A 57,671-nucleotide genomic window follows, 5' to 3' on the forward strand; every position below is an offset into this window, starting at 1 on the left:
GGTCTTAGCATTCGTTTCCGAATGTTATCCCGGTCTTGCGGGCAGGTTGCCTACGTGTTACTCACCCGTCCGCCGCTAACCTTCGCGGGAGCAAGCTCCCTTGAAAGTCCGCTCGACTTGCATGTATTAGGCACGCCGCCAGCGTTCGTCCTGAGCCAGGATCAAACTCTCCATAAAGGTAATCCTTATTGAAGAGCCCCGTTGGCTCAAAAAGTCAAATCGTTGTCCGCCACTCAAACGAGTGACAGGGTCCGTATTACGCTCGATGTTCAGTTTTCAAGGAACAAGTTTGTTGCGTTCGTCGCGATCGCCGTTTTCGGCGGCGACAGAAATAAATATTATCAGCTTCTCAAAAGTATGTCAACTACTTTTTTTGAAACTCTTTTAAACTTGGCCGCCCTTTCGAAGCGGCGAAGAATAATGTACCATAGGTCGCCCATCGATTACAAGCACCATTATATGGAGTTTCCTCTCTTCTGCCGAGCTTGGCTAAGCCGTCGATTTTACGTATTTCGCTTCATAAATATATAAAACAGTTGACGATTAATACCCAATCGGTTAAGTTGGAATTAACGGGTTAACCATTTACGTTTCGGAGGTGTCTCCTCATGCGTGAGATTCCGATGCCCTATATTAAAGCGAATCAGACGGGAATCGTCCTCTTCGTCATCCTCTCCTTCCTGTTCCAACAACCTTGGCTGCTGGCGGTATTATGGATCGTTCAAGCGGTCGGTCTGTTTACGGGCGGCAAATGGAACGCGTTCGTGCGGCTGGCTAAGCCGTTTCTGCGGACGGAAGGCCGCGAGACGCAGGCCGAGGAACTGCAGCGCTTCAACAATTCGTTGGCCGTTCTGTTCCTCACCTTGTCCTTGCTCTCCTTCCTAATCGGCTGGACGATCGCCGGTTACGTGTTTGCGGCCATGCTGCTTCTGGCTGCCGGGGTGGCTTTGCTCGGCTATTGCATCGGCTGCACGGTTTATTTTCAATACAAGCGTCTGGCCAGAAAGGCAAAAATGCTATAAGGAGGAACGCCCCCCTGCCCGCACTCGAAGGCAGTGGGGGATTTTTTATGTAACTGTCATGTCCTTTCCCGGGGCTTTTGAAGGCTTATTTATCCCCGTGCCTCAGATGAAATATTCGTTCTCTGCTGCTGTTTCGCTCCTCGATCGGTTGCCTCCACCTATGGGCGGTTTCCGTCCACTGAACTGCGGGGATAAGCCCGTAAAAATGTTAAAATAAGGGGCAAGACGCAGCCCATCGCGCCCTCCCCTCGCCAATGAAATAAGCAGCCCCGGAAATCGGGAGCTGCTTATTTGCGTGGCCTGAATCGAGCCGGTGCTACAATCCGAGAAGCCGAGCCATCTCCTCTTCGTCCTCGAGCACCGGAATGCCAAGCTCGCGAGCCTTCGTCAGCTTGCTCCCGGCGTTCTCCCCGGCGATGACGAGGTCGGTCTTCTTCGATACGCTGCCGGCCACCTTGGCGCCGAGCGCTTCCAGCCGCTTCGACGCCTCGTCGCGGGTGAAGCGCGTCAGCGTGCCGGTGAGCACCACCGTCTTGCCGAACAGCGGATGGCTCGCATCCGCCGCTTCCGCGGCCGGCCGCTCGGCTTCCGCGCGGACGCCGGCTTCCCGCATCCGGGCGATGCTCGCCCGCACGAGCGGATCGCGGAAGAAGCTCGCGATGCTCTCCGCCACGATGCCGCCCACGTCGGGCAGCGCCGTCAGCTCTTCGGCTTCGGCCGCCATCAGCTTGTCGAGATCGCCGTAATGATCCGCCAGCGTCTTCGCCGTCGCCTTGCCGGTATTCGGAATGCCGAGCGCATTGAGGAACGCGGCCAGATCCCGCGACTTCGACTTCTCGATCGCGGCCAGCAGATTGTTCGCCTTCTTCTCGCCGAACCGTTCGAGCTTGACGAGGTCCTCGAACGTCAACCCGTACAAGTCCGCCGGGTCGCGAACGCCCAACTCCTCGTAGAGCTGCTCCGCCGTCTTGCCGCTGAACGTCTCGATATCCATGCAATCGCGGGACGCGAAATGCGTAATGCGCCCGACGACCTGAGGCTTGCAGCCGAGCCGGTTGTTGCAGAACAGATGCGCCCCGCGCATTTCAAGCGGAGAACCGCACCCGGGGCACACGGTCGGGTATTCGATCGCCGAACCGATCTCGCTGTCGTCGGCCTTGCCGAGAATTTCGGGAATGACGTCGTTCGAACGGCGGATGAACACCCGCGTGCCCAAGGCGTTTTTCAGGTTTTTCCGCTCGATGTCCCCTATGTTGTTCAACGTGCAGTTCTGCACCGTCACGCCGGCCAGCTCGACCGGCTCGACGCGGGCCAAAGGCGTAATTTTGCCCGTGCGGCCGACTTCCCAGGACACCGATTCGAGGACGGTCGTCGTCTCTTCCGCCTCGAACTTGAAGGCGATCGCCCAGCGGGGGAACTTGTCCGTGTAGCCGAGCGCTTCGCGCGTGGCGAAATCGACGATCTTGACGACCGCCCCGTCGATCAGGTAGTCGAGGCTGTGCCGCCGTTCCTCGATTTGCGCCAACTCCTCCGTCAATTCGCTGAAATCGGTGAAGTACCGGACGTAAGGGTTGACCGGGAAGCGATTTTCGCGCAGAAAATCCATCATCTCCCGATGATTGCGCAGCTCCACGCCTTCGAAGAAGCCGACATTGTAGAAGAAGGCGTCCAGCCGGCGCGAGGCGGTGACGCGCGGATCGAGGTTGCGCAGCGCGCCGGCCGCTCCGTTGCGGGCGTTCTTGAGCGGCTCCGCCGCCGTCTTGTTGTACTGCTCCAGCACGGATAGGCGCATGATGCCTTCGCCCTGCACCTCGATCGTTCCCTGCGCGAACGGAATCGTCAGCGGCACCGACCGGATGGTGCGAACCTGGGCGAGAATGCCCTCCCCGACGGTACCGTTGCCCCGGGTGGCTGCCTGGACCAGCTCGCCGTCCCGGTATGTCAGGTTGAGCGTCAGACCGTCGTACTTGAGCTCCACGACATATTCCGGGTCCGGCAGCGGCCGTTCCGGGTTGCGGGCGTTGTAATCAGCGATGAGCTTCTTGACCCTCGTCTCCCATGCCGCCAGGTCTTCGGCCGTTTGGGCCTTGTCCAAGCTCCACAGCCGGGACAAATGCCGGTGCGGCTCGAAGCCCTTCAAGATGTCGCCGCCCACCCGCCGCGAAGGCGAATCCGGCAGGACGGTTCCAGTTTGCGCCTCCAGGGCGAGCAATTCGTCGTATAGCGCATCGTACTCTTTATCGCTGATCGTGGGGTTGTCTTCCGTGTAGTAGCGATAGCTGTGCTCGTTCAACGTCGCAACGAGCTCCTTCATCCGCGTTAGCGGTTCCGCCATGCGAATAACCCTCTCTTCGTTACGAAATAGGCATGTCATCCTTTGTCTGTATAAATCATTATCCGCCCGTCTCGCCAAATTATTGCTTGATCTTCCTCCAAAGCGTGGACCGGTTGATGCCGAGACGTTTGGCGGCGGAGGACTGATTGTTGTTCTCCCGCTCCAGCACCAGCCGGATGACGTCCTTCTCGATCTCGACGAGCGTCTTGTTCAAATCGATGCCGGTCTTCTGCGCGTTCCCGGCTTCTTGCCCCGGGCCGGCTTCCCAGCCCGCTTGCTCCGGCAGCGGGAGAACTTCCATCTCGACATATTCGCCGTCCGATTGCTTGACGAACCTCTCGATCGTATCCTTCAGCTCGAACAGATTGCCCCGCCACGGATGAGCCCGCAAAGCCTGCATCACTTCCGGCCGCAAGCCGGCAATCTGCTTCCCGTACCGTTCGTTATACATGATGAGAAAAGTCCGGACGTATTCCTCCAGATCGGCCAGCCGTTCCCGCAGCGGCGGAAGAAAAACGCGTCGGCGCTCGAACGTTCCGTACAGCTGCGGATCGTCATGTTGTCTTCATCCTCCTACTTTCGTGATCGGAGCGAAGGCGGCCAGCAGCCGCTTGACGCCGACCGGCGCCGGAAACGCGATCTGCAGCTCCGTATCGTTGCCGCTCCCCTTCACCGCCACGACCGTGCCGACGCCCCATTTGGCGTGCTGCACCTTGTCACCGGCGCCGACGGACAGGCCGCCTCCCTGGCCGGCGGCCGCAGCCCCCGGCTGCGGCACGAGCCGGGCCCCGCCCGCCGCGGGCTGCGGCCGCGAGCCGAACGCGCCGACCGTAGACGGCGCCGCCGGCCGGCTGCCGAACCCTTGCGGCGCGCCCGCTCCGCCGTAGCCGAGACGCGATGCGCCGTAGCCGCCATAGGAGCCTTGCACGCGCCCGCCCGCAGGTTCCACCGAATCCTTGAGCTCGTTTGGGATTTCCTGCAGGAACCGGGACGGCGCGTTGCTGCTCGTGCGCCCGTACAGCATGCGGGCGCGCGCGCAGGTAAGGTACAGCTTTTTCTCCGCGCGGGTAATGCCCACATACGCCAGCCGCCGCTCCTCCTCCATCTCTTCGTTGTCCAGGAACGCGCGGCTTCCGGGGAAGACGCCCTCCTCCATGCCGACGATGAACACGACCGGGAACTCCAGCCCCTTCGCGCTGTGCATCGTCATGAGCACGACCGCATCGCCGCCGTCCTCCTCCGCGTCGTTCATCGTGTCGATGTCGGCGATGAGCGCCAGATCGGTCAGGAACGCGACCAGCGATTTGTCCTCGCTGCGCTTCTCGAATTCCTGCGTGACGGACAGGAACTCTTCGATATTTTCCAGCCGGGCTTTGGATTCGAGCGTATTCTCGCGCTGCAGCTCAAGCCGGTACTCGGTCATCTCCAGCATTTTCTCCGTCAGTTCGGTCACGGACAAATATTCGACCATGGCGGACAGGTTGGCGATCAGGTAGCGGAAGCCCGACAAGGCGGTTTTGGCGCGCGCCGAAATGTCGAGATGATACAGCCCGTCTCCGAGCAAGCCGTCTCCTTCGGCCAGCAGCCGGTAAATGGAAATCCCCCGCCGCGCCGCTTCTTCCTGCACCTTCGTCATCGTCGTGTCGCCGAGCCCCCGCTTCGGCACGTTGACGATCCGGTTCAGGCTGATGTCGTCGTCCGGATTGGAAATGAGGCGGAGGTAAGCGAGAATGTCCTTGATTTCCTTCCGGTCGTAGAACTTGGTGCCGCCGACGATCTGATACGGAATTTCCGACTTGATCAAAACTTCCTCGATCACCCGGGACTGCGCATTCGTGCGGTACAGAATGGCGTGGTCGCCGTAACGCCGCCCGTTCTGCAAGTTGCGCTTGATCTCCCTCGCGACGAAGTAGCCTTCCTCATGCTCGGAATCGCCTTGGTACACCGTAATCTTTTCGCCCGCGCCCTGGTCCGTCCACAGGTTTTTCGCTTTGCGGCCCATATTGTTCTTGATGACCTGGTTGGCCGCTTCGAGAATGTTGGACGTCGAACGGTAATTCTGCTCGAGCAGAATCGTCTTCGCCTCCGGGTAATCCTTCTCGAAGTTCAGAATGTTCGAGATGTCCGCGCCGCGCCAGCGGTAGATCGACTGATCGCTGTCGCCGACGACGCAGATGTTGTGATGCTTGCTGGCGAGCATGCGGCACAGCACGTACTGCGCGCGGTTCGTATCCTGATACTCGTCGACGTGAATGTATTTGAATTTGTTCTGGTAAAAGTCCAGCACTTCCGGAACGTCCTTGAACAGCTGGATCGTCAGCATGATCAAGTCGTCGAAGTCGAGCGCGTTGTTGCTCTTAAGCCGCTTCTGATACTGCGTGTACACCTTCGCGACGATCGTCTGGAAGTAGTCCCCCGCCCGCGACTCGTACATTTGGGGATCGATCAGCTCGTTTTTCGCGCCGCTCATCGTCGCTTGAATGGCTTTGGGCTCGAACTTCTTGGAGTCGATGTTCTGCTCCTTCATGATGTTGCGGATGACCGACAGCTGGTCGGCGGAATCGAGAATGCTGAAGTTCGAGCTGTAGCCGATGCGCTCGATGTCCCGCCGCAAAATGCGCACGCACATCGAGTGGAACGTGCTCACCCAGATGTCGCCGCCGGAAGGGCCGACGAGCTTGGACACCCGCTCCTGCATCTCGCGAGCGGCTTTGTTCGTGAATGTGATGGCGAGGATGCTCCAGGGCGCCGCGATCCGCTTCGCGATCAAATACGCGATGCGGTGCGTCAGCACGCGCGTCTTGCCGCTGCCGGCCCCGGCCATAATCAGCAGCGGCCCTTCGGTCGCAACCGCCGCCTCCCGCTGCTTCGGATTGAGGCGCTTGATCGCCTCGTCTATGTTCAGGCTGTAACCGCCGGACCTCGCATTTGCCGTTGTATCGGGTTCGTTCGCCGGTTCAAAAAACATGGTCTTGCTCCTTTGCGCTGAATTTCACGGCGTCGACCGTGCTAAGGGCCGCCTTCAGGTCGTCATAGACGACGTTGCCGACGACGACGGTGTCCGCCGCTTGGGCCGCTTCCCGCGCCTGCTCAGGCGTGCGGATGCCGCCCCCGTACAAGAGCTGGGCTTGCCGCAGTTCCTGCCGCACCCGGCGGACGAGAGCCATGTCCCCGAAGACGCCGCTGTACTCCATGTACAGCACCGGCACGCGAAGAAGCCGGTCGGCCAACCGGCCGTAAGCGACGGCTTGCGCCGGCGTGAGCTCCGTCTCCGCTTCCGTCAGCCGCGCGGCCGTGCAGTCGGGGTTGAGGACGAGATAGGCTTCGCCCGCGACGGACTCCCATGGCAGCAGATGGCCGTAATCCGCCAGCGCGTCCGCCTGCCGGCCGATCACCCATTCCTTGCGCGCCGCGTTCAGCACCATCGGGATGAAATAACCGTCGAATCCGGGCACGGCGCAGGCCGGGTCCGACAGCTCGAACGCGCACGGCACTTCGTACCGCCGGATGCGGGACATCAGCTCTACCGTATTGTCGAAGGTAACGCCGCTCGAGCCGCCGACCAGAACCGCGTCGGTGCCGGACAGGCAAATCCGGCCCAGCGCTTCGTCGTCGATGTCGCGGTCCGGATCGAGCTTGAAGACGTGCCTCCAGGAACGATAAAAAGAAGGAGATGCGATCATGTGTTCCTCCATGACGTTTACCTTTAGTCTACAGGAATTCTTCCTATCTTCCAAGACGGCGGGGGGAGTTGGAGGGATTTTACGATTGGCGCCCGACCGTAGAGTCGATTTTCGATATTGCAGCCTCTCATCCGGCTCTCCACCCGTCTCCAATATCGATTTTCGATATTGCAGCCTCTCATCCGGCTCTCCACCCGCCTGCAATATCGATTTTCGATATTACAGCCTCTCATCCAGCTCTCCACCCGTCTCCAATATCGATTTTCGATATTGCAGCCTCTCATCCGGCTCTCCACCCGTCTCCAATATCGATTTTCGATATTACAGCCTCTCATCCGGCTCTCCACCCGCCTGCAATATCGATTTTCGATATTGCATCCCAACTAAAATTAAAGAAAACACCTTCTGCCCTTCTCGCTAATGATATAGGCGTGATGCCGGACCGAACCGCCGCCGAGCGGCATAAGCAGCTCTTTGTCCGACAATTTATGCAATACCTGACCGGCCGCGTTCGCCCTCATCTGCAAACATGCGCAAGCTTCAGCCAAGGAGAACGCCCCGTTCCGCGCAAACGCATACCTTAGAATCTCCCTCTCGTTGACGGAAAGTTCAAATAATTTCGCCCCCGGCGGACTCCCGTACCTCCCCAGCAACTCATAGACGGCTCGGCAGCAGGCCTCGGGCTTTTTATCCAATTCGTCATAGCTGAAAGGAAGATATCGGAACCCCTGCAACGCAATCGTGCGCACCCGCATTTTTTCGAACGAGAAGCGGTCTCGCGTCAAATTCTCCCCATGAGCAACGAAGCCGTCGCACTCAAAAGCGGCAAACAATGGAGGATAAAACACGTCAATATAGATGCGTACTCCCGTAGTGCTGACCATTTCATATTCCAGTATGATCCCGTCCAGCGAGCCTAACGTCGGTAACAGCACAGCCTCCAGCAACTTGCGCGTCCCCGTCAAGTCCCGCGACAGCATTTCCAGACGCTGCCCGGTGGCCGAGCGTTTCTGCTGCTCTACATAAGCGTCGAATTCGCGATCCAACATGTGAATCCCCTCCAAATATAAAAGTTAAAAATACCGGGTACGAATACATGGCGATCAAGGATCGGACCCTATTCCATCCGGATAAGCTGTGGCTCGCAATGAGACTGAGGCCAGCGCTAGCAAAACTACCAACCGCCACGGCCGACAAAAAAGCCGCCCGCCCCGATCGCGAGGCAAGCGGCATGTGCTTCATGCGCTCTAAAAAACACACTTACGGATTCAATTTCTCCAGCAAATATTTCCTGACTTCCTCGCCCAAATCCGGACGCTCCAGCGCGAAATCGATAATGGTCTTCAGATACCCCATCTTCTCGCCCGTATCGTAGCGCTTGCCCTCGAACGTGTAGGCATAAATGGCCTCGTCCGCGAGCAGCCGGTAGATCGCGTCGGTCAGCTGGATTTCGCCGCCGGCTCCGGTATTCTGCGTCTCCAGCAAGTCGAAGATGGCGGGGGTCAAAATGTATCGTCCCATAATGGCGATGTTGGAAGGCGCTTTGTCCGGCGCGGGCTTCTCCACCACGCCGCGGACGCGGATCAGCGGAGCCTCGGGATCCGATTCCGGATCGGGATCGACGATGCCGTACCGGGACACTTCGTCCCGTGCGACCCGCTGCACCGCAAGCACGCTGCCTTGCACTTCTTCGAACACGTTCATCATCTGCTTAAGACACGGAACGGTGTCCGATTGCACAATATCGTCGCCGAGCAGAACAGCGAACGGCTCGTTACCGATAAACTTGCGGGCGCACCAGATGGCGTGGCCGAGCCCTTTGGGCTCTTTCTGCCGTATGTAGTGGATGTCCGTCAGATCGGACGCCCGCTGCACTTCGGACAGCAGATCGAGCTTGCCTTTCTGCAGCAAATTTTGCTCCAGCTCATAATAGCTGTCGAAGTGGTCCTCGATCGCGCGCTTGCCTTTGCCCGTCACGATCAAGATGTCTTCGATGCCGGAGGCAACCGCCTCCTCCACGATATATTGAATGGCCGGCTTATCGATAATGGGCAGCATTTCTTTGGGCATGGCTTTGGTGGCGGGCAGAAAGCGGGTGCCCAATCCCGCCGCCGGAATAATGGCCTTGCGAATCTTCATAGTGAGGCATCCTTTCTCTCTACTTCCATTCAAGCGAATTAGCGGCGGACCCGGTCGGAAAATCGGCGGGGGTCGCCGGCAGACGTCCGATGCCGATGCAGACGACGCCCTGCGCGTTCAACGCTTCGGCGTCGAGCGCATTGCGCCCGTCCAGCAGAATCGGACGGCGCATCCAGGATTTGAAGTCTTCGGCGCGAAGGGAGCGGAATTCCGGCCATTCGGTTACGAGAATGGCCGCGTCCGCGCCGCGAAGGGCGGACTCGGCCGAATCGCACAGCCGGACGGCGCTCGGCAGCGCGCGCTTCGCGTTCTCTCCGGCGGACGGATCGTAGGCCGTCAGCACGATGCCCGGGTGCCGGCGCAGCAGCACCGCGGCCAGCCGAACGGACGGCGCCTCGCGCATATCATCCGTGCCCGGCTTGAACGTCAAGCCGAGCAGCGCCACCTTGCGGCGGGACGGTCCGGACAGCGCCGCCTCCAGCTTGCGGGCCATGCGCAGCGGCAGCATCGCGTTCGCGCGGAGCGCCGCGGCGACGAGCGTCTGCGGAGCGCCAGCCTCGTCCGCCAGCCGGACGAGCGCGCGGGCGTCTTTCGGCAGGCAGGAGCCGCCGAAGCCGAGCCCCGCGCCTAGATAGTGCGGACCGATGCGCTCGTCGAGCCCCAGAATGTGGGCGATCGCAGGATAATCGGCGCCGGTCTGCTCCGCCAGCGCCGCCATCTCGTTGGCGAACGACAGCCGAACCGCGAGATGGGCGTTGGCCGCCAGCTTGGCGAGCTCCGCGCTCCGGCGGTCGGTTCCGACGATTGGAGCCGGCAAGCGGCGATGGAGCAGCTCAAGCCGCTCGAACGTCTCCGGATCGGGAGCCCCGATCACGATGCGGGCGGGTTCGAAAAAATCGCGAACGGCGGTTCCTTCGCGCAGAAACTCGGGCACCGAGGCGACGCGCACGTCGCATTCCGGCGGCAGGCGGCCGCGCAGCCGGGCTTCCAGCCGCTCCGCGGTTCCGACGGGTACCGTGCTCTTGATGACGACGATGCGCGGTCTGCCTCCTTGCCAGGCGCCCAGCTTGTCGGCAGCGGCCCACAGCGAGGCCAACTGCAGATGGCCGTTGTCGCCCGACGGCGTGCCCACGGCGAGGAAGATGACTTCCGCCTGGCTCGTCGACTGTTCGGGATCGAGCCCGAAGCGCAATCTTCCCGCTTCGGCGTTCCGGCGCACCAACGTCTCCAGCTTAGGTTCGTGATACGGAACGACGCCAGACGCCAGTTGGCCGATTTTGCCCGCGTCGACGTCGCAGCATTCGACCTGGTGGCCCAATTCCGCAAACCCGGCGGCCGTAGTCAAACCGACGATGCCCGCACCCACCACCGCCAATTTCATGCGCCGCATCCTCCCTGTCCTATAACTCTATTGTATAAGAAAACGCCGCCTAATGCGACAAATGATGGAACGGATTCAACTTTTTTCTCCACGATTCGATTCCCCTTCCGTCAGTGAACTTGGAATTTGCAACGATTGTATCACCCGGATCGCAACAGATTTCCCGTTTTTCGTAAATTTGCAGTTAATATTTCCGCTTCGCTCCGTGCCTCATCCCTTCTACCCCGAACAAAAACGCCTTCTGCGTCCTTGGACGGCGAAGAAGCTTTGCGCAGCCGATTCGGACAGGAGTGAACGTGAAATTTATATCATCCCAAAATAAACGTCCGCCCCGGCTCCCCCTCATACCCGGGGGATTCGGAGCGGACGTATGCACCGCATGCGCGGCTCGGATTGCGGTTAGCGAACGAGCTGGCCGCGGGTGACGCCGAGCTGGTTGGTCGCCTTCAGCTTGCGCCAAACTTCGCTTCCGCCGATGCGGCCGTCCATGGCGGCGCGGTACAGAGACAGCACCTCCAGCACCTTCTCTCCGCTCTCCTCCAGAAACTCCACCCGGTAAGATGGAACGCCCAGCTCCAGGAAGTCGCGCAAATATTCGGCGCCCGACTGTTCGATGGCGTTGTAAACGGTGTTGCGGCAGCCTTCGTCGACGCGAACCGGATGGGACATCCCGATGCGGTCCTGCAAGGATGCGCGGTGCTGCTCGCACGGGCGGCCGCAGTTGGTGTAGTCCGTTCCTTCGCTCAGGAACGTGCAGTAGACGCAGTGCTCCGTATGGAACATCGGCAAATGCTGGTGGATGACGATCTCGAGCCGGGACGTATCCGCCAGCCGCAGCATGTCGACCATCTGCTGGATGTTCAGGTCGTAAGACGGCGTAATCCGGTCCAAGCCGACCTCGGTGAACAGCTCGACCGTCTTGTGATTGGACACGTTGAGCGAGAAGTCGCCGATCAGCTGCGGATGCTTCCCGCCGGGATTGTCGGCGCGTTCCTTCAAATAATAATAGAGCGCGCCCGTGTTGCGGACGAGCACGGCGTCCGGTTGCAGGTTGAGAATGTTGCGATGGTACCCGTTCTCTCCCGGCATATGGATGCGCGGCGTCGCCAGCGCGATCGGCTTGCCCGCTTCGCGGCAAACGGCGATCGCTTCCGGAAACTGCTTGATAAACTCGAAGTCGGCGTAGATCATCGACACGTCGGTGCCGACCGCCGCCTTCACTTGATCCAGCGTGCGGCACAGCGCCGTCAGCTTCGGAGCGGTAACCGGCGTTGCCTTCTTCGCCGGCGCCGTCTCGCGAATCGCGCGCTTGATATATTTCGGCGGCTGCTCTCTCAGCAGCTCCAACTGTTCGACCGCGTGGCGGCGAATGCGGTTGAGCTCGCTCTTCGGCACGATAACGTCGCCCTCCAGCGACACCGCAAGCTGCTCCAGCCGGTACAGCGTGCCGCCGAGGCGGCCGAACTGCTCCTCCAGCACTTCGCGGCCCAGCGGCCGCTTCTCGGCGCGCTCGAGCGGCATCTCCGACTGCACGACTACGGTCGTGCCGCGGTCCGCATCCGTCCAGATCGTCCGGAGCGGCGTCCCCTCGCGTCCCTCGGCCGTGACCGCGACCGGGAACGTCCGGTACGGCTTCTCGGTCTCGAACGTGGCGCGAAGCCGCTTGTCGAGCGCCGGGTCGCTCGTCTTCCAGATGCGGTCGCCTTCATGCACTCGCGTCAGGTCGACGTCGTTGCGCCCCATGACGATCTCGATGCGCTCGCCTTCCGGCGATTCGCCCTCCAGCTTCACGCCGCTTTTGCGCAAATCGTAGACCCGGCCGCCCTCTTCCTTCTTCGTCGGATCACCGGCGTCGAACACGAGGCCGTCGCCGCGCTTAAGGGGCGCTTCGATCGTGCAGACGACGCTGTCGCGCAATACTTTCTCCACCCGTCCGAGATAGACGCCGCGGCTCTTCGGGAACGTCCCCTCGACGAGCTTCTTGTTGTTCGTGCCTTCGAGGAAGCCGTGTGTGAACCCGCGCGAGAAGCTCTGCTGCAGCTCGCGCACTTCTTCGGCCGACGGCTCCGATTGGTCTCCCTCGAAATACTTGTCGATAGCCCGCCGGTATTTGCTCACGACGTTGGCGACGTATTCCGGGCTCTTGAGCCGCCCTTCGATTTTGAAAGAAGTGACGCCCGCCTCGATCAGCTCCGGCATCAGGTCGAGCGCGGCGAGGTCTTTGGGCGACAGCAGATAGGCGATGTCCCCCATCGGCTTCTGCACGCCGTCGACGATCAGGTCGTACGGCAGACGGCACGCTTGCGCGCATTCGCCGCGGTTGGCCGAACGGCCGCCCCACACTTCGGACGTCAGGCATTGCCCGGAATAGGAGACGCACAGCGCGCCATGCACGAACACCTCCATCGGGAGCTTCGCCTGCTCGCCGATTTTCCGGATTTGCTTCAGGTTGTTTTCCCGTCCGAGCACGACCCGCTCCAGACCGAACGGCTTCGTGAACTCGACCGCCTCCGGAGAGGTGATCGTCATCTGGGTCGAGCCGTGAATGGGGAAGTCCGGGGACATCTCGCGGATCATTTTCACGAGTCCCAAATCCTGCACGATTACAGCGTCCACCCCGGCGTCGATGCACGCCTCCACCAGCTCGCGCGCTTCCCTCAGCTCGTCTTCGAAGACGAGAATGTTGAACGTCAGAAATCCCTTAACGCCGTAGCGATGCAGGAACCTCATAATCTCCGGAAGCTCCGCCATCTTGAAATTGTTCGCGCGGGCGCGGGCGTTGAACTTCTCCACGCCGAAATAAACCGCGTCGGCCCCGTTCGCGACCGCGGCCCGCATGCATTCCCAATCGCCGGCCGGAGCCAGCAGCTCGATATCTTCACGCCGTATGACGGCTTTGTCAGCCATTGCTTTCCTACCTCCATACCGCCGCTTGGCGGTCTATTGTCCCTAGTATATCAAACCGGACGACACCGGGCCAAAAGAAAAGTCCGGAAGCGGCATCGGACGATGCCTCTTCCGGACCCTGAAATGGGCCAAAACGGTTAAGCTTGCGTGAAAGCGAACGAGTTCAAGGAGTCCTCAAGCTGTTTCCTGTTCAACTCGGTACGACTGGAAGCCGCCAGACCGCCCTGGACGATATAAATGTTCCCCTTGTTTTCCACAAGATAAATCTTGAAGATGCTGCCTTCGGCTTCCGTGCCGTCCACGCCTTCAAATACCATTTGATAGCCATCGACGCCGCCGACAACGGCCTGAGTTTCGCTCGACAGCTTAAACAGGCCGGAGCTTTGGTATTGCGTCCGTGCCAGGTTCTTGTAAGTCTCCAGCCCGGATCCGGACTTGGCGACAACCAGGAAGCTCAGGCCGCTCTTCTCATATTCAACGTAACCGTTGTTGATATCGGAATCGTCCGACGCGGTCCAGCGCTTCGGTATCGTGACGCTGAAGCCGTACTTGCTGCTGCTCTTGGTCGTCAAGGCGTCGCGATCGGTCGTGTCCGCGGGATCCGGAATTTCTCCAAACGTCCGCTCCACCTGGCCGAAGTCCAACTTCATGCCGTTCCGGATGCGCTGCAGAAGTTTCTCGCCCTGCTCCTTGTCGGTCCTGTTGTAATTCAGGCAGACGAGGAACTTATAGTTGCCGCTGACGGCCAAAATATCGTTCTCTTCGTACCACGTATCCTTGTCGCCTGTGAACGCGTACGAGACGAGCTTGGCCGGAACGCCGTTCCAGACGATATCGCTCGTTTCGGGCTCCGTTCGGTAGTCCTCTGCATAGGCGTCCTTGAAGTCCTGCACGTAACGGCCCGCCCAGGCTTCGACCCTATCGTTCGGCTGGAGCGAATACATCTCGACGCTAAGAGAGGAATCGTCTTTATAGAAATACAATTCCGAATCGGAGCCGTAGCTGTCGTTATGCCAACCGTACGGCAGCTCCAGCGACAAGCCGTAATCCTCGTCCGTAAACGTGACGTAGCCGTCCTTGATCTTCGTCAAATCTTTCAGGGAGGCGTTGGACGCGTCGAACTTCGGCTGGAAGCTGTCCAGAATGTTCGAACTCGCGCTCAGGTCGGCGGCGGACACCGCCTTTTTGCCGAAAATCAGCGTGTACATATAGCCGTTGGCCTGAAGGCCGCGATAATCGTAGTAGTAGCCGTCTTTCGTTTTCGAGACGATCCGTTGGAAGGTGGCGCCGGAACGGACGACAGGCTTCATGTCGACAATGGTCTCTTCGCCGAGATAGTCTTTCAAATAATTCAACTGGTCGGAAGCGTCCATCGGTTCCGCGGCGGCTTCGACGTCGATCTCCAAATAATAGTTCTGCTTCACGTCTTCGAAGACGAGTTGGTCCCCGCTAGAGGATTGATAATTTTGAACGAGACCGGTCGGATAGTTCATCGACCACTGGAAGTAGCTGTCGCCGATAAGCGACTTGCCGGCATCCGTATCGATTCCGCCCGTTCCGGCCGAAGATGCAGCGGAAGCCTGCGCCGTGACGACGATCTCCTTGGTCGCCGCCGCGTACGTTACTTTGGCGCCGAAAGCTTCCACCGCGCGAATCGGAATCATCGTCAGTCCGTTGATGACGACGGGAGCGACGGGAAGCGCGAAGGCTTTGCCGTCGGCGGTTGCCGATTTGCTGCCGATCGTCAGGACGACCGTATGGCCCGATTGCTTCAAGGTGATCATCCTGTTGTCCTTCAGCTGCAATGTCGCTCCGAGCCCTTTCGTGACGACGCTAAGCGGCACGTAGGTCGCGCCGTTCTTCTGATAAGGCGCCTGCACGGCGACCGCTTGGCCGTTGACGGTCATCGTCTTGCTTCCGATCTTCAGGCGGATGTTCAGCGCGGAGCCGGAAGCGGAGGTATCCGCATAGGCGGACAGTGCAGGAATGAGAAATATGGCCAAAGATAATCCAAGGACCCACACTTTGTTGAATGAACGGCCGATGGTCATGTTGTTCGGGGGACTCCCTTCTTTATTTAGCTAAACTGGTCGATAAAACAAGCTTGCGCGTCACCAGATCCCCGTCCGACAGCAGCGTGATCGGCACGGTCTGCCCCGGCAAATACGCCTTAAGCAGTTCGTTCAGCTCGACGAGCGTGGACACTTGCTTGCCTCCAACGCTGTACAACTGGTCGCCGACTTTGATGCCGGCGTTCTTCGCCTCCGCGGAAGAGACCGCCGTGACCGTCATCGGCTCCTCCGTCGGAAGACCGACGACCGCGGACCAGCTCTCCTCCAACTCGAAGCCGAGCGACGGCCTCATCACTTTGCCGTATTTGCTGAACTGGTTCAGCACGTACTGCACCGTGTCCGCCGGAATGGCAAAGCCGACGCTGTCGATTTCGACGTCCACGAACTTCATCGAATTGATGCCCACGACCTCTCCCTTCAAGTTCACGAGCGGTCCGCCGCTGTTGCCCGGATTGATCGCCGCGTCGGTTTGAAGCAGGTTGTAGAAGGACGAGACGGAGCGGTTCATCCCGCTGATGACGCCGACGGTCGCCGTGTTTCTCAGCGAGAACGACACGGGAGTGCCGATCGCGACGACCGTCTCGCCCACTTGCACCTTAAGGGGCGCGGAGGCGAGCCGGGCCGGCTTGAGATTGGCGGCGTCGATCTTCAGAAGCGCAAGGTCGCTGGTCTCGTCGATTTGCTTCTTGATCCCCTCGTATTCCTTGCCATCGGACGTCACGACGACGATCCGGTCCATTCCGCTTACGACGTGGGCGTTCGTCAGAATGAGGCCGTCCTTCCGGACGACGACGCCCGTTCCGTGCGCCAGCGAGAACCGGTTGGCCGCCGATTCGTCTTGCGGCTTGCCGATAATCGCGACGACGGAAGGCGACACCTTCTTCACGACGTCCGCGACCGGGTCGGCCGGGGTGTAGTTGTACTTCTTGCTCGCCGAATCGTACGTTCCCGTACCGCCCAATTGGGCGACGAGCGACGAAGCCTTGACGTAAACGTCGCCGTCGATCACTTTCGCGTCCAGCGACAGCTTGGAGGGAGCGACCGCTTCGGCGTTTCCCGCGGCGAACCAGACGAGGCCGGCAAGGGCAAAAGCCGCCATCATGCGACTCCGCGGGCTTGTCCGCTTGTTCATGCTGCGTTAATCCTCCTCTCTTGTCGCGCAACAAAAAAAACCTTGCCCATGAGCGGCCCGGCTATCGTAACGCCGGAAGATACCGGCGAAGTAGACCCGTGGCTTTGCGTCTCCGACTTTCGTACGGATTTGCCTTTGTTCATGCCCGGTTTTCAGATGCGGAAAATCGGACTTCTCGCCCGGTCTTGACGAACTATATATCGACAAATGCCTGCAGAAATTAAAGAGGGGGGATTGGCGGCGCCTTGGCGGACAAAAAAAAACGAGCCGGAGATTTCCTCCGACCCGTTCCGAACAATGATTGAAGATGCAAACGGTTACCAGCCGCTGACCATTTTGACGTCGGCGATGAGGAACACGATCAACGCCAATGTTCCGAACCCGAGTGCGAAATAGTTCTTCTTGGGCCTCGCCATCAGCAGACGCACGAGTCCGATCGCGATCAGCACGGTAAAGATAACCATAAATACGTCGAACGGAGTGAACAAGCTAGCCGAATCCTCCGCATTGGACGCCAGGAACATGGGTGCGACCTCCTTTTGTTCATAACCTTCCCATTATCCTATATGTTATATTCCGGAAGCCGCGGACGCAAGTCCGAATTTTTGTCCGCAACTGCAGGATCGTGCTGGCGGCGCGATCGTTTCCTCTCTCTTATTATAAGAAAAGCGCTGTCGATTTATCAGTAACTTTTATAGAATGGACTTGCCTCGTTGCATTGTCCGCAGGGGGGAATTATGTTACGATCAAAGACACAGCAAATTAATCGGAATTTATAATTTAACGTTCCGAATGGGGGGAACAGGACCATGGCTTATGAAGCGGTATGGATGAAAAATCCAGACAAGCTGAATAAATTCGAACTTTACAAAATCGAAAAAGACGGGCTCGACATCATTCGCGACATTGTGGAGAAGTACGCCAAGGAAGGATACGATTCCATTCCGGAGGACGATTTCAACCTGTTCAAATGGGCGGGCATCTATCGCCAGAAGCCGAACACCGGCCACTTCATGATGCGGATCCGCATTCCGGGCGGCGTCCTTACGAGCGCCCAGGCTCGCGTTCTCGCCGGCATCGGACGCGATTACGGCCGCGGCCTGATGGACGTAACGACCCGACAGGCCGTTCAGTACCACTGGCTTCGCATCGAGAACTTCCCGGACATCTTCGAACGCCTCGCTTCCGTCGGTATGTCCGCGATCGAAGCGTGCGGCGACTGCCCGCGCACGATCGTCGGCAACCCGCTGGTCGGCATCGACCCCGACGAGCTGATGGACACGTCGCCGATCGTCGCCCAGTTCGAGAAGTTTTTCCTGAACAACCGGGATTTCTCCAACCTGCCCCGGAAATATAAAATGTCCATTTCCGCCAACATTTATAACAATGCCAGCGCGGAAATCCAATGCTTGGCGTTCACGCCGGCGTCCAAAGTGATCGACGGCAAGGAAGTCATCGGCTTCCACGCCATGGTCGGCGGCGGTCTCTCCGCCAAGCCGCACCTCGGCAAGCAGCTCGACATGTTCATTCTGCCGGACGAATGCCTGAAAGTCGCCATCGGCGTTACGACGCTGTTCCGCGACCACGGCTATCGCGAGAAGCGCCATTATGCCCGCCTGAAATATCTTGTCGCCGACTGGGGCATCGAGAAGTTCCAGGAAGAGCTGATCAAGCTGATCGGGCCGATGCCGCCCCGCGGCGAAGACCGGATCGTCGGCTGGAACGGATCCTACTTTGACGGCGTGCACAAGCAGAAGCAGCCGGGCTTGAACTACGTCGGCCTGAACGTGCCCGTCGGACGGACCAGCAGCGACGAGTTCGACCAATTGGCCGATCTGGCCGACAAGTACGGCGACGGAACGATCCGCACGACGATCTCCCAGAACATTCTGCTTACCGGCGTTCCGGATGAGAAAGTCGAAGCGCTGCTGCAGGAGCCGCTTCTTCAGCGCCTGTCGCCGAACCCGAACCGCTTCATGAGCCGTACGGTCTCCTGCACGGGCAACGAGTTCTGCAACCTGGCCATCGTCGAGACGAAGGAATTCGCCCGCCGGGTCGCCCTCTATCTCGACGAGCACGTCGAGCTCGACCAGCCGCTGCGCATTCACTTCATCGGCTGCCCGAACGGCTGCGGCCAGAAGCACGTCGCCGACATCGGCCTGCAAGGCTCCCTCATCAAGACGCCGAATGGCATGGTCGACGCGTACGACATCGCCGTCGGCGGCACGCTCGGCCCGGGCGCGAAATTCAACACCGTGCTCAAAGGCCGGGTCCGGGGCGATCTCGTTCCGGGCGTGCTCGCTAAGCTGATCGAATTCTACAAAGCCGGCCGCAACGGTTCCGAGTCGTTCCACGACTTTGTGCACCGCGTCGGCATTCCGGTTATACAGGAGAAGCTCACCGAGATTCTCGCTGCGGCAGCTTAATCGACTCCTCAAGAAGCAAGAGGGCTGTGCCCGACGGTTCGCAACCGTGGGCGCAGCCCTTTTCCATATCAGGATGTAAAACTTGACAAGCCCGGGAAGCGTAGATATCCTACTTGTAATTCATGGATGGGAGGGTTCTCAGTTCTCATGCGAAGCAGACCAGGCGATGATGAGTATTCTTCTTTTTTCGGCAATTACATTCCGCTGACGCCGGAAGGCGATCTGGCGGAAATTTTGGAGCGGCAGGGCCGGGACACGGTGAAGCTCTTGCAAACGCTGACGGAGGAGCAAGGCAACTATCGTTACGCGCCCGGCAAATGGAGTCTGAAAGAGGTCATCGGCCACGTCTCGGACAACGAGCGGATCATGAGCTACCGTCTGCTGCGCATCGCGAGGGGCGACACCACTCCCCTTCCCGGCTACGAGCAGGATCTTCTCGTGCCCGGCGGAAGCTTCGATTCGCTCTCGCTCCGGCAGCTGACGGAGGATTACGCCGCGGTGCGCCAGGCGACGCTAACGCTGCTTAGAGGCTTGACCGAAGAAGCCTGGCTTCGCAAAGGAACGGCCAGCAACACGACGGTATCCGCCCGCGCGCTGGCCTGCGTCATCTGCAGACATGAGCTTCACCATCTCGCCATTCTTCGGGAACGGTACTTGAACGCTTAATCGGGTCCGCCTCGCCGGATTCCCCGGATCGGGCGGCTTCGCTCCGCGCTTCGGCGCGGGGCAGCACCCGGTATTTCAAGTCTTTGAGCTGAACGACAAGGATGATGCTGATGATGACGAGCAGAAACCAGGAACTGATTTTCCCCCAATGGACGACATTCCAGTGGGCCTCCTGATTCGGGTACTGCCAGGCTCCCAGAAACGTCGATACGTTCTCCGCCACCCAGATAAAAAACGCGATCAAGGCGAAGGAGACCAGCAGCGGCATCCGCAGCGTTCGTCCGCCGACCCGGAATTCGACGAAGGAGCGGAAGAACAGCGCGAGCAGCGCGAGAACGATCCACCACCGGACATCCGCGATATAATGATTCGTAAAAAAGTTCGCATAAATAACGACGGCGACTGCCCACATCCAATAAGGCTTCGGCAACCGAACGAAGCGCAAGCCGAACCGCCTCCACGCCTGGCAAATATAGCTCGCTACGCTCGCATACATGAAGCCGCTGTACAGCGGCACTCCCCCGATCTTCGTCCACGCCTCCTCCGGATAAGACCACGAGCCGATATGAACCTTGAACAGCTCCAGCCCCAGCCCGATGACGTGGAACAGCGTGATCACCTTGAGCTCGTCTAACGTCTCCAGCTTGAAGACGACCATCGCGGCCTGCATCGCCAGACATATCAGCAAGATCAAGTCGTATCGCGGAAAATGAGGAATGGGCGCCGCCTTCGTAACCGCCATCGCGGAGAAAATGACGACCGGGAACAAGCAGCAGAGCGCCTGCGTCCATCCGAACCTTACGAGCAGCCGGCTGGCCTTCGCCATCTTCGCCAATCGTCTCGCCCCTCTCGTTATCGCTTCTTACGTTATAACGAAGAAGAGGAGCGGGCGGTTTCGTTTTTCGATGCCGCTATACGCCATCAGGCTCGCGAAAATTGAGCCGCCAGCTCCTCATCCGACAGCTCCGCCAATCGGAGCATCTCCGCGTATAATACCCGATGTCCCGCCATTCCGGCATTTTCACGAACTTCTCTCCTCTCCGCAAATCCCGTAGAAGAACAGATGAATGATCTCCTCAATGAATGCTTCCTTATCGTCTCTTTGCCCCGCCATCTCGAGAATCGACGAAGAGTAGTCCTTAAACATATGGAAGTAGGCCATAATCGTCCCCGTCGATACTTTGGAGGAGATTTCCCCCCGCTCCTTGCCTTCTTCGATGAATCGGATCATGAGCGGCATCGCCTTCGCCGTGTACAATTCTTCCACGTACGCGCTCATTTCCCGGTCGTCCAGCAGAAAGGATTTGAAGAAATCCGGAGAGAACGTCCGAATCGCTTCCCTGTCGTAAAGAACCGAAGATGCGCGGCGGTTCGCGCAAGCGGAGGGGCTCAGCGCAGAGCTTGCGGACGGCCATCGCGTCGTCGTTCCGGTCCAGGGCAATTACAACGAGCTGATCCGGGAGGCGGCCAAATACCGGGTTCGCAGCCTCGATATCGCCGCCCAGAACCTTGAGGACGTGTTCATGCATTATTACGACCGCAAGGAGGGAGCGCAATGAATGTTCCGCTGTTCAAACAAATGATGAAGCTCAACCTGAAAGGGATATCCAACTACGCGTTCGGATCGGCGTTCTACATTCTGCTGATGTTCTGGCTGTACCCGGGCATCGCCCAGAACTCGGCCGCACTGAACGAACTTGTTGCAGCGATGCCTGCCGGCGTCGTGAACGCCTTCAACATTCAGGGCGGGTTCGGGAGCATGGAAGCGTTCATCTCCGGCGAATATTACGGGCTCATTTTGCCCCTCCTGCTCTCGATCTTCAGCCTGATGCTGTCGACGCAGCTCATGGCCAAGTTGGTCGACCAGGGCTCCATGGCCTATTTGCTGTCCACGCCGACGACGCGCGCCCGCGTCACGTTTACGCAAGCGGTCGTGCTGGTGACGGGCTTGCTGCTGATTCTGCTCGTGACGACCGCCGCCGGCTTCCTCGGCCGCGCCTTGTTCATCGGCGACCGGTACGCCTTCGACGCCTCGCGCTTCGTCTTGCTGAACGCGGTCGCCTTTATGCTCTTTTTCGCCGTCGCAGGCATTTCCTTCCTCGTCTCTTCGCTGTCGAACGACGAGAAACGGGCGCTCGGCATTTCCGGCGCCGTTACGTTCGGCATGTTCAGTCTCGATCTGCTCGGCAAAATAAGCGACAAAATCGAATGGCTCCGCTGCGTCTCCGCGTTCGCCCTGTTCCGGCCCAGCGAACTGGCCGGCGGCGGAGGCGACCCGGCGGTCGCTTCGGCCGTCCTGCTGCTGATCGGTCTGGCCGGCTTCGCGGCCGGCATCGCCGCCTTCCGCCGACGCGATTTGCCTTTATAACGGGGCCTTTCGGCCGGGAATGCGAATCGTGACGATCGTCCCCCGCCCAGGCGTGCTGAGGATGTCCAATCCGGCGCCGTACAGCGCCCGCAGCCGCCGGTCGATGTTGGCCAGTCCGACGCCTTGGCGGACGCCGCCGGTCACGGCGGGGGAATCCGGATCGGACGGCGGAGCCATCCCCGGACCGTCGTCCTCGACGATAATCGTGACGCCCGCGTCGCGCTCGGCCCGCGCCGTGATCCGGACCCGGCCCCCTTCCGGCCGTTTGGTCACACCGTGGCGAACCGCATTTTCCACGATCGGCTGAACGATCAGCGGCGGAACGTCGATTTCGATTCCGTCGTCCAGGTCGTATTCGACCCGCAACCGCCGTCCGAAACGAACCTGCTCGATGTGCAAATACGACTTCACCAGTTCCAGCTCCCGGGAGAGCGGGATCAATTGCTCGCGGTTGTCGAAGTCGAAGCTTTCCCTCAGGAACGAGCTCAGCTTGGTCAACAGCACCTGCGCCTCCTCGACGTCGCGATAGCTGACCGAGATGACGGTGTTGATCGTATTGAACAGGAAATGCGGCTTGATCTGCGCCCGAAGGAAGGCCATCTCGGAACGGATCAGGTCCTCCGCCGACTTCTTCACGCCGAGGAGCGTGCGCACGCGGGCTTTGAGCTCTTCCGCTTCCACCGGCTTGCCCACGAAATCGTTCGCCCCGGCTTCGAAGCCGGCCAGCATGTCCTCGGTCCGGTTGCGCGCCGTCAAGATGAGCAGCGGAAGCTCGGACAACGAGAACCGGCTGCGCACCGCCCGGCATACGTCATAGCCGGACAATCCCGGCATCATCCAATCGACGACGATCAGGTCGATCTTCCGTTTGCCGTCCAGTTGAACCAACGCATCGTATCCGTCCGAGACGGCGATGACGGAGTAGCCCTCCAGCGTCAGCAGATTAAGCAGAACCTGGCGGTTGGCGGCATCGTCGTCCGCGACCAGAATCGTAAACTCTCCGTCCCCGGCCGGTCCGGGGCGAAGCGGCCCGGATTCGGACGACGCCGAGACGGCCGATGCCGCAAGCGTCAGCTCCGGCAGCAAGGCGGCTTGTCTGGACTCGGCGCCGGCACCTTCCTTCTCCGCTCCGACCGCCGCCGGCAGCGTGAAGGTGAAGACCGAGCCCCGGCCGACTTCGGATTCGACCTGGATCCGTCCGCCGTGCAGCTCGACCAGCCTCCGGGTGACGCTCAAGCCGAGCCCCATGCCGCCGTATTCCCTAGAGATTGCGCCGCCCGCTTGCTCGAACGATGCGAAGATCGCCTCCCGCCTCCCTTCCTCGATGCCGATGCCGGTATCCTCCACCCGAACGGTCAAGATGCCGTTTTTCTCCTGCGCAGAGACGGCGATCTCGCCCTGCTTCGTGAATTTAAGGGCGTTGCCGATCAGATTGTACAAAATTTGCGTCAGCCTGTCCTTGTCGGCCATCGCTGGCGGCAGCCCGTTCGGCAACCGCTCGACGAACCGGACCGGCTTGTCGGCGGCCATATGGCCGAACATCCCGAATACGGCCTGCACCAACGGACGAAGATCGACCGGCCTCGTGCGCAGAACGATCTCTCCGTTCCTCAGCTTGGAGAAATCGAGAATGTCGCTGACCAAATTCGCGAGCCGCTTGCCCGCGCTGACGATCAGCGACAAGTTCTCCTCCTGTGCGGGCGACAGCTTGCCTGCAGCTCCGCCGATGAGCGATTCCGCGATATTGATCATCCCGTACAGAGGCGTCCGAAGCTCGTGGGACGTACTGGCCAGAAACTCATCCTTCAGCTTGTCGAGAGATTTCAGCCGTTCGGACAGCTGCTCCACCGTCGTAAAGGCGTTCGTCAACCGCTTGGACAGGAGCAAAACCTGCGACAGCATAAACCCCATGAATGCGAGGGGCTGAAGGAAATAAGCTTGCATCGCCCCGCCGTTGTACAAGAAGGAGCCCGTGTTGATCAGGAACAAAAACAAGGCGCTGGCCGCCATATAGGCGGAGCTCTCCATCTTTTTGACCGCGCCCGCCGCCATGATGTACATGACGTAAAACATAAGAGTGAAGCTGAGAAGATAGTAGACGAAATCGATCTGTGAGAAAAAAACTGCAGGCGTCGCTGCAACGAAGAGGAATCGGGCGGCCAGTTCCCATTCGAAAGCCCGGACGACCGGTTTGCGGCATAATTGCGGATACGAAATCCAGGTGTACCGGAGGAGAAAATATTCCGAGAGCAGGCCCGATATAAACTGGAGCTTCGTAAACCATTCGTATGGGATCGCGGGAAACGCCAGCGCCAGCAGCTTGTCCCCGTGCGTCAGGAGATACACGCTGTTCGCGATACAGGACAGTCCGAACAGCAGCCACGCCCGCTCCCACTTGCGCATTCGGTTCAGGACGAGGAAGTATACGCCCAGAATGAGAATGGCCAAGCCGACGATCGCGTCGAAGGCGATCGAATATTCGCGGTAGGAGACGACACGGCTCTGTTCCCCGAAATAAACGGGATGCGTGATGCCGCCCTTGGCGTAATGGAAATTGGCGACTTGGACGACAATTTCGGCCGTGTCCCCATCCGCATGGAAAAAGCGGACATACGGCGTGTTGACGGGATGCGTCTTCTCCCGGCTCGTGCCGGGAGAACCGCCGGAGCCGATCTCTTCCCCATTCGCGAACAGGCGGTGGGCGGTTTTGATATTGTTGACGACGATGCCGTAAATCCGGTCGCTTTCGGCCGGTAGCCGGACGGTCAGGCGGAACGTTCCGCAACCGAACGCCGACGTCCCCTGCCCGTCCGATTTCGCCACGTTCCACGCCTTCGGCACGTTCACGTACCCGCTCAGGGCCGGCTTGCGGGAGCCGCCGTCGGCCGCTCCGTCTTTGAAGTCCTCGGGCGTAAGCAGTTGATTGCCGTAAAACTCCCACTGTCCGTTCAAAGGAACGAGACCTTGTCCGTGGAAGTCCCATTGCGCCAGATCCAACACCCCGTTAGAGGCCCGTGGGGCGCCGGAAGCGACCACTCGGTCGAATTCGAACCAGGAGGCGCAGATGAAGCAGACGCACAGAACGACAAGGATGGGAATGGTGACCGGCTTCAGCCTTCGCATCGATGAACTCCGTTTCACTGACGATTTATAGGCTTCATGGCTCCATGATCTCGACGCTGCCGTCCGACTTGCCGATGACGACGGCGGAAGCCATGCCAACGAACAGCCCGTTGTCCACGACGCCGGGAATTTCGTTAAGCAGCGCCTGCAGCCGCTCGGGATCTTCAATCGATCCGAACCGGCAATCGGCGATCCAGTTGCCGTTGTCCGTGACGTAGCGGCTGCCGTCGTCGGACGTGCGCACGACCGGGTTGCCGCCGAGCGCCGTCAGCCGGTTCAGCGTCAGCCTCGAGCCGAAGGGCACGATCTCCACCGGCAGCGGGAAGGCCCCCAGCGTTCGAACCCGTTTGGACTCGTCCACAATGACGATGAACCGGTCGCTCGCCGCCGCCAGAATTTTTTCCCGCAGCAGTGCGCCGCCCCCGCCCTTGATCAGGTTGAGACGGTCGTCCGCTTCGTCCGCTCCGTCGATCGTCAGATCGATCCGGTCGATGTCGTCCAGGGAGACGAACGGAATGCCCAACTCCCTGGCCAATTGCTCGGACCGGATGGAACTGGCCGCCGCGCGAATGTTCAGGCCCTCCTTCACCCTTTCGGCAATCCGATGAATGGCCCAGTAGGCCGTCGAGCCCGTTCCCAGGCCGACCGTCATGCCGTCTTCAATCCATTCGACCGCGCGATCGGCGGCCAATTTTTTCAAGTTGATGTCCATTTTGTCTACACCTTGTGTTTTTATCGAAAAGTATACTACCAACGCAACCGAAAGGATAGTGCGGTTCCATCCGATGAATTTGGACGCGGAATTCAGCCGCGCGGTCTTCCTATCGCCCTCTTCCAGGCTGAGCAGCGGGGATAAGCTAACAAGACCGGTTCAGAGAGACTTCTCCGCAGAAAAAAGGCCGGCCGGACCGAACTTCATGCGAAATCCGGGCCGGCCGGCAACGTCAGGTATACGGTTATAGAGTCGGCTAGAGATGCGAATCAAGCTTTCGCCAGGGCCGCTTCGGTGCGCGCGCGGTCGCGCTCCAGAATCGGGCCGAGATATTTGCCCGTGTAAGACTTCGGATTCGCCGCAAGCTCCTCCGGCGTTCCGGTGCCGACAAGCGTGCCGCCGCCGCTGCCGCCTTCCGGACCGAGGTCGATCAGATAGTCGGCGGTCTTGATCACGTCGAGATTGTGCTCGATGACGAGCACGCTCTCCCCGGAATCGACCAGCCGCTGCAGCACCTGCAGCAGACGGTCGATATCGTCGGCGTGCAAGCCGGTCGTCGGCTCGTCGAGAATGTACAGCGTCTTGCCGGTGCTGCGCCGGTACAGCTCCGCCGCGAGCTTCACCCGCTGCGCCTCGCCCCCGGACATCGTCGTCGATGGCTGTCCGAGCCTCATATAGCCGAGGCCGACGTCCAGCAGCGTGCTCAACTTGCGGTGGATGCGGGGAATGTTCTGGAAAAATTCCGTCGCATCCTCGATCGTCATGTCCAGCACTTCCGCGATGTTTTTCCCCTTGTACTTCACTTCGAGCGTCTCGCGATTGTACCGTTTGCCCTTGCAAACCTCGCAAGGAACATAGACGTCCGGCAGGAAGTGCATCTCGATCTTGATGATGCCGTCCCCTTTGCAGGCTTCGCAGCGGCCTCCCTTGACGTTGAAGCTGAAGCGTCCTTTCTTGTAGCCGCGCACCTTCGATTCGTTCGTCATCGCGAACACGTCGCGGATGTCGTCGAACAATCCGGTGTAAGTCGCCGGATTGGAACGCGGCGTCCGGCCGATCGGCGACTGGTCGATGTCGATGACCTTCTCGAGGTGCTCGATTCCCTTCATTTCCTTATATTCGCCCGGGCGGGTCTTCGCCTTGTTCAAATCCCTTGCCAGCGTCTTATACAAAATTTCGTTGACGAGCGTCGACTTGCCGGAGCCCGACACCCCGGTAACGGCCGTGAAGACGCCGAGCGGGATTTTCACGTTCAGGTTCTTCAGGTTGTTCTCCTTCGCGCCCTTGATCTCGAGCCACTTGCCGTTCGGCTTGCGGCGTTCAAGAGGCACCGGGATGAACTTGCGTCCGCTCAGGTAGGCGCCGGTGAGCGACTTCTCGTCGGCCATCACTTCCTGCGGCGTGCCTTGCGACACGACCGTCCCGCCGTGGATGCCGGCTCCCGGCCCGATGTCGATCAAATAATCGGCTGCCAGCATCGTATCCTCATCGTGCTCGACGACGATCAGCGTATTGCCGAGATCCCTCATATGCAACAACGTCTGGATGAGGCGGTCGTTGTCCCGCTGATGAAGCCCGATGCTCGGCTCGTCGAGAATGTACAGCACGCCCATGAGGCTGGAGCCGATCTGCGTGGCGAGCCGGATGCGCTGCGCCTCGCCGCCGGACAAGGTGCCCGCCGCGCGCGACAGCGTCAAATATTCGAGGCCGACGTTCACGAGGAAGCCAAGACGGCTGTTGATTTCCTTCAGAATGAGGTTGGCGATCTGCTTCTCCTTCTCGGTCAGCTCGAGCTCGGAGAAAAATTTCTGCGCCCCGCCGATCGACAACGAAGTCACATAGGCCATGTTCTGCCCGCCTACGGTCACTGCGAGCGACTCCCGCTTCAGCCGGTGGCCTTTGCACTTCGCGCAAGGTTGCGCGCTCATGTAGGCTTCGATAAATTCGCGAATGCCGTCGGAAGCCGTCTCGCGGTAGCGCCGCTCCAGGTTGTGCACGATGCCTTCGAACGGAACGTAGGCGTCGCGGGTATGGCCGAACTCGTTCTCGTAGCGGAAGCGGATCTTCTCCCCGCCGGTTCCGTACAAAATCTTCTGAAGCTGCTTCTCGTCCAGCTCCGAGACCGGCACGTCGGTCGGGATCCCGTAATGCGCGCACATGGCCGCCAGAAACTGCGGGTAGTAGTTCGACGTGCTGCCCGCCCAAGCCTCGAACGCGCCTTCCTCGATGCTCCGGCTGCGGTCGGGAATGAGCAGGTCGGGATCGATGACCATCTTCGCCCCGAGACCGTCGCACTCCGGACAAGCCCCGAACGGCGAGTTGAAGGAGAACATGCGCGGCGCGAGCTCTTCCATCGAGAAGCCGCAGATCGGGCAGGCGAGGTTGGAGTTGAACATCAGCTCTTCCTTGTCGATGACGTCCACGATGACCTGGCCGCCGGACAGCTTCAAGGCCGTCTCGAGCGAATCCGCGAGCCGAGCCGCCACGTCTTCCTTCACGACGATCCGGTCGATCACGACTTCGATCGAATGCTTCTTGTTCTTCTCCAGCTCGATCTTCTCCGACAGATCGCGGATCTCGCCGTTGACGCGCACGCGCACGAAGCCCTGCTTCTGCACGTCGGCCAGCAGCTTGGCGTGCTCGCCTTTGCGGCCGGATACGATCGGGGCGAGGATTTGCAGGCGGGTGCGCTCCGGATATTCCAGGATCCGGTCGACCATCTGCTCCACCGTCTGCGACGTAATCTCCACGCCGTGATCCGGGCAATGGGGACGCCCGATTCGGGCGAACAGAAGCCGCAGGTAGTCGTAAATCTCGGTCACCGTGCCGACGGTCGAGCGCGGGTTGCGGCTCGTCGTCTTCTGGTCGATGGAGATGGCGGGCGACAGCCCCTCGATGGAATCGACGTCCGGTTTGTCCATCTGGCCGAGGAACTGGCGCGCGTAAGCGGACAGCGATTCCACGTAGCGCCGCTGCCCTTCCGCGTAGATGGTGTCGAACGCCAGGGACGATTTGCCCGAACCGCTCAGTCCCGTTAGAACGACGAACTTGTCGCGGGGGATCGTAACGTCGATATTTTTCAAATTATGGGCGCGGGCGCCCTTGATGACGATATTCTCGTTGGCCAACGGTATAGCCCCTTTCGAGTACGGTCACTGCGGGGCTTGCGTCAAACCGGCCGCGGGTTCCGTTCCATAAGAATATGTGTTCCCATTTATTATAGCGGAGCCTTTATTAGGTTGCAAATGGAAATCCGGACCTCCCTTCAATTCTCCGTCCCTGGTCCCCATTCTATTGTTTACCCGGCTCTCCTCCGCTAGAATCGATATAGGACGCAAATGGAGGATACGGAGCCATGGACGAAAGAAACGAGATCGCGATCGGATTCGCCGCGCTGGAGGATCTGCCCGCCATCGTGGACATTTACAACAGCACCGTCGCTTCCCGGCGGGTAACCGCCGACCTGGAGCCCGTCACCGTCGAGAGCCGGCTGCCCTGGTTCGAGGCGCACACGCCGGATCGCCGGCCGCTGTGGACGGCGAAGCGCGACGGCCAAGTGATGGCTTGGGCGAGTCTGAGCACGTTTTACGGGCGGCCCGCTTACGACGCGACGGTCGAGCTGAGCATTTACGTGGCGGAGGAAGCCCGGGGCTCCGGCGTCGGCAGCCGGCTTCTGGCGCATGTGCTGGCGGAATGCCCCCGGCTGGGGGTTCATACGGTTTTGGGCTTCGTTTTCGCGCATAATGAGCCCAGTCTCGGTCTGCTGCGCAAATTCGGCTTCGAGCAGTGGGGCTACTATCCGCGGGTAGCCGTGCTGGACGGCGTGGAGCGCGATTTGGCGGTTTTGGGCAAAAGGGTCGAAGCGGAAGCGCCGGCCGAAGGCGAGTGAATAACGGTTCCTGCGCGATACGCGGCAGCCTGCGGCTTCTCTGCTTGCAAGATGACGGGCAGGCCGGAACGGTCCGGCAAACGCTGCTTGATTAAAGGAGATGGAACAAATGGATATGGGATTGCGGGGAAAATCGGTTTTTGTCGCGGCGGCCAGCAAAGGGTTGGGGAAGGCGATCGCGCTTGAATACGCGCGGGAAGGCGCGAAGGTGACGATCGCGAGCCGAGACGAGCGGCAGTTGGAAGCAGCCCGCGGCGAGATCGCGGCGGTCGCAGGCAGCTCGCCGTTCGTAGTGCGTATGGACGTGCGCAGCGCGGACGACATCCGGGCGGCGGTCCGGGCGGCGGTCCGGGAGCATGGCGGGCTGGACGCCATCGTCACGAACGCGGGCGGCCCGCCGCAGGGCGGCTTCGAAGCGTTCGACGACGACGGCTGGCAGAGCGGCTTCGAGCTGACGCTGATGAGCGTGGTGCGGCTCATTCGCGAAGCGCTGCCGGCGCTGCGCGAGGCTGCGGACGGGGGCCGAATCGTGAACGTCGCCTCGATGTCGGTCAAGGAACCGATCCGGAACCTCATCTTATCCAACGTTTTCCGGGCCGGCGTCAACGCGCTGACCAAAAGCCTGGCGACGGAGCTCGCGCCGGATCGCATCCTGATCAACACCGTTGCGCCCGGGCGGATCGGCACGGACCGGCTGATCGACCTCGACCGCAAGCGCGCCGCGGAGCTGGGCGTGTCCGTCGAGGACGTGCAGCGCGAATCCGCCGCGCAAATTCCGCTCGGACGGGTCGGCACGCCGGAGGAATTCGCCCGCGCGGCCGTCTTCCTCGGCTCGTTCGCCAACACCTACGTGACCGGACAAGCGCTGCTCGTCGACGGCGGCATCGTAAAGGCTTTATAAGTAGAAAAAGACGGCACCTCGCGAACCGATTGAATCCGGTGGCGAGGTGCCGTTCGTTTGGCGGGGCGCCCAATGGCCCATACCCGATCAATAATGGTGATGCTTGAAACGGGGATGCGCATCGGAGAGTTGATGAACCTTAAGGTCGGCGATCTTTTGGAAAATCAAGTTACGACGGATCCGCCATTTACGATTAAAATTTGGCCTGATATGTAGGATGAATCATCGGAAGCCAGCAGCACGTAAGCCGGCGCCAATTCAAATGGCTGTCCCGGCCGTCTCAAAGGCACTTCTGTTCCAAAGGTTCTAACCTCTTCCGCTGTAAATGCAGACGGGATTAGCGGCGTCCAAGTGGGTCCTGGCGCTACCGCGTTTACCCGAATCCGATGTTTGGCCAACGACAGGGACAATGAACGGGTAAAGGACACAATGGCCCCTTTCGTGGCCGTATAATCGATCATATTCCCCATCCCGGAAAAAGCGGTATCCGAGGTCGTGTTTATAATGGAGCCCCCAGCGGGCAAATGAGGCAGCGCAGCTTTGACCATATCAAAAAAAGAAATAATATTGGTATGAAACGTATTCATCAGCTGTTCTTTTGTAATATCCATAATACTGTTTTGATGAAACTGCACGCCGTGATTATTCACCAGGACGTCGAGCCGTCCAAAGGTTTTGATCGTTGTCTCCACAATGTAGCGGCAAGCGTCTTCCTCCCTCAAATCCGCAGCTATAGGCATACAGTTTCGTCCAAGCTTGTCAATGATTCGCTTCGTTTCGGCCGCATCCTGGTGCTCGTCGAGATAAGGGATCACCAGATCGGCTCCTTCCTTGGCAAAAGCGATGGCCACGGCCCGCCCGATTCCACTATCCCCGCCCGTCACAATCGCTACTTTTTTTTTCAACTTTCCGCTTCCCGTATAACCCGGATTATCGGAAAGCGGCCGGGGATTCATCAAATATTCAAATCCCGGATGTCTGTTCTGATGCTGCGGAGGAAAAACGACCGGAACATTTGTGCATTGCTGCTCCCAACCTAGATAAGGATACATGGGATACGCCATTGTCCATTCTCCTCTCGAACTGCATTTCCATAACCTATTGTATTTTCGGCCGAAATCAAAAATGCTGATCTCACGGCGCTGCAGACGATGCAAGAGAGGGAAGCAACAACGCCTTCTGCGTCTTTAGGGCTTCATGGAGCATGACCGGGCAGGACGCCGAACGCTTACGGACACACAGGCTGTTATTTGGCCAAAAATCGCTTTTTTGATGTTCGAACGGACCCTGGTTCCGCTATGCGCCGGATTGTCCTCGATGAGGGCACGGTTTGAAGCGAATAACGGATCCTATGTCCGTTGCAATTCCTAATACGCTTCCAGACGAGAAATAACGGATCCTCGGTCCGTCCCCCGATTGGAATCGGAACGCCCACGCGAATAAAAAAGGAGACTCGGGATGGGATAAACCTCCCCTAAAGTCTCCTGGACAAGCATCTGAAGCTGTTATGCAAAGCTAGTGGGCATCATTGGGTTGCACAGGCCGCGAGACGCGGCGACTCATCGAGCCGGCGGCTACATGTTCGCCTTCAGCTCCAGCAGCGCGTCGCGCAGCTCGGCGGCGCGCTCGAACTGGAGATTTTTCGCCGCTTCCTTCATCTCGGCCTCCAACCGCTGGATGAGCGATTGGCGCTCCTTCTTCGACATCTTGTCGACGCTCTCCGCACCCGTCAAGTACGAGCTCTTCTGCTCCGCCACCTTCGTCGCTTCGATGACGTCGCGCACCTTCTTGCGGATCGTCTGCGGCGTAATGCCGTGCTTCTCGTTGTACGCGAGCTGGATCGCGCGGCGGCGCTCCGTCTCGCTGATCGCCTTCTCCATCGACTCCGTGATCTTGTCGCCGTACATGATGACGCGGCCTTCGGCGTTGCGCGCCGCGCGCCCGATCGTCTGGATGAGCGAGCGCTCCGCCCGTAGGAAGCCTTCCTTGTCGGCGTCGAGAATCGCCACGAGGGAAACCTCCGGCAAGTCCAGACCTTCCCGCAGCAGGTTGATGCCGACGAGCACGTCGAACGTGCCGAGCCGCAGATCGCGCAGGATCGCCATCCGCTCGAGCGTCTTCACGTCGGAATGCAAATAGTTGACCTTGATGCCTACTTCCTTCAGGTAGTCGGTCAGGTCCTCCGCCATCTTCTTCGTCAGCGTCGTCACGAGCACGCGCTCGTCCTTCGCGATCCGGGCGCGAATCTCGCCGAGCAGATCGTCGATCTGTCCTTTCGTCGGGCGCACCTCGATGACCGGATCGACCAGCCCCGTCGGACGGATGATCTGCTCCACCATCGTCGGGCAATGCTCCAGTTCGTACGGGCCCGGCGTCGCCGAGACGTAGATGAGCTGGTTCGCCTTCTGCTCGAATTCTTCGAACTTGAGCGGCCGGTTGTCCTTTGCGGACGGCAGCCGGAAGCCGTGGTCGACGAGCACCGTTTTGCGAGCCTGGTCCCCGTTGTACATCGCCCGGATTTGCGGCAGGGTTACGTGGGACTCGTCGATGACAATGAGGAAGTCCTTCGGGAAAAAGTCCAGCAGCGTATAAGGCGTCTCCCCCCGCCCGCGGAACGTCAGCGGCCCCGAGTAGTTCTCGATGCCGGAGCAGAAGCCCATCTCCGCCATCATCTCCAGGTCGTAGCGCGTCCGCTGCTCCAGCCGCTGCGCCTCCAGCAGCTTGCCTTCCGCGCGCAGCTCGGCCAGACGCTCCTCCAGTTCCCGCTCGATGTTGACGAGCGCCCGCTTCATCTTCTCCTCGGCGGTCACAAAGTGAGACGCCGGAAAAATCGCCACATGCTCGCGCTCCCCGACGATCTCGCCGGTCAGCGTGTCGATCTCGGTAATCCGCTCGATCTCGTCGCCGAACAGCTCGACCCGGATCGCCCGGTCCCCGTGCGAAGCCGGGAAAATCTCGATGACGTCGCCGCGCACCCGGAACGTCCCGCGCACGAAGTTCAGGTCGTTGCGCTGGTATTGAATGTCGACCAGCTTGTGCAAAATCGCGTTGCGCGGCTTCTCCATGCCGACGCGCAGGCTGAGCCGCAGATCGCGGTATTCCTCCGGCGAGCCCAAGCCGTAAATGCACGAGACGCTCGCCACAATGATGACGTCCCGCCGCTCGAACAGCGCGGACGTGGCGGAGTGGCGCAGCTTGTCGATCTCTTCGTTAATGCTGGAATCCTTCTCGATGTACGTGTCGGTCGAAGGAATGTACGCTTCGGGCTGGTAATAATCGTAGTAGCTGACGAAGTACTCGACCGCATTGTTCGGGAAAAACTCCTTGAACTCGCTGCAAAGCTGCGCGGCCAGCGTCTTGTTGTGCGCGATGACCAGCGTCGGCCGGTTCGCCTGGGCGATCGTGTGGGCGATCGTGAACGTCTTCCCCGTCCCCGTCGCGCCGAGCAGCGTCTGATGCTTTAATCCCGCCTTCAAGCCTTCGGTCAGCTTCCGGATCGCTTCCGGCTGGTCGCCTTGCGGCTCGTAATCCGAGACGACCTGGAACCTCGCTTGGCCGTATTCCACGGGCGTTTCCGCCATCGGTCAGCACCTCCATTTTTACGTACGTCAACATCTATATCCAATCGCAGGAAAAATCAGAATATACGTTCCCGTCTATTATATCGGTTTCCCGTACCCTCGTCAAAAAGCTGCCGATATCCAACCATTTATAGGCTGAATATTCAACCTCCTGTATAATAAAGAAAGTTCCCTACGGGACAATCGCCTGTTGCAATTTCGCCAATTGTCGGTTACACTTTATTTAGATGATTATCTAAATATCAAAATAAAAACAGCGAAGGCTCAGGAGGCGCTGCCATGAACGACACGTTCAAGGCGCTGTCGGATCCGACGCGCCGCCAGATCATCCAGCTCCTGAAGGAACGGGATATGTCCGCCGGGGAGATTGCCGAGCAATTTTCCATCTCCAAGCCGAGCATCTCCCACCATCTGACCATTCTGAAGAACGCCAAGCTCGTGCAGGACGAGCGGCAGGGGCAAAGCATCATTTACTCCCTCAATACGACTGTCATTCAGGAGGCGCTCGGCTGGTTTCTGGGCATGCTGGGGACGAAAGGAGAAGATGAGAAATGACAAACCGACAACAACAAGAGACGCCGAACGGCGCCAAACCGGTTCTCTGGTCCCGCAGAGACTGGATTTTGCCTCTCGTCAACGCCGCGCTCGTCGCCGCCGCTTACCTCCTTTTCAACGATAAGCTGCCGGCCCGGATCGCGTCCCACTATGACTTCCACGGCAACCCGAACCGCACCATGGCCAAGGAGACGTTCTGGCTTCTGTATGCCGCGTTGACGATCCTCATTCCCGTGGCGCTGACGATCTCCCGCGCGCTCGATCCGCGCAAGGCCAATTACGTCAAATTTCAGTCTTACTTCAACCTGATCCGTTGGACGATCAGCTTGTTCCTGCAAGTCATCTTCTATTCGATGGTGGTCGATCAGACGGACGGGTCCTTCTCGTTCGTGAACGTTGTGCTGGGCGCGCTGGGCGTCATGTGGATGCTGCTCGGCAATCGGATGGGCCAGGTGAAAAGCAACTTCTTCATCGGCATCCGGACGCCGTGGGCGCTGAGCAGCGAATCCAACTGGACCCGCACGCACCGGCTCGCCGCCAAGCTGTGGTTCGCCGCCGGCCTTGCGATGTTCCTGCTGGCCTGGTTCGTCCCCGCTTCCTGGGCCGTCGCGATCCTTCTCATTGGCGCGCTGGGAAGCTCGCTGACGCCGACGTTCTACTCCTACATCCTCTATAAACGCAGCCTCGGCTGAAGCAAGGGCTGACGGAAACCGTCAGCCTTCGCCGATGAATCTTAGACCCACCGCGGAGCCGACGACAAGCGCGAGGAAAAAAATCCGCCGCGGCTCCCGCGACTCCCCGTAGAAAATCATCCCGACGAGCGTCGCGCCGATCGTGCCGATGGCCGTCCAAATCGCGTACGCGGTTCCCATCGAAATCGACCTCATCGCCAAGGTAAGCAGCAGGAAGCTGGCGGCGAAACCGGCGAGAAGCAGCGTCAGGGACGCAGCGTTGCGGCGCTCATTCCAGAGGTTAAGCCCCATGACGCCGGCCACCTCGCATAATCCCGCAGCCACAAGCATGAACCATTCCATTACCGTTTCGCCTCCCTCTCCTCCGGTTGCCCGGTTGTCATTTTCAAGCCTGCAACTCCGCAGATCAGAATGATGACCAACGCCAGCTTGCCCGCATGCAGCGGAACGCCGAAAAAGAGCGACTCGCTCAGCACCGTGCCGGCCGCACCGATGCCCGTGAACACCGCATAAGCGGTTCCGACGGGAAGCGCCCGCGTTACGGCCAGCAGCCCGAAGAAGCTAAAGAGGATCGCCGTCGCCGTCAGCAGCCAAGTCCATCCGTTATGCGCATGCTTCAGCCCCGACACCCAGCCGACCTCGCTCAGTGCGGATGCCCACAGCAACAACCAATACCGATTCATCTAGCGCGACCTCCCCGTCTCATGGTGTCCCAAACATCCTCCCGTACGCACTTCCCGGACAACACAAAAACCCGCAAGCATCATCGCCGGCCCCCGGCAACGACATGCGTTGCCGAAGACCGTCTGCGCGATACTCCCGGGCTTTTGTCCCTCCGTGCTCGCCGCCCCCTTATCGGTCGGCGCCTTCCCTCTCGGACCCGTCCGGCGCGGCTCGCCCTTGCGCGAGACGACTGTGCCGCGGAACCCTAGGGAACGTTCGATGTGGTCTTATCCTAACAAAGTCGACAGGGGCCGTCAACTATTTCTTGGATTTCCTAGGCGGAAGCGCGCCGGATTCGCCGCCGTTTAGCAAGCTCGGCAACGCGCCGGAAGCCTCCGGTCCGCCGCTCCCGCTTCCGGCGCCTCCCGCCGCTTCCGGCCCGGCCTCCGCCTCCGTCGCCGCGGCCAGCTCCCCGGCGGCGCCGGCCGCCTCCGACGCGGCCGCGCGCAAGGCCGCCGCCTTGCGCTTTCTCGCTCCCGCGCGCTGCAGCCCGCGCCAGATCGACGCCGAGCGCGGCGCAGCCACCCAATCGGCTTCCTCATCGGGAGCGAGGATGAGCCCAAGCTGGTAATGCTCGCCTTCGTAACGCGCCCGCTGCACGAATTTGACATGCCCTTCGCGGTTGACCACTTCCAGCCGGCAGAACGCCGACTGCAGCTGCAGCGCTTCGTGAAGCTGCTCCTTGCTCCGTACGCGGGCGCCGTTCACCTTCGTGATCCGTTCTCCCGCCAGCAGCCCCATCTCCGCCGCCGGCGTGCGCGGCAGCACGGCGAGAATCGTCAGCCCCCGGCCATCCTGCGCGTAAAGCGGCTGACGGCCGGCTTCCCGCCACCGGCCCCACAGCAGCAAGCCTTCGTGCAGGACGAACGCGCACACCGCGGCCACAACTGCCAGCGGCGACCAGAACCAGGCTCCCGCGGCAAGTCCCGCCACGATCAGGCCGTACGCGATCAAGCCGCCTCCCGTCTCGCGGGCTTTGCGCTCGGGCCAGCGCGTCTCGGTGCGAGTCGTAAACCCGACGAGCACCGGAAAAGCGGCGAGCCCCCAGCCCGCAACCGTTCCGTCCCATGCCGACAACGGCGTCCATGGCAGCGCAATCGCGTGCGGGCCGGACGCCGGAACGAGCCAAAGCAGCGGAACCGGCCACAGTCCGGACAGCGAATAGGCGCCGACCGGCTTGCCCCGCTTCCCTTCGAGGAACAGCGGCACGGCAAACCGGGAGCCTTGCCAGAGAACGAGCAACCCTTCCGCCACATGCAGCAGGCCCGCAAGGAACAGCAGGCCCGGAACGTCGATGCCGACGAGCGCCTTGGCGATCTCCCCGTCGGACGCGCCCACGCCGCACCACGACAACACCGCTTGCACGACGCCGAGCGCTCCGGCTGCGTAAGCGAGGCAAATATACCGCAGGCGGAACAGAAGCAATGCCGCGGTCGCAATCCAGACGCAGAACAGCGTCGCCGAATCGAGACGGGCTCCGGCTCCGAGACCGAGCAGCGAAATGACGAGGCCGGCCGCGAAGCCGGCCAAAGTGCGATACGCGGTCACCGCGAGCGAAGAATGCAAGCGGACGTGGAACAGCTGCCGCTGCAGCGTGGACGCCTGCCGAGCATGCCACCAGGCACCCAGGATTGCAATATACAAATAAGGCAGCGCAAGCATGCCCAGCGCGGCACGCCCCGCTTCCCGCAACAGATCCAGCAGAGGATTCATAAAAGCCTTTCCCCCTTCGTACAAGCCTATAACCTATTCGACAGGGGGTCTTCGAAATCCTTCCGCAGCAAAATATGTCAGCGCGAATTCGGCCTTTCGGCGGATTAGGGCCCGGCTCGGCTCCGGCTTGCGGCATAGCGGCGGCACCAGATCTAATCGCTCACTGGGATGCGGCCAGCAGCAGCGCCTTCTCCCGGGCCGCTTGCCATTGCAGGTCGCGCTTCGGGTCCTGCAACGCCCGGTACAGCTCCTCCTCCAGCCGAGTCGCGGTCGCATCGTCGACCGTTCCCGTCACCGCCAGCTTCTCCCGCTGCTGGAACTGCTCGACCGCGGCCCGGGTCCCTTCGCTGTAGTAACCGTCCTTGCGGTCCGGCGGACAGCCGGCGGCTTCGAGCATGAGCTGCAAATTCCGCACGTCCCCGCTCGTCTCGTCGGGCTCGAGCGTTCGTCCGCGGGGCAGCGCCGCCGCCGCAAAATAATCGGGCTGGTCGACGGCAACGTCGGGTTCGATTCCCGACGGCTGAACGGACGTGCCGTCCGGCAGCAGCCATTTCCGAACCGTCAGCTTCAGGAGGCTTCCATCCCCCAGCTCGTTCTCGAAGCTCACTTGCACCGTACCTTTGCCGTACGTCGAAGACCCGACGAGAACCGCCTGCGCCGACTGCTTCAAGGCGCCCGCCAACACCTCGGACGAGCTGGCGCTTCCGCCGTTGACGAGCACGACGATCGGATACGGCTTGCCCCGGCCCGGATCGCCGCCGGCCGTCTTCGTCTGCCGCCTGCCCTCGCCGTCTTCCTCCACGACGATCGTCCTTCCGCTCGGGACGAACATCTCCGCCACCGATTCGGCGGCGCTCAGCACGCCCCCCGGATTGTCGCGCAAATCGAGAACGAGCGCCTTCATCCCCGCTTTCTCGAGCGCGTCAAGCTCCTGCTGCACCAACCGGGGCGTGTCGAAGGTGAACTGCGCGATCCGCAGCTTGCCGACGCCGTCCGCGCCGAGCTCGCCTTCGACCGTCTCGGCCACGATCAAGTCCCGGACGAGCTCCAGCTCGAGCGGCTCGGCGATCCCGGTCCGCTTCACCCGCAGCTTCGCTTTCGTTCCTTTGGAACCGCGGATTTTGGCGATCGCATCCCGGATTTCCACCCCTTCGAGGCTTTGCCCGTTCACCTCGAGCAGGATATCGCCTGCCTGCAAGCCGGCCTTCTCGGCCGGCGTCCCTTTCATCACCCGCTCGACGACGATCGCCCCGTCCGCCAGATCGAGCTTTGCGCCGATGCCCGTAAACGCTCCGTTCAGCGAATCGGCAAATTTCTCCGCTTCATCCTCGGAATAGTACGCCGAATAAGGGTCCCCCAGCGAACCGATCATCCCTGCGATGGCGCCGTCCAGCAGCTTGTCCGCATCGACCCGGTCGATATATTGGCGGCGAATCAGATTCAACGCTTTATTCAACTTCGCAAGCTCGGCCTCGCTGAAGCCGCTTGCGGACGCGTCTTCCGGCGAACGGCCCGCAGCTTCGGCTCCGGTCGCCGTCGGAGAGAAAAAGCCGTTCGTCTTTCCCGCGATGCTCAAAGCCCCGATCGTGGCCAGACACGTGGCGAGCGCCGTAGCCAACATGATCGCCAGCACCGTTCGACCGCGAAACAACAAGGGAATCCACCCTCTTTTCTCTCAACCGTCTTCGTTAAGGTATGATAGGCAAGCCCCCGACATGCCAAAAAAACAGCCGTTTCCCGTCCGCCGCTCCCCTTTCCTGTCTGACCAAGAGGACGCTGCGGACCGCGGAAGCGGCTGTCATCGCATGCGAAGCTGCGTTCTATTTCAAATACGGCGCGGGATTCACCGGCGTTCCGTCTTTTCGGACTTCGAAGTGCAAGTGGTACCCCGTGGCCGTTCCGGTCATGCCGACGAGCCCGATCTTCTCGCCGCGCTTGACGGTTTGGCCTTTCTTGACGAGGATGCCTCCCGGCTTCAAATGGCCGTACAGCGTCCATAAGCCGTTGCCATGGTTGATGATGATGCAGTTGCCGTAGCCGCTCCACGACTGGGCGACGATGACGACGCCGGACTCGGCCGCGTACACCGGCGTTCCCTGCGGAACCGCCATGTCCATGCCGGTGTGCAGCTTCTTCTGCCCGGTGACCGGATGGATTCGGTAGCCGAACGGGGAGGACAACCGATACTCCCGCTTCAGCGGCATGCCGAGCTTGCCGCCCCTGTAATAGTTCTTGATTTTGTTCTTTTGCTCGAGCAGCTTCGAGTACTTCTTGCCGAAATCCATCAGCGCCTTCTCGGCTTCCTCGCTGATGTCCTCCGTCTCCTCGATCTGCTTGTCCAGCTTGGCGACGAGCACTTCCTTCGACCGCTCGTTCATCTCGAGCGTCGCCTTCCGGTCGGCCATCTCGGCGTACAGGCCCTTGACGACCTTCAGTTCGCCTTCGACCTGCGCTTTCTTGTCCGCGACGAGCGCCTTGTATTGCTCGCTTTGGACGAGTACCTGCTTGTCTTGCTTCATAATGGACTGCAGCGCGTCGAAGCGGCTCACGAAGTCGCTGAAGCTCGTCGAACTGAGCAGCACGTCGAGATACGACACCGCTCCGTTCGTATACATAAGACGAATGCGTGATCGCAGCAGATGGTCGCGGTTTTGCCGCTCCTTCTCCGCCGCCTGGAGCTCCTGCGTCGTCTTGAGCAGCTTGTCCTCCGCCTCGTCGATCTTGGCTTGCGTGGCGTCCATCTCACGAGTGGCCTTTTCGATCTCCGCCATAAGCCTGTCGATGTCTTCTTTGGTCGCTTCCTTCTTGGCGGCCAACGCCTTGCTGTCCTGCTCCGCCTTCTTCTTGCTCTCCGAAGCTTCGTTCATCTGCTGCTGAATCTCTTTGAGCTGGCGCTCGATCTTCTGCAATTGGGTCTCGGCATGGCTGTCGTAAGGCCGCCACAGGAACGCGACGGCGACCAACATGGCCGCAACGGCCAGCAGCTTGCGTCTCACGGTAGTCCCCCTTCCGAGATTACACCTTCAAATATTTGCGAACCGACACGACGCTTCCCCAAATGCCCAGCAGCGTCCCCAGAATGAGCAGCGTCCCGGTAACGAACCAGCCGACTTCGCCGACGGTGGCAAACTTGATCATCATGAGCCCGAGGTCGAATTGAGCAGACTGGATCAATCGCGAATAGCCGTAGAGAAGCAAAGCGCTGGTTAAGCCGGAGCCGACGAGGCCGATGAGCACCCCTTCGACGAAGAAAGGCCACCGGATAAAGCTGTTCGTCGCGCCCACGAGCTTCATAATGCCGATCTCCCGGCGCCGGGCGATGATGGTCATCTTGATCGTCGTGGAGATGAGGAACATCGCCATGACGGCGAGGCCTGCGACGATGATCAGCCCGATATTGCGCACGGCGTTTGTGATGCGGAACAGCTTCTCCACCGTGCCCTTACCGTACTTCACGCCGAGAATCGGCTTGTCCGCGTCGGTCGTGTTGATCGCCTCGATCTGCTTGGCGACGTAGGCGACCTTCTGCGGCTCGAACACTTCGACGTCGAAGCCGTCCGGGAGCGGATTATTCTCGTTCTCGTAGCCGTCGAGCGCTTTTTTGGCGCTGTCGTCCATGCTCTCCATCAGCCGCCGCATGCCTTCCTCTTTGGAGACGAACGTGACCTTCTTCACTTCCGGAATGCGGCCGATGATGCGGTTGATCTCGTCGATCTTGTCCTGCTTGGTGTCAAGCTGCAAGTAGACGCTTATTTGAACCTGGCTTTCGACTTGGTCGGCCAGCTTGTTCACGTTCAAGGCAAGCAACATAAAGACGCCGAGGATAAAAAGGGAGACGACGATCGAGCCCATCGATGCGAACGACATCCATCCGTTGCGGAAGACGTTCTTCACGCCTTCGCGGATATGCCGGACGAGGGTGCTAAATCTCATAGCCGTATTCCCCTCTCATCTCGTCCCGAACGATGGTCCCCCGCTCGATGGCGATGACACGCTTGCGCAGCGTGTTCACGATCTCTTTGTTGTGCGTGGCCATGACGATGGTCGTGCCCCGGAAGTTGATCTCCTCCAAAAGTTTCATGATCCCCCACGACGTCTCCGGATCGAGGTTCCCGGTCGGTTCGTCGGCGACGATGACGGCCGGATTGTTCACGATCGCCCGGGCGATGGCGACGCGCTGCTGCTCGCCGCCCGACAATTGCGCCGGCAGGCTGCCCGCCTTATGCTTCAGGCCGACCAGTTCCAGCGCTTCCATCGTGCGCCGCTTGATCGTCCGCTTCGGGGCTTCGATAACCTCCATCGCGAACGCGACGTTCTCGTAGGCGGATAATTTGGGGAGAAGACGGTAATCTTGGAATACGACGCCGATGTTGCGGCGAACGTAGGGAATTTTGCGCTGCTTCAGCTTGCCTATATTGAATCCGTTGACGGATAATTGCCCTTTGGTCGGCACTTCCTCCCGGTAGATCAGCTTCATGAACGTCGACTTGCCGGCGCCGGACGGGCCGACGATGTAGACGAATTCGTTGCGATCGATGACGACGCTGACGCCTTGAAGCGCGGTCGTACCGTCCGGGTAGGTCTTCCATATGTCGTGCATTTCAATCACATAATCACTTCCCGTTAGAATTCGGACTTTAGATACTTCGACATCATGCCTGAAAATCCTCTCTTTGTCGATGTTTCCCGGCGGGTTAAATCGGGTTTTGTCGCCGGAAACGCTTGTCCGCGTTGGCTTGGAGGAAAAAACTGAAAAATTTCTAATCCGGCGCTTTAACATTGCTACGTGAAATTTCGTCTATGAAGTTGGAAGCCGATTAATGTTCCGGATTCATTTGGGGATGGGGAGATGCCCGATGAAAAAAGGCTGGATATGGACGGCCGCCATCGCGGCCGCGATCGGACTCGGAATCGGAACGGCGGGCGGGTACGCGCTGAGCGGCGGCGACGACCGGCTGCCCGACCGGATGTCGGTCGGCGGGCTCGAGGTCGGAGGCCGGACGGCGCAGGAGGCGCTGACGGCCGTGCGGGAGCGCATCCGGGCGCTGGAGGAGACCGAAGTGGCGCCGGGAGGACGGATTTTGGCGGGCGGCGGCGACGGCCGGGCGGATTCGGAGCCGGCGCCGAAGCTGACCTTGAAGCGGCTGGGAATGTCGGTCGGCGCGGAAGAGGCCTTGCGCGACCTGGAAGCGTTCCGGGACGCGAAATGGTGGCAACGGGGGAAAATGAAGAAAACGCTGCGGCAGACGTACGCGATCAACGTGAAGTGGGACGAAGCGGCGTTCAAGCGCGAGGCGGAGAGCGCCTGGGGCCGGCTGGTAGCCGCGCCTGCGCGCGACGCGTCCCGTTCCATCAACGAACGCGACGAGGTCGTCTATACGCCGGAGGCGCCCGGCACCGCCCTGGACACGAAGACGCTGATGGCGGAGGTTGTGAGGCGCGCGCCGACTTCGCTGGCGCCGGGCGGGTTGTCGGCGGCGTCCGCCGGGAGCTTCCAGGCGCTGAGCGTCGGGCTGCCGACCGTCAAGACGGCCCCGAAGGCGACGGTCGCAAGTCTGAAGGAGGAAGGCATCTCGCGCAAAATCGCCGAGTTCGCCACCTCGTTCGCGACGAGCTCCGAGGGACGCTCGCACAACGTGACCGTCACCGCCAAGGCGCTCGACGGCACGCTGCTCCAGCCGGGCGAAGTGTTCGACTTCGGGGCGATCGTCGCCAAAGCCGAGAAGGAATACGGCTACCGCGAAGCGCCGGTCATCGTGAACGGCAAGCTGACGCCCGGCGTCGGCGGAGGCATCTGCCAGGTGTCGAGCACGCTGTACAACGCCGTGATCCGCACGGAAGGCATCGACATCGTGGAGCGGCGCAACCATTCGCTGCCCGTCCACTATTTGCCCGCGGGGCTGGACGCAACCTTCGCGGAAGGGTACATCAATTTCCGCTTCCGCAACTCGACCGGCAAGCAACTGCTGATCAAGACGGACGTGCGGGATCGGCAGCTGACCGTCAAGCTGTTCGGCACGATGGACGAGAGCGTGTCGTACGGGATCGAGACGGTGGAGCGGCAAATCGTCGCGCCCAAAGTCGTTTACGTCGCCGACGGAACGCTCGCCCCCGGGGAATCGAAGGTGCTGCAGAAGGGCGACTCCGGCTACGTCATCGAGTCTTACCGCGTCAAGTACGTCGACGGCAAGTTCGTGGAGCGCGCGAGGCTGTCCCGCGACACGTACCGGTCGCAGAACGAGCTGGTCGCCGTCAACGCCGCGGACCCGCGCCTGGCGCCGCCCGAAGCCGACGGCAACAACGGCGGCAACGAGGCGCCCGCCCCGACACAGCCGCAGCCCGACGCCGGCAACGGGGGGCCGGTGGAGCCGGTGTGAGAGCGAGGCGGGGGAGTGCGGGAACCGGTTCGGGAGCGTGGCAGGGAAATGCGAATCCTATGCCTCGCGGCGCGGCATTGAGAAAATACACCTATTACCCCCCAATTTTTAAAAAGCCTGTCCGGGTTCGTCACCCGACAGGCTTTTTGACCGCTTATTTGCTCTTCTCCGCATATTCGGCCGCCCATGCATGCGTGCGGGCCAGCTCCGCTTCCGCGCGCTCGATCGCCGCCGCCACCTGCGGCGCGGCGGTGCCTCCGTAGACGTTGCGGGCGTTGACGACGTTTTGCGGCTGCAAGACGTCGTAAATCCGCTCGTCGAACAGCGCCGAGAACTGTTTGAACTCGTCCAGCGTCAGATCCAGCAGAAACTTGCCGTTCTCGATGCAATACAGCACCGTTTTGCCGATCACTTCGTGCGCCTGGCGGAAAGGAAGTCCCTTGCCCACCAGGAAGTCGGCGATATCCGTCGCGTTCGAGAAGTCCTGATCGACGGCGCGGCGCATTTTGTCCTTACGCACCTTCATCGTCTCGATCATCGGCGCGAACAGTTGCAGCGCTCCCTGCAGGGTGCGGACCGTGTCGAACATGCCCTCTTTGTCTTCCTGCATGTCCTTGTTATAAGCCAGTGGCAAGGACTTGAGCACGGTCAGCAAGCCGATCAAATGGCCGTATACACGTCCGGTCTTGCCGCGAACAAGCTCGGGGACGTCCGGATTTTTTTTCTGCGGCATAATGCTCGAGCCCGTGCAGAACGCGTCGTCCAGCTCAATGAACTGGAATTCGGTGCTGGACCAGAGGATCAGTTCCTCGCTCAGGCGGGACAGATGCGCCATGATGAGCGAAGCGCCCGCCAGAAATTCGACGATGAAGTCGCGGTCGCTGACGGCGTCCAAACTGTTCTCATATACGCGGCCGAAGTTCAGCAGCTTCGCCGTATAATGGCGATCGATCGCGAACGTCGTGCCCGCAAGCGCCCCCGCGCCTAGCGGCAGCGCGTCGATGCGCTTGTAGCTGTCCTGCAGGCGCTCGATGTCTCGGCCGAACATGGACACGTACGCCATCAGATGATGGGCGAACAGGATCGGCTGCGCCCGCTGCAAGTGCGTATAGCCCGGCACGATCGTATCGAGATTCGCCTTGGCTTGTCCGATCAGCGCGGCCTGCAGCTTCGCCAGCAGCTCGACGAATTCCACCACGCGCTTGCGCAGGTACAGGTGCATGTCCGTGGCCACCTGGTCGTTGCGGCTCCGCCCCGTATGCAGCTTGCCGCCGACCGGCCCGATTTCCTCGATGAGCGCCTTCTCGATGTTCATGTGGATGTCTTCGTCGCTGATCGCGAATTCCAGCTCTCCCCGCTGAATCCGGTTGCGGACCTTCAGCAGCCCTTCCTTGATCGTCTCCACGTCCGCCGCCGGAAGAACGCCGCAATGCCCCAGCATCGTCACGTGCGCGAGACTGCCTTGAATATCCTCCTCGGCCAGCTCCTTGTCGAACGTGATCGACGCGGTATATTCCTCCACCAGTTGGTCGGTCTTCTTCGTAAACCGGCCGCCCCAAAGCTTGCTCATGTGCTGCCAGACTCCCTTCGTTTCTTCAACTTCCCCTGCCTCTAATGACTCGATAGCCGGGCTCGGCGGTTTTTGGGTTCTTACCATGCGTCCAATGGCCTCGATTTCGTCGAACAACGCGCCATGTGCAAACCAATTCCACCTGGCGATAAACCTGTAACCCAACATTATCGGCTTACAGTAGCCATTCCGGCCCCGCGCGCCTCTGTAATCCGACATCTGCGGCTTACAGCCGCCAAAACATGGCTCCCCGCATGCCCGCAAAGCGGCCCATAACGGCAAAGCGGGAGCGCCGCCGGCGCCCCGAGCGCCCGCGATGCTCCCCGCATGCCGAAGGCGGCCGCCGCCGAAAAGCGCCAGCCGCCCCGGCCCCCAAAGATCAGTTCAATCCCGAAGCGCCGTTCACGCCGGACGACACTTTGAGGCGCAGCGCGTTCAGCCGGATAAAGCCGGTCGCGTCGCCTTGGTCGTACGCCTGCGTCGGGTCCGCTTCCATCGTGGCGATGTGCGGGTTGTACAGGCTGACCGGGCTCTTCAAGCCGGCGGCCATGACGTTGCCCTTGTACAGCTTCAGCCGCACGGTGCCCGTCACGTTCTTCTGGCTCTCGTTCACCAGCGCCTGAATGGCCAGGCGCTCCGGCGCGAACCAGAAGCCGTTATAGACGAGCGAGCTGTATTTGGAAATGAGCGAGTCCCGCAAATGCATGACGTCGCGATCCATCGTCAACGACTCCATCTTGCGGTGGGCGACGAACAGAATCGTGCCCCCCGGCGTCTCGTACACGCCGCGGCTCTTCATGCCGACGAAGCGGTTCTCCACCATGTCGACGCGCCCGATGCCATGCTTGCCGCCCAGCTCGTTCAGCTTCTCCATGACGCCCAGCGGCGACAGCTTCTCGCCGTTCACGGCGACGCAGTTGCCCGCTTCGAAGTCCAGCTCCACATATTCGGCCTTATCCGGCGCCTGCTCCGGCGAGACGCTCAGCACGTACATGTCCTGCACGTCTTCCGCGCTCGAATCGAACCACGGGTCCTCGAGCATGCCGCTCTCGAAGCTGATGTGCAGCAGGTTGCGGTCCATCGAATACGGCTTCGCGGCCGAAGCCTGCACGGGGATGCCGTGCTTCTCGGCATAAGCGATCATCTCGGCGCGGCCCGGGAACGCGGCGCGGAACGCCTCGTCGCGCCACGGCGCGATCACCTTGATGTCCGGCGCCAGCGCGGCGGCGGTCAGCTCGAAGCGGACCTGGTCGTTGCCTTTGCCCGTCGCGCCGTGCGCGATGGCGGTGGCGCCTTCCGCGCGGGCGATCTCGACCATGCGCTTCGCGATCAGCGGACGCGCGATCGAGGTGCCGAGCAGATACTGGCCTTCGTACAGGGCGCCGGCCTGGAACATCGGATAGATGAAGTCTCTCGCGAACTCTTCGCGCAGATCGTCGATGTACACCTTGGAAGCGCCGGTCTTGATCGCTTTCTCCTTGAGACCGTCCAGCTCCTCCTTCTGGCCGATGTCGGCGGTGAAGGTGATGATCTCCGCGTCGTAGGTTTCCTTGAGCCACGTCAGGATGACGGACGTGTCGAGGCCGCCGGAATAGGCGAGCACGATTTTTTCTTTTGCCATGGGAAAATAACGCTCCTTCAATGGTCGAAAATAGTTACATAATCGCGGCCATAATCGCTTTTTGCGCGTGAAGCCGATTCTCGGCCTCGTCGAAAATGATCGAGTTCGGCCCGTCGATGACGCCCTCGCTCACTTCCTCCCCGCGGTGGGCGGGCAGGCAGTGCATGAACAGGTAATCCGGCTTGGCATATTGGACGAGCTGTTCGTTCACCTGGTAGTTTTTGAAGGCGCGCTCGCGCTCCTTCTGTTCTTCCTCGAAGCCCATGCTCGCCCACACGTCGGTGTAAACGACGTCCGCGCCCTCGATCGCCTCGCGCGGGTCGCGCAGAATGTCTATTTTCGCGCCGGTTTCGGATGCAAACTCGCGGGACAGGCGCACCTGCTCGGCATCCGGCTCGTAGCCTTCCGGCGACGCGCTGGCGAAATGCATGCCCAGCTTGCTCGCCCCCATCATGAGCGAATGCAGCATGTTGTTGCCGTCGCCGATATAGGCGATCTTCAGCCCTTCCAGCTTGCCCTTCTTCTCCAGCACCGTCTGGTAATCGGCCAACGCCTGGCACGGATGGGACTGGTCGGACAGCGCGTTGATGACCGGAATGGTCGCCGAGCGCGCCAGCTCCACCACGTTGCGGTGGCCGAACGTGCGGATAATCATGCCGTCGAGATAGCGGGACATGACCATCGCCGTATCGCGAATCGTCTCGCCGCGGCCCATCTGGATGTCGTTGCGGCTCAGGAACAGCGCGTGGCCGCCCAGCTGGTACATGCCGACTTCAAAAGATACCCGCGTGCGGGTGGACGATTTCTCGAAAATCATGCCGAGCGTTTTGCCCTTCAGGGGCTGATAGATCTCGCCGTTTTTCTGTTTGCGTTTCAGGTCGATCGCCAGATCGATCAAATAACGGATTTCCTCCGGCTTGTAATCAACGAGGCCCAGAAAGTCGCGGCCTTTGAGACCGGCGGCAAGCTCCTCCACGTTCGTGGTCGAAAACAAGGCGATCCCTCCTTCAATATGGGTTCGGCAGCCGGCTGGGCTGCCGTCAGATTTTATCGGGTCGATTGCCGACGGACAGGCAACCGCCCGTTCCGTTCATTGCTTCGCCGACAAAGCGGCCGCCTGTTCGGACAATACGGCGGCGATGATGGCGACCGCTTCTTCGATCTCCTCCGCAGTGACGAGCAGGTTCGGCAGCAAGCGCAGCACGTTCGGCCCCGCCGTAATGACGAGCAGTCCGCGATGCTGCAGCGCCGCGACGATGTCCGCGACCGGACCGGCGCATTCGATGCCGACGAGCAAGCCTTTGCCGCGCACCTCGACGACGTTCGGCAGCCCGTTCAGCGCTTCCTTCAGCTTGCCGATCAGCAGCTCACCGGAAGCCGCGGCCCGCTCGGGCGCCTGTTCGAGAAGCATCGTCTCGATCGTCGCCGCGACGGCGGCGGTGGCGATCGGCGTTCCGCTGAACGTCGAACCGTGGGAGCCGGCGGTAAAGGCCGGAATGAGCGGAGCCTTGGCCAGCATGGCGCCAACCGGGAAGCCGCTGCCGATTCCTTTAGCCAGGGTGAAGATGTCCGGCTCGATGCCGTAATGCTCGTAGGCGAACATTTTCCCCGTGCGTCCCATCCCGGTTTGAATCTCGTCCACAATGAGCAGCAGCCCCTGGCGGTCGCACAGCTCGCGCACCGCGCGCAAGAACGCGGGATCGACCTCGTGGACGCCGCCTTCCGCTTGAATAAGCTCGAGCATAATAGCGGCCGTCTTGTCGTTCACCGCCGCCTCCAGCGCCGCTAGATCGTTCAGCGGCACGTGCACGAAGCCCTCCGGCAGCGGCAGGAATCCTTCCTTCACCTTATCTTGACCCGTCGCCGTCAGCGTAGCCAGCGTCCGCCCGTGAAACGACCGGGTAAATGTGATAATCTCGTAGCGGCCGTTGCCGAGCACCTTCTGATGGTAGCGGCGGGCGAGCTTGATCGCCGCTTCGTTCGCCTCCGCGCCGCTGTTGCAGAAGAAGACGGCGTCGGCGCAGCTGTTGTCGGTCAGCAGCTTGGCCGCTTTCTCCTGATTCGGATTGTAGAACAGATTGGATACGTGCCACAGTTGGTCGAGCTGGCTGACGAGCGCGTTTTTCACCCGCTCCGGAACGTGCCCCAGACTCGTCACCGCGATGCCGGTCATGAAGTCGAGGTATTCCTTGCCCTGATCGTCCCAAAGCCGGCTTCCCTTCCCCTTGACCAAAGTGATCGGATAACGCGCAAAGGTAGGAAACAAACTGCTCATGCCGAACTCTCCCTTCGTATTGGGCGACGACTCAACCTTAACAGCACGGATCGTTCTTCCGCTCGCTGTTGCCCGCAGATTCCTGGGATCGATAACCCCTAGCAGGGTGGGAATCTGCGGACAAAGGCGATCACTTCGTTGCTCCAGAACGATCCGCTCTTTGCCGGTTGATTCATCGCCTGATTTTTTTAACACTACCCCCGCAAAATGCGGGTCCCAATGCCGCCCTCGCGCACGGCTCTGCTCAGCACGCGCGGCTCCGCGCCGTTGACGATGACCACTTCCCGCACGTCCCCGTGCAGGCAGCTCATCGCCGCGCGCACCTTCGGAATCATGCCGCCGTAAATCTCGCCGCTCGCGATCATCTCTTCGATCTCGGCGAACGTGACTTGCGGCAGCACCTTCTTCTCGCCGTCCACTGTCCGCATAATGCCGGGGACGTCGGTGACGACGATCATGGCGCTCACGCCAAGGCGGGACGCGACCGCCCCGGCCGCCGTGTCCGCGTTGATGTTGTAGCGCTGCCCTTCGGCGTCGATGCCGATCGGCGCAATGACGGGCAGGTAGCCTAGCCCGATAATGCCTTCGATCAGCGCCGCGTTCACGCCGGTAATGTCGCCGACGAAGCCGATCTCGTCGGCGTTCGCGACCGGCCGCGCCTCGATCAACCGGCCGTCCGTGCCGGACAGGCCGAGCGCCTTCGCCCCGTTCTGCTGCAGCCTTCGAACGATCTCCTTGTTGATCCGTCCCGCGAGCACCATCTCGACGACCTCGAGCGTCGCCTCGTCGGTGGCGCGAAGACCGTTCACGAACCGGCTCTCGATGCCGAGCTTGCCGAGCGTCTCGTTGATCGCCGGGCCGCCCCCGTGAACGATGACCGGCTGGATGCCGCCGTTCTGAAGCTCCGTCAAATCCTGAAAAAAGGCGTCCGGCAGCGCAGCCAGCGTGCTGCCTCCGCATTTCATCACGAACCGTTCCATCGCGGCGCTCCTCCTACGTCCGGTAAGCGGCGTTGATCCGCACGTAATCGTAAGTCAGATCGCAGCCCCACGCGACCGCCCGGCCTTCCCCCGTATGCAAGTCGACGCGGATCGCGACGGTATCGCCCTTTAAGTACGCCAGCGCCGCGTCCTCATCGAATGGAACGGGCCGCGACTGCTCGAGCACCCGAATGTCGCCGAGCCGGATGTCGACAGTGTTCACGTCGACCGGAACGCCTGCGCGTCCGACGGCGGCGATAATCCGTCCCCAGTTGGCGTCCGCTCCGAACGCCGCCGACTTGACGAGGCTCGAGCCGATAATCGTCTTCGCGATCGCCCGGGCGTCTTCGTCGCTGCGGGCGCCCGTGACGGTCGTCTCGATCAGCTTCGTCGCCCCTTCGCCGTCGCGGGCGATCGCCTTCGCGAGCTGCTCGCATACGTAGCGCAAGCCGTCCGCGAACGCCGCGAAATCCGGATGCTCCCGGCTCAGCTCCCGATTGCCCGCCAGACCGCTCGCCATCGCAACAAGCATGTCGTTCGTGCTCGTGTCGCCGTCGACGGTAATCATATTGAACGTGACGTCGGTCGTCTCGCGGAGCAGCTCCTGCAGCAGCGAAGCCGGAACGGCGGCGTCCGTCGTGACGAAGCCGAGCATCGTCGCCATGTTCGGGTGAATCATGCCCGAGCCTTTGGCCGCGCCGGCGATCGTGACGGTCTCGCCGTCGACCGTCAGCTTGACGCAGGCCGTCTTCTTCACGAGGTCGGTCGTCAGAATCGCCTGGCAGAAATCGTCCGAGCCTTGCGCATCCGCGCGCAGCCGTTCCGGAAGCTTGGCGATGCCGGAGGAGACGCGGTCCATTTTGAGCAATTCGCCGATGACTCCCGTGGACGCCACCGCCACCTGATGCTTCGGTACGCCCAGCGCTTCCGCGATCTCCGAACGCATCGTGCGCGCGTCTTCTTCGCCTTGCTTGCCCGTGCAGGCGTTGGCGTTGCCGCTGTTGACGAGCACGACCCGCAGTTTGCCTTCCTCGGCGAGGCTCTCGCGCGTCACCTGAAGCGGCGCCGCCTGGAACAAATTCGTCGTGTACACCGCCGCAGCCGCGGCCGGCACCTCGCAGACGATCGCGCCGAGATCGTGGCGATCCGTTTTTTTCAGGCCGCAGTGGAGCCCTCCGGCCTTGAATCCTTTAGGCGCCGTGATGCCGCCGTCCGGAACGATGTCGTATGTTTTCCCCATGAGAAGTCCGTTCCTCCGTTATGAGCGTAATCGTTAAGGATAAACCGGAGTAAACCGCAAGCCGAGCGCCTCGTCCCAGCCCATCATCAGGTTCAGGTTCTGGATCGCCTGGCCGGCCGCTCCCTTGACCAGATTGTCGATGACGGAGATGATCGTGATTCTGCCGGTCCGCGCGTCGACGTTCAGGCCGATATCGCAATAGTTCGAGCCGTACACTTCCTTCGTCGCCGGATAGGTGCCGGTCGGACGCACCCGGACGAAACGCCGGCCTTCGTAAAATTGACGGTATAATTGCGTGAAATCCTCGCTCGTCCGGCTGCGGTCCGTCAACGCCGCGTACATCGTGCTCATGATGCCGCGCGTCATCGGGACGAGGTGCGTCGTGAAGGTGGTCGTCACGGGCCGGCCGGCCGCGCGCGACAGCACCATCTCGATCTCCGGCGTATGCTGGTGTTGGCCGACTTTGTAAGCTTTGAAATTTTCGTTCACTTCGGAAAAATGCGCCGACAGGTTGAGCCCGCGGCCCGATCCCGACACGCCCGTCTTCGAGTCGATCACGATGCTGTCCGGATCGATCCAGCCCGCTTGCACCGCCGGATAGAGGCCGAGCGTCGTCGCCGTCGGGAAGCAGCCCGGGTTCGAGACGAACTTCGCGCCGCTTACCTCTTCCCCGAACAGCTCGCTCATGCCGTAGACGGCAAGGTCGAGATACGCCTGGTCGGGCGCGTCCTTCTTGTACCATTCCTTGTACGTCGCCGGATCCTTCAACCGGAAATCGCCGGACAAGTCGATCACCTTCAGCCCCGCTTCGAGAAAGTCGGGCGCCAGCTTTGCGCTGACTCCGTGCGGCGTGGCGAGGAACACGACGTCGGCTTTGCCGCGGATGAGCTCCGGATCGACGGCGTCCAGCGTGTCCGTGACGATCTCCGTCAAATGCGGAAACCCTTCCGAGAAAAGCGTCCCCGCCGCGGACGAGGAGACGACCGACGTAACGGTCACGTTCGGATGGGCCGCCAGCAGGCGGATCAGCTCGACCCCGCCGTAGCCGGTAGAGCCGACGATGGCCGCGCGTACGTTCGTTGATTGCGTCATATGCGTTCTCTCCCTATGAAAGGTCCAACAGCCTGGAAAAAACCACCCTTATTGTACCGAATCCAGCCGTGGAAGTAAAAAACAAAAGATGAATCGACCGGACGTTTCGAACTTTGTATTATTATACATCCGACGTATTATTTATACAATGGTTTCCGCATGGAAAAATCCCCGCGGGAAGGAGATTCCCACGGGGATGGCCGGTCAGTCGATCCGTTGAAAGAGTCTGTATACAAGAGCCGCCGCCTGAGCCCGGGTGGACGGGGCTTGCGGTTCGAAAGCGCCGTTCCCGGTGCCGCTCATGATGCCGGCTTGCCGCAAAGCCTCGACGGCCTCCTTGGCATAGGCCGAGATCGCGGCTTCGTCCTTGAAGCCGTCCGGGTTCGAGCCGTTCTCCAGGCCGGCTTGCAGCAAGCTCGCCGTCTTGAACGCAAGAACGGCCATATCCTGCCGGGAGATCGGATCGCCGGCGCCGAACGTCCCGTCCGCCTTGCCGCTGACGATGCCCAGCTTCTGGGCGGAAGCGACGGCGCCGTAGTACCAGGCGCCGCTTCGAACGTCGCCGAGCGTCGTCGCCGCCTGGTCGTCCAGCAGCCCGAACGCGTTCACCAGCATGGCGACGAATTCCGCTCGCGTCACGCGGCCGGACGGATCGAATCTTCCGTCTCCGACACCGCCGACCGCCCCTCTTGCCGCCAGTGCGGCAATCGGCTCGGCGAACCAGCCGGTTGCCGGCACGTCGGCGAAGCTTACGCCCGCATAAACCGCCGCGTACCGTCCGAGACGGTTCGGCTTCAACGTCAGCTTCCCGGTTGCGGCGTCATACTTGGCGTTGCCGACCGTTCCGAGCTTGCCGTCTTCGCTCACATACACGGCTACCGCTTGGTAGGGCCGCTCGCCCGGCTTCAGCGTGTAGGCGAGCTCGACGACCGCCTTGCCGCCGCCCACGTCGGCTACCGGCTGCCCATCCGCGCTGAGCGCGATCTCGTATACCGGGCTGCCGCCAAGCCGGTTCCGAACGTCGGCCGGCAGCGAATTGGCGTCGACTTCGGCTACGGTCAGCTTCAGCGTGTTCGGCGGCGTACCCGCTCCCGCGAGCCAGCCGGTCGGCACTGTCACAGAAGCAAGGCCGGCGTCGATCCGGATCGTCCCGATGCGGGTGCCGCCGTCCAGCAGCGGCTGCACCGGCAGCTCGACGTTCACCGTCCTCGTCCCTTCGTCCGGCTTCACTTCAAACGTGAAAGTGCTCCCCGCCGCCTGCTGCAGCGCGTTCGTCACCTCGTCGGCCGTGAAGGCGACCGACGCCGTTCCTTGCGCATCCGGCTTCGCGGACGCTTGCAGCTTGCCCGGCCGCTCCGGCGTCGGCTTCGTCCCCGGCTCCGGCGTCGGCTTCGTCCCCGGCTCCGGCGTCGACGCGCCCGGTTGATCCGCAACCGGGCCCGACGGCTTCGAAGGCTTGCTTGCCGCCTCAACGCCCGCCGAGACGTTGCCCGAAGCGTCGACGGTTTGAACGAGCAGCGTATACTTCTTGCCGTTCGTCAGCCCGCGGATAACCGCTCGCTGGACGCCTTTGTCGACGACCACCGGATCGACTGTCCCGTCGCCCTTGACCGACACCTTGACCTTCGCCAGGTCGCTGTCGGCGGGATCCTTCCAGGTGACGGTCAGCTTGCCGTTGCCCGGAATCGCTCTCGCTCCCGTCACTTCGCCGGGCGCGGTCGTATCGCCTCCGCCTTCGCCCGTGCGGTTGATCGTCAGCTTCAGCGTCTTGGTCGCCTGGCTTGCGCGCCCGTCGTCCGTGTACCAGGGAAGGTCGATCGTCTCCTGCGTCGGCTCGATGTGCAGCTCGAAGCGGTTCTCCCCGAGGGAGAGCGGGATATTTTCCACGTATACGTTGCCCTGTGCGTCCATGCCACCGTCCGCCAGCGGCTCGCCGTTGATCGTAAATCGCACGCCGTACGGCACTTTGGCCTTGAGCGTGAACTTGTCGTCCGTCGTCTCGTAAGCGATGTCGTCGCCATAGGAGATGCGGGGCATCGTCACGATCATCGGCATGTCGCTCCAGCGGAGGACATAATCGTCGATGGTCATTTGGTTGCCGCCCTCGTTGCGAATCGTCAGGCGCATGTTCGTGTCGGTCGAGCTGTAAGCCCAGTTGCCGTAGTCCTCGGTATCGTTCTCGACGCGGTTATGGCTCGTGAACGCTTCCGTCGACCAGCTGCCGCGGGTATATTTGTACTCGATCGATTTGCCCGCCATCATCTTGAACTTGTATTCGACGACGCTCCGGTCGGTGGCGCCGCTAGGCACGTTAAGCTTGCCGCCGTTCGCGGTCCAGCCATTCAACGTTCCCGCAATGTAAATGTCGTCGGTGGCCGGCGTGTAATCCGGAAGATGGAGCCGCAAGGTGACGTCGACCATGACGAGCTGCGGCGTAACGCTCCGCTCCCCGGAGAACGCCCGGTTGTACGAGGCGTCGAAGGCCGCCACCTTGTACGTGTACTTCGTCCCGTTGCTCACCGTGTAATCGGTATAGGACTCCGCGTTCCGCAGCGTCGCGATCTTCGCGTACGTTCCGTCTCCCGATTTGCGGTAAACCTCGTAGCCCGCGGCAGCGTCGCCGGAAGCCGTCCAGCTCAGGCTCGCCTGCCCGGATTCCGTCACAATCGGCTGGAGCTCCGGAGCAGCGGGAGGCGTCGTATCGCCCGGGTCGGACACGGCGGTGAAGGACGCTTCCTCCGAGGATACGAACGTCTCCTCGTTGTCCGTCGACGCTTGGGCATAATAGCGGTATACGCCGGGCTCGGTCGGCTCGAATTTGGCTTTGTACGTTTTGGCCGGACCGTTGTCGCCCTTGTACGCCATGGCGATCTCGGCCGCGTTTGCGGCGTCCCCGTCTTTGTAGACGATCAGCCGTACGGCGAGATGGGGCGCTTCTTCGCCGGCGTAAGCCGCGTCGTCCGTCAAGCCGGCCGCTTCGACGTCGACCGTGATGTCGCCCGTCGTATTGCCGACGCCCAGCGTCACGTCGGGCGCCTGGCTCGGCTTCGCCACCGACGTAATCGGGAACGACGGCGTCGCGGACGCCATGTCGCCGAGCAGGCTCTCGCCCGATCCCTGAGTAGCCGTCACCGCGTAATAGTACTTGATGCCGTTCTCGACAGCGGCATCGGTATAGCTCGTTCCGGTCACGCCGCCCAGCAGCTCGACGGCCCCGCCCTCGATCGGCGCGCGGTAGACGCGATAGCCGTCGGCTCCTTCTACGGCGTCCCAGGTCAGCGTCACGCTGCCGTTCCCCGCCTCCGCCTTCAGGTTGGCGGGCGTCCGGACTGCGGTCAGATTGCCTTCCGACACCATCATGTAGCCGCTCAGCGCCGGAACGGTCAGCTTGATCTTGCCGCCTTCGACCGCAGCGCTGACGCTGCCGCCCAGCCGGTCCGTCAGCTTCGTGCCGTCCGGCAAATAGCCGGCCACGTCCGCTTCGATCTCGCTTGCCGTATTGCCGCTGTTGACGACGACGAGCGCGCCCTTCGTCTCGTTCTTGCGCGCGTACGCGATCGTGTTGTCCTGCGCGTAAGCGAGCTTCAGATCGCCGGTGCGGAACACTTCGTTGGCGTTGCGCACTTCCGCCGCTTTCTTGTACGTGTTGTACAGCTCGGCGTAGCGGCCCGCCGCCTCGTATGCGCCGTTCGATCCGCCGATGCGCTCCCACGGGAACGTGCGCCGGGAGTCGGGATCCTTCGTGCCGGTGACGCCCACTTCGTCGCCGTAATAGATCGTCGGCGCGCCGGGATAGCCCATCTGGAAGAGCGCGATCAGCGCTTGCTGCTTGAGCGCCTTGTCGGACGCTTCCGGCGCGATCTTCACGTTCTCTTCTTCCCAGGTCGGATTGTCCAGCTTCGTCAGCGAGCGCACCGTATCGTGGGAATCGACCAGGTTCAGCATCGCTTGCCAGGCTTCCTTCGGATAATCCTCGCGGATGCGCTCGAGCGCGTCGTTCAGGTTGGCCGCGTTGTTCGCGTTCACCGTCTCTTTGCCGCCGTTGATGATGAAGTCCTGGATCGCTCCGCGAAACCGGTAGTTCATGACGGAGTCGAACTGGTCGCCCAGCAGGTACTTCGTCGCTACGCCCCATTCTTCGCCGAGAATGATCGGCTCGTCGATCGGCTTGCCGTTCGCGTCCGCCCGGCCTTCCGCCGACTTGACGGCTTCGCGGAACTTCCGCCACGTGCCGCTCGAGACGTCTGGGGCGACGTCCAGCCGCCAGCCGCTGGAGCCCATCCACAGCCACCTCTGGGACGCCGTGTCCTGCATCGCCTTGGCGGCCTCTTCGTCGGATTTGCCCGTCAGATCGTAGCCGATGACATTGTTGCGGTAGTCCGTGTTGTTCCATTCGTGCTGGCCGTCCAGCGCGTCGGCGTCGCCTTCCTGCGGCTCCTTCGCGTCCATGGCCGGCAGGGAATCGTAGCCCCACCAAGCGTCATAAGCGTAATGGG

Annotated in this window: 42 protein-coding genes, 1 rRNA gene and 2 riboswitches (1 of these 45 running past the window's edge); of the genes, 9 read left to right on the plus strand and 34 right to left on the minus strand. The window is 61.0% G+C overall.

Going from position 1 to position 57,671, the window contains the following annotated elements; translation table 11 throughout:
• A 16S ribosomal RNA gene (locus G485_RS0105765) occupies positions 1 to 177 on the minus strand; the annotation flags it as partial.
• Between the two features lie 431 nt (positions 178 to 608).
• Between G485_RS0105765 and G485_RS0105775 the strand changes: the two genes are divergently transcribed.
• On the plus strand, positions 609 to 1,022 hold the full coding sequence (locus G485_RS0105775) for a DUF4395 domain-containing protein (RefSeq protein WP_027091774.1): 414 nt from the start codon (positions 609 to 611) through the stop codon (positions 1,020 to 1,022).
• Between the two features lie 316 nt (positions 1,023 to 1,338).
• Here G485_RS0105775 and ligA read toward each other — a convergent pair whose 3' ends face one another.
• The 11 genes from ligA to G485_RS0105830 form a co-directional block, all read right to left on the minus strand.
• Positions 1,339 to 3,357, minus strand: a complete 2,019-nt coding sequence (gene ligA, locus G485_RS0105780; RefSeq protein ID WP_027091775.1) for an NAD-dependent DNA ligase LigA — start codon at positions 3,355 to 3,357, stop codon at positions 1,339 to 1,341.
• A 79-nt stretch (positions 3,358 to 3,436) separates the two neighbouring features.
• Positions 3,437 to 3,901 carry a helix-turn-helix domain-containing protein gene (locus G485_RS0105785; RefSeq protein WP_476695849.1) on the minus strand — a complete coding sequence of 155 codons (465 nt, stop codon included), beginning with the start codon at positions 3,899 to 3,901 and terminating at the stop codon, positions 3,437 to 3,439.
• A gap of 21 nt (positions 3,902 to 3,922) precedes the next feature.
• Positions 3,923 to 6,325 (minus strand): DNA helicase PcrA, encoded by a 2,403-nt coding sequence (gene pcrA / locus G485_RS0105790; RefSeq protein ID WP_051318052.1) that lies wholly within the window; start codon positions 6,323 to 6,325, stop codon positions 3,923 to 3,925.
• The gene (gene pcrB, locus G485_RS0105795; RefSeq protein WP_035154955.1) at positions 6,315 to 7,040 is read right to left on the minus strand and encodes a heptaprenylglyceryl phosphate synthase; all 726 of its coding nucleotides are present in this window, start codon (positions 7,038 to 7,040) and stop codon (positions 6,315 to 6,317) included. Before pcrB ends, pcrA begins: the two co-directional genes overlap by 11 nt.
• A 389-nt stretch (positions 7,041 to 7,429) precedes the next feature.
• On the minus strand, positions 7,430 to 8,089 hold the full coding sequence (locus G485_RS0105800; protein ID WP_027091779.1) for a hypothetical protein: 660 nt from the start codon (positions 8,087 to 8,089) through the stop codon (positions 7,430 to 7,432).
• A gap of 211 nt (positions 8,090 to 8,300) precedes the next feature.
• Positions 8,301 to 9,179 carry a UTP--glucose-1-phosphate uridylyltransferase GalU gene (gene galU, locus G485_RS0105805; RefSeq protein WP_027091780.1) on the minus strand — a complete coding sequence of 293 codons (879 nt, stop codon included), beginning with the start codon at positions 9,177 to 9,179 and terminating at the stop codon, positions 8,301 to 8,303.
• Positions 9,180 to 9,198: 19 nt separating this feature from the next.
• On the minus strand, positions 9,199 to 10,560 hold the full coding sequence (locus G485_RS25270) for a UDP-glucose dehydrogenase family protein (protein WP_051318054.1): 1,362 nt from the start codon (positions 10,558 to 10,560) through the stop codon (positions 9,199 to 9,201).
• Positions 10,561 to 10,959: 399 nt separating this feature from the next.
• Complete coding sequence (locus G485_RS0105815) at positions 10,960 to 13,467, minus strand: U32 family peptidase (protein WP_027091781.1); 2,508 nt, start codon at positions 13,465 to 13,467, stop codon at positions 10,960 to 10,962.
• 137 nt (positions 13,468 to 13,604) lie between these two features.
• Positions 13,605 to 15,518, minus strand: a complete 1,914-nt coding sequence (locus G485_RS0105820) for a stalk domain-containing protein (protein ID WP_027091782.1) — start codon at positions 15,516 to 15,518, stop codon at positions 13,605 to 13,607.
• A gap of 22 nt (positions 15,519 to 15,540) precedes the next feature.
• On the minus strand, positions 15,541 to 16,671 hold the full coding sequence (locus G485_RS0105825; protein WP_240489073.1) for a S1C family serine protease: 1,131 nt from the start codon (positions 16,669 to 16,671) through the stop codon (positions 15,541 to 15,543).
• Positions 16,672 to 16,719: 48 nt separating this feature from the next.
• A riboswitch (cyclic di-GMP riboswitch) is annotated at positions 16,720 to 16,815 on the minus strand.
• A 173-nt stretch (positions 16,816 to 16,988) separates the two neighbouring features.
• Positions 16,989 to 17,195, minus strand: coding sequence for a hypothetical protein (locus G485_RS0105830; RefSeq protein WP_027091784.1), 207 nt, complete (start codon positions 17,193 to 17,195; stop codon positions 16,989 to 16,991).
• Between the two features lie 285 nt (positions 17,196 to 17,480).
• Between G485_RS0105830 and G485_RS0105835 the strand changes: the two genes are divergently transcribed.
• Positions 17,481 to 19,097, plus strand: a complete 1,617-nt coding sequence (locus G485_RS0105835) for a nitrite/sulfite reductase (protein ID WP_027091785.1) — start codon at positions 17,481 to 17,483, stop codon at positions 19,095 to 19,097.
• A gap of 147 nt (positions 19,098 to 19,244) precedes the next feature.
• Positions 19,245 to 19,763, plus strand: coding sequence for a DinB family protein (locus tag G485_RS0105840; RefSeq protein ID WP_027091786.1), 519 nt, complete (start codon positions 19,245 to 19,247; stop codon positions 19,761 to 19,763).
• Here the strand turns inward: G485_RS0105840 and G485_RS25275 are convergent.
• Together G485_RS25275 and G485_RS0105855 are read right to left on the minus strand one after the other, a co-directional pair.
• The gene (locus G485_RS25275; protein ID WP_084423137.1) at positions 19,702 to 20,589 is read right to left on the minus strand and encodes a DUF817 domain-containing protein; all 888 of its coding nucleotides are present in this window, start codon (positions 20,587 to 20,589) and stop codon (positions 19,702 to 19,704) included. The two genes, G485_RS0105840 and G485_RS25275, sit on opposite strands and share 62 nt — an antisense overlap.
• A 195-nt stretch (positions 20,590 to 20,784) precedes the next feature.
• Positions 20,785 to 21,204: a hypothetical protein gene (locus tag G485_RS0105855; protein ID WP_027091787.1), complete on the minus strand. Its 420-nt coding sequence runs from the start codon at positions 21,202 to 21,204 to the stop codon at positions 20,785 to 20,787.
• A 114-nt stretch (positions 21,205 to 21,318) separates the two neighbouring features.
• Between G485_RS0105855 and G485_RS0105860 the strand changes: the two genes are divergently transcribed.
• Positions 21,319 to 22,131: an ABC transporter permease subunit gene (locus tag G485_RS0105860; RefSeq protein ID WP_027091788.1), complete on the plus strand. Its 813-nt coding sequence runs from the start codon at positions 21,319 to 21,321 to the stop codon at positions 22,129 to 22,131.
• On the opposite strand, the gene G485_RS25280 is transcribed toward G485_RS0105860, so the two are convergent.
• The 3 genes from G485_RS25280 to uvrA form a co-directional block, all read right to left on the minus strand.
• Entirely contained in the window at positions 22,126 to 25,254 is a 3,129-nt protein-coding gene (locus tag G485_RS25280; RefSeq protein ID WP_035154960.1) for an ATP-binding protein, read from the minus strand. The genes G485_RS0105860 and G485_RS25280 overlap by 6 nt on opposite strands.
• A gap of 34 nt (positions 25,255 to 25,288) precedes the next feature.
• On the minus strand, positions 25,289 to 25,960 hold the full coding sequence (gene rpiA / locus G485_RS0105870; RefSeq protein WP_027091789.1) for a ribose-5-phosphate isomerase RpiA: 672 nt from the start codon (positions 25,958 to 25,960) through the stop codon (positions 25,289 to 25,291).
• A gap of 275 nt (positions 25,961 to 26,235) precedes the next feature.
• Positions 26,236 to 29,094, minus strand: a complete 2,859-nt coding sequence (gene uvrA, locus G485_RS0105875; protein ID WP_027091790.1) for an excinuclease ABC subunit UvrA — start codon at positions 29,092 to 29,094, stop codon at positions 26,236 to 26,238.
• Between the two features lie 227 nt (positions 29,095 to 29,321).
• On the opposite strand from uvrA, the gene G485_RS0105880 reads away from it, so the two are divergent.
• Together G485_RS0105880 and G485_RS0105885 are read left to right on the plus strand one after the other, a co-directional pair.
• The gene (locus tag G485_RS0105880; RefSeq protein WP_027091791.1) at positions 29,322 to 29,855 is read left to right on the plus strand and encodes a GNAT family N-acetyltransferase; all 534 of its coding nucleotides are present in this window, start codon (positions 29,322 to 29,324) and stop codon (positions 29,853 to 29,855) included.
• A 109-nt stretch (positions 29,856 to 29,964) separates the two neighbouring features.
• A complete protein-coding gene (locus G485_RS0105885; protein WP_027091792.1) occupies positions 29,965 to 30,756 on the plus strand; it encodes an SDR family oxidoreductase in 792 nt (263 codons plus the stop codon).
• 164 nt (positions 30,757 to 30,920) lie between these two features.
• Here G485_RS0105885 and G485_RS0105890 read toward each other — a convergent pair whose 3' ends face one another.
• Positions 30,921 to 31,820, minus strand: a complete 900-nt coding sequence (locus G485_RS0105890; protein WP_035154963.1) for an SDR family oxidoreductase — start codon at positions 31,818 to 31,820, stop codon at positions 30,921 to 30,923.
• 510 nt (positions 31,821 to 32,330) lie between these two features.
• Complete coding sequence (gene uvrB, locus G485_RS0105895; protein WP_027091794.1) at positions 32,331 to 34,337, minus strand: excinuclease ABC subunit UvrB; 2,007 nt, start codon at positions 34,335 to 34,337, stop codon at positions 32,331 to 32,333.
• A gap of 279 nt (positions 34,338 to 34,616) precedes the next feature.
• On the opposite strand from uvrB, the gene G485_RS0105900 reads away from it, so the two are divergent.
• Positions 34,617 to 34,892, plus strand: coding sequence for an autorepressor SdpR family transcription factor (locus G485_RS0105900; protein ID WP_027091795.1), 276 nt, complete (start codon positions 34,617 to 34,619; stop codon positions 34,890 to 34,892).
• Positions 34,889 to 35,584: an SdpI family protein gene (locus G485_RS0105905; RefSeq protein ID WP_027091796.1), complete on the plus strand. Its 696-nt coding sequence runs from the start codon at positions 34,889 to 34,891 to the stop codon at positions 35,582 to 35,584. The genes G485_RS0105900 and G485_RS0105905 overlap by 4 nt, the downstream gene beginning before the upstream one ends.
• A 21-nt stretch (positions 35,585 to 35,605) precedes the next feature.
• Here G485_RS0105905 and G485_RS0105910 read toward each other — a convergent pair whose 3' ends face one another.
• The 7 genes from G485_RS0105910 to ftsE all read right to left on the minus strand — a co-directional run bounded on the left by G485_RS0105910 (position 35,606) and on the right by ftsE (position 42,629).
• On the minus strand, positions 35,606 to 35,926 hold the full coding sequence (locus G485_RS0105910; protein ID WP_027091797.1) for a DMT family transporter: 321 nt from the start codon (positions 35,924 to 35,926) through the stop codon (positions 35,606 to 35,608).
• On the minus strand, positions 35,926 to 36,267 hold the full coding sequence (locus G485_RS0105915) for a DMT family transporter (RefSeq protein WP_027091798.1): 342 nt from the start codon (positions 36,265 to 36,267) through the stop codon (positions 35,926 to 35,928). The genes G485_RS0105910 and G485_RS0105915 overlap by 1 nt, the downstream gene beginning before the upstream one ends.
• A 131-nt stretch (positions 36,268 to 36,398) precedes the next feature.
• Positions 36,399 to 36,527, minus strand: a riboswitch (guanidine-I (ykkC/yxkD leader).
• A 38-nt stretch (positions 36,528 to 36,565) separates the two neighbouring features.
• Positions 36,566 to 38,020: a PDZ domain-containing protein gene (locus G485_RS25285; protein WP_051318055.1), complete on the minus strand. Its 1,455-nt coding sequence runs from the start codon at positions 38,018 to 38,020 to the stop codon at positions 36,566 to 36,568.
• Positions 38,021 to 38,180: 160 nt separating this feature from the next.
• A complete protein-coding gene (locus G485_RS0105925; protein ID WP_027091799.1) occupies positions 38,181 to 39,674 on the minus strand; it encodes a S41 family peptidase in 1,494 nt (497 codons plus the stop codon).
• A gap of 166 nt (positions 39,675 to 39,840) precedes the next feature.
• Positions 39,841 to 41,016, minus strand: coding sequence for a murein hydrolase activator EnvC family protein (locus tag G485_RS0105930; protein WP_027091800.1), 1,176 nt, complete (start codon positions 41,014 to 41,016; stop codon positions 39,841 to 39,843).
• Positions 41,017 to 41,035: 19 nt separating this feature from the next.
• Positions 41,036 to 41,953, minus strand: coding sequence for a permease-like cell division protein FtsX (gene ftsX, locus G485_RS0105935; protein WP_027091801.1), 918 nt, complete (start codon positions 41,951 to 41,953; stop codon positions 41,036 to 41,038).
• The gene (gene ftsE / locus G485_RS0105940) at positions 41,943 to 42,629 is read right to left on the minus strand and encodes a cell division ATP-binding protein FtsE (RefSeq protein ID WP_027091802.1); all 687 of its coding nucleotides are present in this window, start codon (positions 42,627 to 42,629) and stop codon (positions 41,943 to 41,945) included. Before ftsE ends, ftsX begins: the two co-directional genes overlap by 11 nt.
• Positions 42,630 to 42,876: 247 nt before the next feature.
• On the opposite strand from ftsE, the gene G485_RS25290 reads away from it, so the two are divergent.
• A complete protein-coding gene (locus tag G485_RS25290; RefSeq protein WP_051318056.1) occupies positions 42,877 to 44,397 on the plus strand; it encodes a VanW family protein in 1,521 nt (506 codons plus the stop codon).
• A gap of 154 nt (positions 44,398 to 44,551) precedes the next feature.
• Here G485_RS25290 and argH read toward each other — a convergent pair whose 3' ends face one another.
• The 8 genes from argH to G485_RS0105985 form a co-directional block, all read right to left on the minus strand.
• Positions 44,552 to 45,967, minus strand: coding sequence for an argininosuccinate lyase (gene argH, locus G485_RS0105950; protein ID WP_027091803.1), 1,416 nt, complete (start codon positions 45,965 to 45,967; stop codon positions 44,552 to 44,554).
• 379 nt (positions 45,968 to 46,346) lie between these two features.
• Positions 46,347 to 47,588, minus strand: a complete 1,242-nt coding sequence (locus tag G485_RS0105955; RefSeq protein WP_027091804.1) for an argininosuccinate synthase — start codon at positions 47,586 to 47,588, stop codon at positions 46,347 to 46,349.
• Between the two features lie 34 nt (positions 47,589 to 47,622).
• On the minus strand, positions 47,623 to 48,582 hold the full coding sequence (argF, locus tag G485_RS0105960; RefSeq protein WP_035154968.1) for an ornithine carbamoyltransferase: 960 nt from the start codon (positions 48,580 to 48,582) through the stop codon (positions 47,623 to 47,625).
• A 96-nt stretch (positions 48,583 to 48,678) separates the two neighbouring features.
• Positions 48,679 to 49,863, minus strand: a complete 1,185-nt coding sequence (locus tag G485_RS0105965; RefSeq protein WP_027091806.1) for an acetylornithine transaminase — start codon at positions 49,861 to 49,863, stop codon at positions 48,679 to 48,681.
• A gap of 194 nt (positions 49,864 to 50,057) precedes the next feature.
• On the minus strand, positions 50,058 to 50,843 hold the full coding sequence (gene argB, locus G485_RS0105970) for an acetylglutamate kinase (protein WP_027091807.1): 786 nt from the start codon (positions 50,841 to 50,843) through the stop codon (positions 50,058 to 50,060).
• 13 nt (positions 50,844 to 50,856) lie between these two features.
• On the minus strand, positions 50,857 to 52,083 hold the full coding sequence (argJ, locus tag G485_RS0105975; RefSeq protein ID WP_027091808.1) for a bifunctional glutamate N-acetyltransferase/amino-acid acetyltransferase ArgJ: 1,227 nt from the start codon (positions 52,081 to 52,083) through the stop codon (positions 50,857 to 50,859).
• Between the two features lie 33 nt (positions 52,084 to 52,116).
• Positions 52,117 to 53,175 (minus strand): N-acetyl-gamma-glutamyl-phosphate reductase, encoded by a 1,059-nt coding sequence (gene argC / locus G485_RS0105980; protein WP_027091809.1) that lies wholly within the window; start codon positions 53,173 to 53,175, stop codon positions 52,117 to 52,119.
• Positions 53,176 to 53,379: 204 nt separating this feature from the next.
• On the minus strand, positions 53,380 to 57,671 hold the 3' portion of the coding sequence (locus tag G485_RS0105985; protein WP_084423135.1) for an alpha-amylase family glycosyl hydrolase. The gene runs 2,836 nt beyond the window's last position; the window shows 4,292 of its 7,128 coding nt (coding positions 2,837-7,128); its start codon lies off the right edge, out of view; it ends in the stop codon at positions 53,380 to 53,382.

Origin of the sequence: Cohnella thermotolerans DSM 17683 (genome assembly GCF_000429825.1) — a bacterium.
Taxonomy (GTDB): Bacteria; Bacillota; Bacilli; order Paenibacillales; family Paenibacillaceae; genus Cohnella; species Cohnella thermotolerans.

Bases quoted from the DNA above. Each gene is read 5' to 3' on its own strand.
- argC (WP_027091809.1), bottom strand. From the start codon at position 53,175: ATGACGCAATCAACGAACGTACGCGCGGCCATCGTCGGCTCTACCGGC.
- G485_RS0105955 (WP_027091804.1), bottom strand. From the start codon at position 47,588: ATGGCAAAAGAAAAAATCGTGCTCGCCTATTCCGGCGGCCTCGACACG.
- pcrA (WP_051318052.1), bottom strand. From the start codon at position 6,325: ATGTTTTTTGAACCGGCGAACGAACCCGATACAACGGCAAATGCGAGG.
- G485_RS0105965 (WP_027091806.1), bottom strand. From the start codon at position 49,863: ATGAGCAGTTTGTTTCCTACCTTTGCGCGTTATCCGATCACTTTGGTC.
- G485_RS25290 (WP_051318056.1), top strand. From the start codon at position 42,877: ATGAAAAAAGGCTGGATATGGACGGCCGCCATCGCGGCCGCGATCGGA.
- G485_RS0105775 (WP_027091774.1), top strand. From the start codon at position 609: ATGCGTGAGATTCCGATGCCCTATATTAAAGCGAATCAGACGGGAATC.
- G485_RS0105880 (WP_027091791.1), top strand. From the start codon at position 29,322: ATGGACGAAAGAAACGAGATCGCGATCGGATTCGCCGCGCTGGAGGAT.
- G485_RS0105830 (WP_027091784.1), bottom strand. From the start codon at position 17,195: ATGTTCCTGGCGTCCAATGCGGAGGATTCGGCTAGCTTGTTCACTCCG.
- argH (WP_027091803.1), bottom strand. From the start codon at position 45,967: ATGAGCAAGCTTTGGGGCGGCCGGTTTACGAAGAAGACCGACCAACTG.
- G485_RS0105890 (WP_035154963.1), bottom strand. From the start codon at position 31,820: ATGGCGTATCCCATGTATCCTTATCTAGGTTGGGAGCAGCAATGCACA.
- G485_RS0105840 (WP_027091786.1), top strand. From the start codon at position 19,245: ATGCGAAGCAGACCAGGCGATGATGAGTATTCTTCTTTTTTCGGCAAT.
- G485_RS0105820 (WP_027091782.1), bottom strand. From the start codon at position 15,518: ATGACCATCGGCCGTTCATTCAACAAAGTGTGGGTCCTTGGATTATCT.
- G485_RS0105860 (WP_027091788.1), top strand. From the start codon at position 21,319: ATGAATGTTCCGCTGTTCAAACAAATGATGAAGCTCAACCTGAAAGGG.
- argJ (WP_027091808.1), bottom strand. From the start codon at position 52,083: ATGGGGAAAACATACGACATCGTTCCGGACGGCGGCATCACGGCGCCT.
- G485_RS0105815 (WP_027091781.1), bottom strand. From the start codon at position 13,467: ATGGCTGACAAAGCCGTCATACGGCGTGAAGATATCGAGCTGCTGGCT.
- ftsX (WP_027091801.1), bottom strand. From the start codon at position 41,953: ATGAGATTTAGCACCCTCGTCCGGCATATCCGCGAAGGCGTGAAGAAC.
- ligA (WP_027091775.1), bottom strand. From the start codon at position 3,357: ATGGCGGAACCGCTAACGCGGATGAAGGAGCTCGTTGCGACGTTGAAC.
- G485_RS0105915 (WP_027091798.1), bottom strand. From the start codon at position 36,267: ATGAATCGGTATTGGTTGTTGCTGTGGGCATCCGCACTGAGCGAGGTC.
- G485_RS0105900 (WP_027091795.1), top strand. From the start codon at position 34,617: ATGAACGACACGTTCAAGGCGCTGTCGGATCCGACGCGCCGCCAGATC.
- G485_RS0105825 (WP_240489073.1), bottom strand. From the start codon at position 16,671: ATGAACAAGCGGACAAGCCCGCGGAGTCGCATGATGGCGGCTTTTGCC.
- argB (WP_027091807.1), bottom strand. From the start codon at position 50,843: ATGGAACGGTTCGTGATGAAATGCGGAGGCAGCACGCTGGCTGCGCTG.
- G485_RS25275 (WP_084423137.1), bottom strand. From the start codon at position 20,589: ATGGCGAAGGCCAGCCGGCTGCTCGTAAGGTTCGGATGGACGCAGGCG.
- galU (WP_027091780.1), bottom strand. From the start codon at position 9,179: ATGAAGATTCGCAAGGCCATTATTCCGGCGGCGGGATTGGGCACCCGC.
- G485_RS0105800 (WP_027091779.1), bottom strand. From the start codon at position 8,089: ATGTTGGATCGCGAATTCGACGCTTATGTAGAGCAGCAGAAACGCTCG.
- G485_RS25270 (WP_051318054.1), bottom strand. From the start codon at position 10,560: ATGAAATTGGCGGTGGTGGGTGCGGGCATCGTCGGTTTGACTACGGCC.
- G485_RS25280 (WP_035154960.1), bottom strand. From the start codon at position 25,254: ATGCGAAGGCTGAAGCCGGTCACCATTCCCATCCTTGTCGTTCTGTGC.
- G485_RS0105910 (WP_027091797.1), bottom strand. From the start codon at position 35,926: ATGGAATGGTTCATGCTTGTGGCTGCGGGATTATGCGAGGTGGCCGGC.
- pcrB (WP_035154955.1), bottom strand. From the start codon at position 7,040: ATGATCGCATCTCCTTCTTTTTATCGTTCCTGGAGGCACGTCTTCAAG.
- G485_RS0105835 (WP_027091785.1), top strand. From the start codon at position 17,481: ATGGCTTATGAAGCGGTATGGATGAAAAATCCAGACAAGCTGAATAAA.
- G485_RS0105905 (WP_027091796.1), top strand. From the start codon at position 34,889: ATGACAAACCGACAACAACAAGAGACGCCGAACGGCGCCAAACCGGTT.
- G485_RS0105885 (WP_027091792.1), top strand. From the start codon at position 29,965: ATGGATATGGGATTGCGGGGAAAATCGGTTTTTGTCGCGGCGGCCAGC.
- uvrB (WP_027091794.1), bottom strand. From the start codon at position 34,337: ATGGCGGAAACGCCCGTGGAATACGGCCAAGCGAGGTTCCAGGTCGTC.
- G485_RS25285 (WP_051318055.1), bottom strand. From the start codon at position 38,020: ATGAATCCTCTGCTGGATCTGTTGCGGGAAGCGGGGCGTGCCGCGCTG.